The following is a 57,671-nucleotide window of genomic DNA, read 5'->3' as shown; positions in this document are numbered from 1 at the left end:
GGGGGTCCTCGGAACGTAACCACAGCCCCATTGCAACTGCCGCCACAGTCAGCAGTACCGCCTCCAGCACCACCCACAAGGGTCTTGCCGGCGGTGCCACCAGGGCGGGGATGACGGTGTTAGCCAGCCACTTTCGCATCAGCGAATGACCGGAGCCAGCAGCTTGTCGATGACTTTCTGCCCGGTCTGGCTGAGCGACGTTCTTGCCCACCCGGCACGAGCACCGGTGCCGCTGTAGACGATGTTACCGGAAGGCAGTTCGCGGATTTCCAGCATCACGCCCACCGCCGGCTCGCCATCCACGCCGGTCTTGTAACGCCATTCATGCACTACGCCGCTGACCACATACCGGGCCGATTGCGACTGCACCCAACGATCCATCTTTTCCCGGTTGGCGGAGGAAGACGCTTCGAACAACAGGCCGTCATTGCCGGTTTCCGGATAACTTTCCACCGCGGTCACTCCCTGCCGGTAAAGCACGGATTCCACGATGGCCGCTGCCCGCAATCCGGCTTGGGGGGTGCCGGTACGGTTGACCAGCGGCAACACCAGCCAGGTACCTTCCGCATCCAGTGACACTCCCTGACTACTGCGTACATGGGTGCAACTGGCCAGCATCAGCGCCAGCAACAAAGCAACAACCTGTTTCATCTCATGCTCCTAGTAGTAAATCCTGTATTGCAGTTCGGCCCGGTAGCTGTCTTCATCGTTACCACCGGTATTCAGTTGCCGCTCCAGTGACAGTTGCCAGGCGTCCCGGCCGATCAACGGCCCGGCCAGGCCCAAGCGGCCGATAAAACCATCGCCGGACAAGCTGTTATTCACGTAACCCAGTTCTCCCCACCCCTGCAGCCGATGCGGACGGATATGCACGTCCGGCGTGCCCAACAACAGGGACGCTCCGGATTCGCTGTAATTCTCGGGCAAGGGCGTAGTGTCTGCGCCGGCTGGCAGCAAGGCGCGGACTTCAGCCATGCTGTCCCCGGCTTCGGCAAAATCGGCGCGGGTATGACGCAGCCGTAGGCCCGGTGAAAAACGGGACAACCAGGGACGCCAGGTGGTTTGCAGATTGATAATGCTGCCCTTCCCCAGATTTTGACTATTCAGATCACGATACTGGTAATCCGCCCAATCTACACTGCTCTGCCAGGTAGATTGGGGCGACCAATTGAGCTGGAACTGGCTGCCGGTACGCGAACCGCCCAACAGCAGCAAGGAGGTTTCATCCGCCGGCATGCGCCACTGGTAACGCCAGCTGGCAGACCAGTCGGAGTGCCAGTTGCCCCCCACTTCCAGATCCGCGGTGGTTTCGCTGTTATCCAACAGTTGGCGCTGGCCCAGCGAAAAACGGTGACGATAGCGCTCACGCTGGTATTGCCACTCCAGGGTCAGCCATTGCTCCGCTTCATCCACATCAAGCTGGGTACGATCATTACTGCCAAACTGCCGCTGCCGGTAGCGCGCGGACAAGGTGCTGTAGTCACTGAATGGCTGACTCTGGGTAAATGCCCAGTCAGTCATTTGCAAGGCACCCAGACGGCGCTGTTCCAGCATCAATGCGCTGGAGCGGGCGCTGGGCAACAACAGGGATTCCTGCTGATTGTTGGCGCCAGCCAGTTCCGGAGAGCCGGACTGCATGGCCATTAGCGTCGCGGTGGCGCGCCGTTCCTCGCCCAGTTCCACCTGGCTTCCCAGTTGCTCGGACAACGTCAATTGACCGGCATAACGCTCACGAATCTGCGCCACGGCATCCCGGTCATTATTGAGCATGGCATAGGCCAGTGCCGACCCGGCATGCAGGGCGCCGGCAGCCTGCTGCTTGCGCAGGTACCAGGCACGGGCCAGTTCCGGCTCGCTATGCCCCAGCGCCCACTGGGCCAGCCATTCTGCACGGGCTTCGTCGTCACCCTGCTGCTGACGAATCTGTTGTGCCAGTTGCAGCGAACCATCTCCACCCTCAAACCGCTGGCTGAGCGCCAGACGCATATCGCGATACTGGGTCTGCTTGTCGTCCGCGACCGGGAACGGCAATCGTTGATGCAAACTGCGCAGCACCGGCCAGGCCTGACCATCACGCCCTGCCGCAATCAGCGCCTGGGCATACTGCCATTGTCGCTCCCAGTCCTCGGGAGCCGTTTGCAGCAGACGGCTCTCGTAGCGAACCGCCTGCTCGGCATGACCCAGCGCCATATGGGCGGCGGCCAGCACTTCCCAGTAGCGCCGGTCCAGGCGGATACCGGCTTCCCAGGCGGCAAGGGTCTGGGCCAGCTGAGTATCATCACCACTGGCGACCAGCAGCCATAACCAGGCGATGCGTGTCTCCCGATCGCCGGGGGCCAGTTCCAGCGCCCGCTGCAACCACTGCGCGGCATTTTCCATCTCGCCCTTGCGTAACAGCAGATTGGCGTAAAAACGCAAAAAAGCCGGGTCCTGTTGCAGTTGCTGGCGCTGGGCGTCACTAAGCTGGTGCAGAAAATCATCGATGGCCTGCCAGCGACCGGCATCCTGCATCTGATAGAGGGCACCCATGGCAAAAGCCTGATCCCCATTGCGCTGCCAGGCCCGCTCCATCAGCGCCACGACTCTGTCGCGATCGTAATAACGGGCCAGGGTAATGTACTGATACAGATCCGGCAGGGTCTCGTCACCCTGCTCCAGCAATGTCTGGTAATGACTCATGGCCGGCTGCCACTGTCCCAGCTCAGTGGCCATAATCGCCAAACGGCGTGTCAGGTCAGGATCATAGGGGAGGCTTTCGGCATCACTGCGCAAATCGGCATAAGCCGTCTCACGCTGCCCCTCAAGCCAATGGTAGCGGGAGACTTGCAGTGCCATATCCCGCTCGGGGCCATAGCGATTCATGTACTGCCGTGAATAGCGAGCGGCTTGCTTTCTATCGCTTTGATTCCAGGCCAGACGCTGCATTTCCCACAGCACAGCCTGACCCGGATAGCGCCGATGCCAGTCAGCCAGGAACACCAGGCCTTCATCCGGTGTGCCGAGCAACTCATATTGCCTGGCGATGGTAGCCAGCAAATCACGGTCACGGGGAGACACTTCCAGCAATTCCTTGTAAACCCGCAACGTCAGTTGGTGATCGTAGGCCAGCGGCGCCCGCTGCCGAACCTGCTGCCAGGCCTGCGGATCGTCAGTGTTTTCCGCTACTTTCCACCAGGCTTTCAGGGCAGTACTGCTATCCCCCTGCCAGTCGGCGATCTGCGCCAGCCTCAGCAACCAGCGAATATCTTCGGGGCGCCAGTAGAGAGCATTGTCCACCACTTGACGAGCCCGTCCCAGATTACCCGCCGCCACAAAAACCTCATAGCTATTTATCCTGAGAATAAAGGTGTCAGTGATGTCATCGCCCGCGCCATACACATCCCGTTCCCCGTAGAAAACCCTTTGATCACTGCACGTCTGGCTGCTGGTGTTGAACTGGTTGGTGGGCAAGGCCCGGTTGCGGGCCACTTTCAGAAACCGGTGTCGCGATCTTACCGCCTGCAGCAGAAAGGCGGCGTACATCCAGCTTGATAGGCTGGCCGCGCCTCTCATCGGTGAGCCCCATCTACCTGTTGTTGCTGGTAATTATAGGCCCCTCTCACCACCACCTCGGCGGTACTCATTGTTGTCCAGGGTGGTGGCCACCACGTGCAGGGTGTCGTCCTGGCCGCGCTTGGCGATCAGGCCCAGGCGTTGACGCCAGGAAGGCACGGGTGTTGAGGCCAGGTCGTTATAGCGGTGTAATCAATTGAGCAGGGGTTGTCCTGTCTGTACCAGCTCAGGGTAGCTGGGGATCACGTAATAATCCGCCATCCGGTCCGGTTAACCTTGTTCCCGCCCCGGGCCTTCGTGAAGTTATCCGGCAGTTGTCTCACGGGTCAGGGCATTGTCCGGCAGGTATAAGTGATGTCGTCGCCATCACGCACGTCAGGTGAGATGGATTGTTCATTGGGATGTTTGGCCATCAGTCGGCTCAGTCCAGAGATAGCGCTGCCAACCGTCGCCGCAAGACGGAAGCTCAAGGGTTTTCTGCCACGCCAGTGGCCAGTGGGTATCCATGTCACCTCATCCAGCCTTCACGCTCTGCAGATACTGCTTAACATGTCAAACACCCGGGGCACCTGCACCACCAGCGAACAATGACGGCCTCAAAGGACGCCGAGCTGTTGCCATCCGGTAGCAGGATGGTGCCCGCCGACAAAGCGCACACCGGGTTTAGTATTATCATCAGGGGTGACGGTTTTTCCAGCTTTTCCGCCAGCCGGGGCCATGATCGGCGGAGCGCGGGCGCCGGCGTCGATCACCAGCGCCACATTCTCTTCTCTCTTGCCATCCTGGGGTAGACCCGCAGGCGATCGCCGTCCACCTTCCAGGCGTGCGCTTGCCAATTCAGCACCAGGTCGCATGAGGTAATGGTTCCGAGTTTATAGGCCTCGCCAGCACCACTCATGGTTTCGGCAGTTCACTGCCCGCACATTATACTCGAAGGTCAGCGCTACTGGAGGACGCTGTAATGGCGCTCACCCTGCGCGATTTTTCCACACCCAGCAGCTGCCACCTTTGAGCCCAGGGTCACCCTTGACTGGCTCAGATGCCCTGGCATATGGATACTTGATACGGTAAAACCACGCGTGCTTGGCCTTGTCGTGCTCCTGGAGCTACCGGTGCTTTGATTGTCCTGCATACAGGCAGGCTTTTTCCACCATTCTTTGTTCGCTGCTTTCAGATCCCAAGTCGAGATGCCGCAGAGCACCATCTGTCGCCATCATCTCGTTTACAGAAAAAGCAGGGATTGCAATGGTCAGGGCCCAGTTGCTTAGCGACCGGCAGGGGAATTCCTGCCAGGTAGCGTTTCATCCACACCGTTCGATTCTGGGCGCTGGAGCACTCAGTCAGGTTTTTACCGGCGGCAGTGGTCTGAGGGTGGATTTCCAGCGGCCTCGCAAAGGACTGTCCGGCCAGGACGGCACCAGCAAGGACACCGTGAGTACCTGATTGGCTGCTTGTTCGGCACAATGACTGAAGATTGAAACGCACCACCAATCAACTGGTAATTCGATCACCTGAGTGGTAAACACTTTCAGGTGATTCGCCAGCGCACTATCCAGCCGTGGCCAAGCGGCCAAGCGGCTCGGTGCGCCGCTTTATCCTGTTTGGGGTGGTGAGTCAGGCCTCTTCTTCCGGGGCATCACAGGCAAGCCCGTGCGATAATGCTGGGAACATCATCAACCGGAAACCGGCATCCTGTTGACATATAAATAAGCTTCCCAAAGGCAAATTTCTGACGATAACGAAGCCAAACATAGCAACAACTGTTCCGGCAATGCGTATAAGATCCACCTGCAGTGTCAATGGCTTTGCGTAAATCAAACAGCACACCAATCGAGCGCTGCCGATGCAGAAAGCTTGCCGGGTACTGTGCATCCCCGGCCATCGCTTCACTGCTTCTGTCATCGCGGCTGGCCCGCGCAGGACCCTGATGAAGATGGGAGGATTACCTAGCCGGACGTCTGACTGACGGCAGGAGCTTCCCCGCACGCTCACTTCCCTGCTGACCATCCTGGTGCCAGAGAGCATGGCTGCGCCACCGCCGGAACACCGCGGACCGCTTCGATTATCTGAACTCGCGCCATCAGGACTGGCGAACCTGATCGCCAGCAATAGAGCGCTCGCGCGCTGCAGGCGATTCTTACGGCTCAATCATAGCTGGCGTTTATTCCAACAGGCGCGCCGTCGTGCGAAGACGCACTGAGACCGAGCGGTAAAGATCATGTCGAAGGGTGGTGGTCGAAAAGAAAGCCGCTTGTTATTCCTGTACTGGCACTCAGGCTTCGGCCAGCAGCGAGGTGAAACATGGCGCCGCTTTTTCAGTCATTCCGTCCACAATGTCGGCGACACCAGCAGCTGCCTTCAGAGCCCGCAGCACCGAGTCGCATACCCCCAGCTGCCCACAACAGCGGCAGTGGTGCGATAATCGCTGGCTGCTGGAGCCGCTGTTGAAACCCCAGGTCTGATAATCAACTGTGGCGGCTATCGTTTCGGCGCAGGCGCTTTCATTGCAAGAGCGGGAGTGCGTAAACCAATCGCTGAGATTGATCCGCATCGCCTTTGTCCGCTAATCAGGCCAGCACCCGGCCCACCGCTTCAGCAATGTGCTGACAAGGTGCGGGCCAAAGGCAGCGGAGGCCCTGGCAAAGCCGTGCCGCCAGCGTCAACCACTGACAGCCCGAATGATGAATCTGGCCTCGGGATCGCCCTGGCTCTTTCACCCACTTGTTGCACCATTACTGGTCAGACGGAGTGAAAGCATGGGATGTGTGTCTGGTTACGTTAGCCTGCGGTGAGCCCTGGGCGCCCAGGACTGATGCCGGGGTTTATAACTGGCGGCTGAGGCGCACTTTCGTGCAAAAATTGAATCTTGCAAATAAACAGAAAGCTTCATGTGCCGAATGTTTCGGCGAACAACTGTCCACACAATGCCAGGCGTCGATGAGTCCCCATCCATCGACCCGAGTTTCTACCCGTGATATTTGTTTCAACATCTAGCGCCTATGCCTTTATATGCTGTTTTTCAGCTTCAGCTTTCAGTTTAGTTTAGCTTCTAGTTTAGTTTAGCTTAGCTTAGTTTCAGCTTAGCTTTAGCTTAGCCTAGCTTTCTAGCTTCTAGCTTCTTAGTTTAAGTTTAGCCGAAGCTTGATCGTCCAGACGATGCTGCAAGCTTCATGACCAGGCCCAAGCGCCGTCTTCTAACAGCGTTTCGGTAAGAAATGATTGCAGGTCTCTGGGAACTTTCGACCTTCCTGATCCAAATCAGCGCAGTTTGTGGCTCAGTCGTGAGCTTCAGGTAGGTCGGGCTTCAGCTTCCAGCTCAGCTCAGCCTGTAGCCGGCTGCAGCTCGTGGCTCAGCTCAGCTCAGGCCTCAGCCTCACTCAGCTGCAGCTCAGCTCAGGCCTGCAGCTCAGCTCGTACCAATGCCTTCTCAGCTCACTGCAGCACAATGCTGTACTCCAGCTCCCCATCTTCTCAGGTTCACCAGCCACAGAACCCACACCACGCACACTGCCATGACAGGTGGAACCGAGTCGAATAACTGTGGCCCAGGCAGGCAGCTGGAGCCAGAAGACTGCGCTGGAGCATCGAAAAACAGATGCCAGTGAGAAAATTTCAGTATTGCGGCGCTGTGGTCCGATAGCAGAAACGATTTTGCGAAGCGGCCAGAACACCACCCAGCGCCGCGCTACCAGCTGACTTCAGCAACGCGGCAGAGGACGGTGATCCCAGGCCGCGAAAATTGGCGCTGGCCACTTCATATCACCAGTTGAGATGGCCTGGATCTTTTTGAGGATCTGAAGATCCCCTGACGATCATTTTTAAACACCATCTGGTTGCATGTCTGATATAGACAATAAAGAGCCCTTCATAATCATCAGAAATTAAGGTAATACCTGCAATTGAATGGTTTCCATGCACCAGAGCAGCGCCATGCCGGGAATCAGCAGGTAGGACAGGAACACCTGGGGACAGCCACAGGACCAGTGAGGCACGCAACGGACCGATCACATCGTTGCCGGTGCCGCTGTAGAACCAGAACATGGCCTTGTCCGCTCATATCTTTGGCGTTATAGAACAGCCCGTGATGGCATCAGGCTGGGGTATTAGATGAACGAGGACCGAACATCTCGAAGCGACACCACATGCTGCGCCACGATAATCCGCAACGATCACTACCAGCATGCCGGGCCAGCAATGTCACCGCCCTGCACAGAAACCCTAGCAGCAGCCCCAGGTCGAGAAAAAGTGCAACAAGGCTCCACCCACGGTAATCCCAAACTCCAGGGTATAAAGGCAGATGGCCTGCATTGCTTCATGCCGGACAGAAACACGGTAAAGCATCCAGATATTGCACAACACCACGAAGCTGGTCGCCATCAGTACCGGAACAGAATGCCTGTTCCGAACAGGAAGAGCCACCAACAGCGACAGCACGCCGGAAATCACCAGACCAACAGGGGCACACCAAATTATAGTTCAGCAGAATCAGATCCTCGCGGGTCAAGCCAAAGGCACGATCCGCACAAAAGCGGGTGAACGCCAACACAGTGCTGGTCAAAACAGGCTGATGGCACCTGATGAATACCAGACTGAAATTTGGGATATGCAAATATCCGGCAAAATCACCTCGGCCTTGAAGCGGAAAATACCAATGATCAGATGCTGATAACGATAAAACACCCCAGCAGGGCCCGGAGCTGATTACGCCAGCATAGGCATAGGCACGGATCAGGCCCGGCAAGGTATCCTTGCGCAGCAGTTTTCGCAGCTCAAACCGATAATTCGCCATCAGAGCATCCCCTCTCTTCCAGCAGGCCCTGATAAAAAGCCTGTACGGTAGAAACCGAACATCGTTGCTGCGTACAGTGTTTCACCCGGCGGATACCGGCTTGCTGCGCGTCGCCAGGCCTGCGAATCACCAGGGAGCGACCGCCACCTGCCTACCCAACGCTTCCGGTCAGCAATGCCAACCACCGAACTGCCTTTTGCCGAACGCCCGATCTTCTTCATCCAGCTCTTCGATCAATTTCGACGGTGAGCCTCACATCCGTGGACACCGCCGGCACACCCGCGGCAAAGCCTTCTCCAGCAAACAACGTAGAGGCGCTTCGTTGATGGAGCTGAGCACACCATTGACCCACTTTCGGCAGCAACTCGTCGATTTTCTGAAACCCAAGAAACTCCACGTTTTTTTTCCGTTCAGGCTGGCTTACCAGCGAGCACTCCGGCGGCATATTCCTTGTTCCTCATCCTCCGGACCGGCAATCCAGCCTTCGCGTCCGGAATCTGTCATCAGGTACGCATGGCACGCAGAAGGTGTTCACTGCCTTTTTTGATGGAAAACACCCAGCCGATCAGGCAGGTGTCTGGGGGATTTCGGTGCTCTGGCGGCAACGGACTTTTTCCATACGCGCAGGTCGATGTTGGGAATATTAAGCGTACGCTGGCGGGGCGCGTCTTCCACCTGCCGTTGCCGGTTGCTGTCTGTACAGGGCCACGATGCGTTCGATGACTGGTAACACTCACGGCCCAGCTCGGTAGTTCACCCACTTCGCGGAAGTACGCTATTTCCGGCATTGTTTTCCACCAGGCTGCACATTACCGATCCATTCACTCTGAACAGATCGATCTTGTGTTCCTTGGTATAGATGTTATGTTCGAAAGCAGCAACGGCTTGCCGGTGCGACGTTTCAGATGGCCCCAGAAAAACCGGCATAACCGGTGGATAGTGCGTGATACATACGCGCCGGGATCAGGTTGCTGGCAATATCATGCAGCACCGCCAAGGGCATGCATGATGCGCACGGTCCAGTATCCACAAAGCGAAAGATCACGGTCATCGGCGATAGGCACGAGATGAAAACCCAGCTTGCCCTGCTGTGCAAAAGCGGACTCTTCGAATAACAGCCCTCGCCCAGGCCATCGAGCGTCTTGCCGAGCAATTCTTCCCGTCTGTGGGAATGTCGCTCCGAACGCATCAGCCTATGAAAAACGGCGCAGCCGATGGTATGCCTCCACGTCACTCCCTTTAGGCTTCTTCGTGCCCCCACGCTGGAAGTCATGCAGATAAAGGTGACTTCCAGACGGCACCACGTTGTCCCGGCAGGGTAATTTCCCCTATTTCCCGCTCCTCCGCCAGCGCTACCGACAAACAGCAGGGCAAAGCGTGGCCTGGGAAAACCATACTGATAATCTGAGTTTACCCAGCTCGACACCCCGCCGCCGACATAGGAAACGTCCCCTTCCAGCAGCAGGCAGATGTCCGCCTTATCCGCTCTGGGCAAAGCGCCATAGTTCTCCGAGTACTCCACGGATTTATTCAGGCAGTAAACTGGCTGCCCTCGGGAATTTGTTCCATCAGTGGTAATCCACCATGGGCAATTGTCGACGCGTAAAGAAATCTCTTCGCCACAGGTTCGCCCGGCCGTGATAATCCCAGCCGGCGGGCAAAGACCAGGGACCCTGACTGCACCCAGGTTTTTCTTGACTCTATCTTGATATCGCGCAACAAAACTATGCCCGGCATCTTCGGGAGATTCATCAGCCCCATATCGGCGTAGAAACTGCTCACCGCTCGAGGTCAAGGTCATGATGTCGCCACGCACCAGGTCCTGATAACTAGCTCCCAGTACAACCCGCCAGACGTCGGGCAAGCCGATAGCGGCGCTGATTCCCCAGCCTGCCCAGTAACTGCAGCGCTCGATCACATCACGGGTGGCGCTTCTTCTCTCTGGTCGAGAATGTAGGCAAGCAGCCGCAGATCCTCATATAGGAATCCCCAGCGAATCGCGCAACAGTCGCCCGGTAATACGACCGCATATCCTGAGTACGTTACCCCCAACCGCGCGGCGTTAGCGCGGTCTCACTGGCAAAGCAAACCTTCAGATCAATCTGCCGGAAACCGGCGCTATGTTGATTATGACTGGTGGTAAAATAGGGCTTTGCCACCTGGGAAAGCGCAGCGGCATAAAGGCAACATCACACCCAAGGCAATGCCACCGGTAATGATAGTCAGCAGCCCGATCGCCGATAAAAAGGCAAAGGAAAAATCAGTGCCAGCGAAAGACTTTGGCCCAAAATCGGGTCGGAAGAAAGCTCCACGCCACAGCGGGACAACAAGGCCGACGCCGCTTACAAGAAATTAGGTAAAGAGTAAAATAGACAGCGAGCTGTTCTGACTGAGCAACAGCAGCAGTGAGCCCAGCTCGGCACTGATCGCATAGATAAGCAGCTTCCAGCTAGACACCGGCCACCTCCAGCAACTGCGGAGCTGATCGCCAGGGTCACATGCCTACCCAGTAACCGGATGGTGTAGTATTTCACCCCGCTCGGCGGATGAAGAAGGCATCTCCACATTTTTCCGTGCGTGCACAAAACCTTCCAGACTGAATCACCAGTCATCGGCATCAATCATCAGCACGTTGTCATGGACCCACCAGCCAGATCCAGACTACGCAGGCTGCCTCGTGTTAGCTTCCAGAATCTGTGCAGCTTGTTCGCCGCCGTCGTACAAGAACAGGTCAGGGCGTAATAACCAGCCACCGCGCAACCGGGAAAGCGCCGTCATTTCACTGGCAAAGCGGGTCGGCAGGTTCACGGTATCCAGCAGGCTGTCCACCTCTTCCGTAAAGCGCATCCGCATAGAAGTTCAGCACGAGCAGCGAACTGGTTTTCATAATCGCGATTGCAACCGCGCGCCTGGGGGCACGCTCACACACCGATCATTTCGGCAACCAGCTGGTCACCGGTGCGGCCACCTCAGATAGCGCCCACATAGGCATCATCCTGAGCTTTTGTTCTGGCTGAACAGGTGAGCATGCCGATGTCCAGGCGTGGTTGAGCAGGGCATCGTGCTGATCCAGAGGCTTGTTCTCCCCAACAGGGCGGCGGCCTGGTCGTTGACCTTGCCATCCAGAACTGGATACAGGGCAGCGCGCTGTAATTGACAATACTCCGCCAGCAACTTGATCAGGATCATCCGCCGCCGGCAGACACGCGCTGTCGCTTTCATCCAGGGTCGAATCGCGCAGACGGAACAATGCATCGCGCACGGTGTAGGGCTGACCAGCAGATTCTCTTCCAGGCGGTCATGGAAAGGCGTAACAGCACATGGCGTTGGGTCAGGTTCTCTGCAAACGTTCCAGGGCATAACTGGCGGCGCTTTCCGCCCGCTGGAGGCGCACCCGCCACAGGTCAGCGAATTCACCGCAGACCAGGCTGAGAATAAACCCACCCAGCATGGTGCCTTCGGGGAAATCCCAGTCCGCATAAAAGTCCATATTGCGAAGCACAAACCAGCTGGCCAGCAGGCACAACATGCCAAATACACCGGCAAGACTACCGTAACGCAGGGACACCAGAATAGGCACGAACAGGCCCCAGCGGAAGTTGGCACCCAACGCCAGGGGGTCCTCGGAACGTAACCACAGCCCCATTGCAACTGCCGCCACAGTCAGCAGTACCGCCTCCAGCACCACCCACAAGGGTCTTGCCGGCGGTGCCACCAGGGCGGGGATGACGGTGTTAGCCAGCCACTTTCGCATCAGCGAATGACCGGAGCCAGCAGCTTGTCGATGACTTTCTGCCCGGTCTGGCTGAGCGACGTTCTTGCCCACCCGGCACGAGCACCGGTGCCGCTGTAGACGATGTTACCGGAAGGCAGTTCGCGGATTTCCAGCATCACGCCCACCGCCGGCTCGCCATCCACGCCGGTCTTGTAACGCCATTCATGCACTACGCCGCTGACCACATACCGGGCCGATTGCGACTGCACCCAACGATCCATCTTTTCCCGGTTGGCGGAGGAAGACGCTTCGAACAACAGGCCGTCATTGCCGGTTTCCGGATAACTTTCCACCGCGGTCACTCCCTGCCGGTAAAGCACGGATTCCACGATGGCCGCTGCCCGCAATCCGGCTTGGGGGGTGCCGGTACGGTTGACCAGCGGCAACACCAGCCAGGTACCTTCCGCATCCAGTGACACTCCTGACTACTGCGTACATGGGTTGCAACTGGCCAGCATCAGCGCCAGCAACAAAGCAACAACCTGTTTCATCTCTGCTGCTCCTATTGGTAAATCCATAATGTGTACGGTTCGGCCCGGTGGCTGTCTTCATCGTTACCACTGTATTCAGTTGCCCGCGCCCAAACAGGGACGTTCGGATTCGCTGTACTTCGGCAGCGTGTAGTGGTTCAGCCGCTTTGGCAGCGGCGCGCACTTCAGCCATGCTGTCCCCGGCATTTCTTCGCAAAATCGGCGCGTGGTATGACGCAGCCAGGTCTGGTGAAAACGGGACAACCAGGGACGCCAGTGGCTGCAGATTGATAATGCTGCCTTCCCAGATTTTGACTATTCAGATCACGATACTGGTAATCCGCCCAACTTTGACACCTGTTCGCCAGGTAGATTGGGCGACCAATTGAGCCGAACTGGCTGCCGGTACGCGAACCGTTCTGAACAGTGCAGCAAAGGAGGTTTCATCCGCCGGCATGCGCCACTGGTAACGCCAGCTGCGACCGGCTTATGCGCCAGCGCCCCCACTTCCCAGATCCGCGGTGTTTCGCTGTTATCCAACAGTTGGCGCTGGCCTTTAGCGAAAAACGCAGACGATAGTACGCTGGCATTGCCACTCCAGGCCGGCCATTGTTCGGCCATCCACATCAAGCTGGCACGATCATTGCCAAACTGCCGCTGCCGGTAGCGCGCGACATGGCACAGTCGCACGAATGGATGGCGACCCGGTAAATGCCCAGTCGAAGTCATTTGCAAGGCACCCAGACGGCGCCATGCGCCCGCATCACGCTGGAGCGGGCGCTGGCAACAGGATCTTTCGCTGCGATTGCTGGCGCCATTCAGTCTTGAGAGCCGACTGGCATGGCTGGCCATGTCGCGGTGGGCGCGCCGTTCCTGCCCAGTTCCACCTGGCTTCCCAGGTTGCTCGGACAACGTCACTGACCGGCATAACGCTCACGAATCTGCGCCACGGCATCCCGGTCGGCTGAGCATGGCACATAGCTGGTGCCGACCCGGCATGCAGGGCGCCGCGCAGCCTGCTGCTTGCGCAGGCACGCAGCATCGGGCCAGCGCCCCGCTCGCTGCGCTTCCAGCGCCCGGTCGGCCAGCCGATTTGCACGGGCTTCGTCGTCACCCTGTTGCCGACGAACTAAGCGGGAGCCAGCTGGGTAGCGAACTACTTCCCACCTCAAAATCAAGGCTGAGCGCCAGACGCATATCAGCAGGATACTGGTCAGCTTGTCGTCGCGACCGCGGAACGGCAATCGTTGATGCAACCGCAGCAGCAATGGCTAAAGCCCACCACGCCCGGCCGCAATCAGCGCCTGGGCAGCGCTACTGCCATTGCTCGCCCAGCCCCGAGCCGTTTGCAGCAGACGGCCTCGTAGCGAACCGCCTGCTCGGCAGCTGACCCAGCGCCATGGCGGGCGGCGGCCAGCACTTCCCAGTAGCCGTCCAGGCGGATATCGGCTCCTTGCGCGCAAGGCCCGGCCAGCTGGAGCATCATCACCACTGGCGCATCAGCAGCCATAACCAGGCGATGCGTGTTTCCTGATCGCCGGGGGCCAGTTCCAGCGCCCGCCGTACCACTGCGCGGTGATTTTCCATCTCGCCTGGTGTAACAGCAGATTACAAAACGCAAAAGTTAATCCTGTTGCGTTGCTGGCGCTGGGCGTCACTAAGCTGCGCAGTAAAATCAACATAGATGGCCTGCCAGCGACCGGCATCCTGCATCTGATGAGGGCACCCATGGCAAAAGCTCAGATCCCCATTGCGCTGCCAGCCCACCCATCAGCGCCAACACGACTCTGTCGCGATCGTATCCTTGTCCGCAGAGAGGGACAAACGGGTGGCCGCATCCTGACTGCCACTGGCCTGGTCGCTGCTCCAGCCCAGATACACGGTCTGTGAGGTGCAGTGATCACTTTGTCGATCGCAGACGCGAATCAGGTGGCGACCCCAGTCATAGTTGTTGCCATCCAGCGCCCATTGGCCCCGGCCTTGTGCATCCGTGGTCAGCTGTACCTGGGTAACCACCTTGGTATTGGGGTCGCTGATGAAATTGCTCAGGTCGTCGCCGGAGTGGTCCCACCACCAGCGCCAGTCAATTTGGTAGATAGTGATATCCAGCGGCCGGCCGTTCACCGGCTTGCCCTGGCTGTTCACGCTGATCAGGTCGATCGGGTGCTTGCCATCACGGGACAACGCACCGCCCCAACCATTGCCCTGCGGCACCTGCATGCCGACCCAGTGTTTGAAAGGATAGACCGGCACACTGCGAACCTGGGTGCTGTAATCACCGCTGTTTTCGAACACCCGGGTGGTCAGGGTAGCGCGCAGCATACCCGGGGTCTGTTCCACCGGGATGGTGAGCGGGAAGCGGGCCTTGCCCTGCCCGTCTACATTGGCTTCGAAGGCGGTAAAGGGCTCGCTACTGAGGGCGCGGGTGCTGTCATCGAAATGATAGGCATTGAGGCCATCAAAGCGGGTCGTGGTCGCCGCCACCCGCACTTTCACATCCGCTTTCAGGTTGGCGGCGGTGGCGCCATTGAGCCACTGGGCAAACAGGCCCACCTGCGCCGCTTCATTGGCAGGAAGCTGCTCGGGTAGTTCCAGCTCAATCTTCAGCCGGTTGGGCTTGATCGCTTCTGTCACCGGCCACCACCATGGCCCTGACTCGTGCCCCATATAGGGCGGCAGGTTGATCTCGTGAGTGCCGCTATCACCCGCATCCAGGGTAGCGGCCAAGAATTTCGTTCTTCTCCACCGGCGGGGAAACGCCGCCGCTGTTTTTCGCGGCCATCATCGGCGCCATCGGAGCCGCCCAGGGCCAACAGCCGACGTCCAGCTCGGCGCCGTAGGCACCGACCAACATGTCGAACAGATCCCAGGTGAGCACAGCCCCAGAGCTTCGCGACGATAGAAGGCGCCGTGGGGTCCGGGGTGCGGTAGTTGGTGAGGCCAAGCAGGCCCTCGTCCACCAGCGCCAGGGTAGGTAGGTCATGGCTTGCCCTGCTTTTCGCTGACCTCCACGGTGAAGCTTTCTTCCGGTTTCACTTTTTGCGGCGCGCTTATCTGCGGCTGCAATCGGGTGGCCGGGTCTTCCACCAGTAACGGCACGATACCGTACAGACGGATGGGCCGGTCGTTGTCGCGCTGGTGCGGTTGCAGCAAAGCCACATGCACATACACGTTGGGCGCCATCTCGGCAGTCACCGGAATCTCCAAAGTCTGAGCCTGGCCACTGGCCGGCAGCCAGTAGTGATCCAGCACCAGTCCGTTTTCCAGGCTCACCAACAGGTGGCCTTCGCTGACCGCAGGCAGTTCTACTCCTGGCTGTGTCGCCTAAATTCGGTAACCTCCGGGCCAGTAGCCAAAGCCGCCGTTGGCCAGCTGGAAGCGCTTGAGCCGTTCAATGCCGGCGGTAATGTTCGTTTGGATCTCCTGTTGCTGCTGCGCATCCAGTTGCACCAGCTGTTTCAAGTACAACTGCGGCAGCACCGACGACGTGGTTTGCTCAACACAGCCGTGGGGATAGCGCAGCAGATAATTCAACCGTCGCTCCAGCCCCATGGCCGGCAAGGCACTCACTGCCAATGTCGCGCTGTTGGTACCGGTCATGCCATGGGGCTGATAATCCAGCGCCCAGGTTTCCCCTTTCTCCAGCACCTTGAAGGTATCGCGGGTGGTGGGCGGATTGGCTGCCCGTACCGGCAGGTGCACGGTTTCGCTGGCGCGATGCTTGCCCCCTGTGGCCGTCACCGTGACCGAGCCGGTGCCTACCCGGTCGTTGGCGCGCAGGCGCAGCATGGCGATCTGGTCCGACGGTCCGGTAAAGGTCATCGCCGCCTCACCGGTTTCCACGCTGAACAGGTCATCATCTGCCTGCACGGACAGCGTGACCTGCTTCACCGCGTCGTCAGTGACGAACACCGTTACCGGCAAATCCACGGTTTCTCCCGGGCCCATGACCCTCGGCAAGGTACTGAGCACTGCCAGTGGCTGGGTCACGGTGATGTCCTGATCCGCCTTGCCGTAGGCGCCATTGTCACCGGCCACCACCATGGCCCTGACCTGCCCCATATAGGGCGGCAGGCTGATCTCGTGAGTGCCGCTATCACCTGCATCCAGGGTGAAGGGGCCGAGGAATTTCACCACCGGCGGGAAACGCCGCCGCTGTTTTTCGCGGCCATCATCGGCGCCATCGGAGCCGCCCAGGGCCAACAGCCGGTCCAGCTCGGCGCCGTAGGCACCGACCACCATGTCGAACAGATCCCAGGTGAGCACACCCAGAGCTTCGCGACGATAGAAGGCGCCGTGGGGGTCCGGGGTGCGGTAGTTGGTGAGGCCAAGCAGGCCCTCGTCCACCAGCGCCAGGGTATAGGTCATGGGCTTGCCCTGCTTTTCGCTGACCTCCACGGTGAAGCTTTCTTCCGGTTTCACTTTTTGCGGCGCGCTTATCTGCGGCTGCAATCGGGTGGCCGGGTCTTCCACCAGTAACGGCACGATACCGTACAGACGGATGGGCCGGTCGTTGTCGCGCTGGTGCGGTTGCAGCAAAGCCACATGCACATACACGTTGGGCGCCATCTCGGCAGTCACCGGAATCTCCAAAGTCTGAGCCTGGCCACTGGCCGGCAGCCAGTAGTGATCCAGCACCCGGGAACCATTTTCCAGGCTCACCAGCAGGCGGCCTTCGCTGACCGCAGGCAGTTCTACCCGGGCGGTCTCTCCCACCTGGTAACCTTCCTTGTCCGCGGAGAGGGACAAACGGGTAGCCGCATCCTGACTGCCACTGGCCTGGTCGCTGCTCCAGCCCAGGTACACGGTCTGGGAGGTGCAGTGATCACTCTTGCCGGTCGCAGACGCGAATCAGGTGACGACCCCAGCCATAGTTGTTGCCATCCAGCGTCCATTGCCCCCGGCCTTGTGCATCCGTGGTCAGTTGCGCCTGGGTAACCACCTTGGTATTGGGGTCGCTGATGAAATTGCTCAGGTCGTCGCCGGAGCGGTCCCACCACCAGCGCCAGTCAATTTCGTAGACGGTGATATCCAGCGGCCGGCCGTCCACCGGTTTGCCCTTGCTGTTCACGCTGATCAGGTCGATGGGGTGCTTGCCATCACGGGACAAGGCACCGCCCCAACCACTGCCTTGCGGCACCTGCATGCCGGCCCAGTGTTTGAAGGGGTAGACCGGCACACTGCGGATCTGGGTGCTGTAATCAGCGCTGTTCTCGAACACCCGGGTGGTGAGGGTGGCGCGCAGCATGCCCGGAGTCTGCTCCACCGGAATGGTAAGCGGGAAGCTGGCCTTGCCCTGCCCGTCCACATGGGCCTCGAAGGCAGTGAACGGCTCGCTGCTGAGAGCGCGGCTGCTGTCGTCAAAATGGTAGGCATTGAGGCCGTCAAAGCGGGTGGTGGTGGCTGCCACCCGCACTTTCACATCCGCTTTCAGGTTCGCGGCGGTGGCACCGTTGAGCCATTGGGTAAACAGGCCCACCTGCATCGCTTCGTTAGCGGGAAGCTGCTCAGGCAGTTCCAGGTCGATCTTCAGCCGGTTGGGTTTGATGGCTTCCACCCGCACTGGGGTATCGAAATAGCGCTGCCCCAGTCGGGCCACGGCTCGCCAGTTGCCGGTGTGGGCGTCTTCAGCGGTGCTCAGGGTAAAGGCATAGAAGTCCCCCACTGGCTGATCCAGAGTGTAGCTTTTCACCTTGTTACCACGGGGGTCGAACCAGTCCAGGGTAAGCGGGTGATCATCGGGCAGCACCTCGTTCTTGTCTTCGAGAATAAAGGTCAGATGGATGTCGTCACCGGGACGCCACACATCCCGCTCCCCGTAGAAGAAACCTTTCAGGCCGTCGCGCACGGTCTGCCCGCCGGTGTTGAACTGGTTGGTGGGCAGGGCCCGGTTACGGGCCACTTTGAGGAAACCGGTGTCGCGGTCTTTCACTGCCTGCAGATAGAAAGGCGTGCCATCCAGCTTAAGGCTGGCCATGCCCTCTTCATCGGTGAGCCCCATACCCACCTGTTGCTGCTGGTAGTTGTAGGCCTTCACCACCACCTCGGCGGCGGGCTGATTGTTGTCCAGGGTGGTGGCCACCACGTGCAGGGTATCGTCCTGGCCGCGTTTGGCGATCAAACCCAGGTTGGACGCCAGAAAGGCGCGGGTGCTGCTGGCCAGGTCGTTATAGCGGTAGTAGCTGTCGGAGCAGGGGTTGTCCTGCTCGTACCAGCTCAGATAGCCGGCATCGCGATAGTAATCTGCCAGCCGGTCCGGTTGTTCCTGTTCCTGCCCCGGGCCTTCGTAGTTGTCCGGCAGGGTTGTCTCACGGGTCAGGGCATTGTCCGGACAGGTATAGGTGATGTCGTCGCCATCAATGGTCAGGGTGAGATGCACCAGGCCATTGGGATGTTTGGCCATCAGCTCGGTCAGGTCCAGATGGTAGCGCTGCCAGCCGTCGCCGTTGGCGGGAAGCTGCAGGGTTTTCTGCCAAAGGTAGCGACCGGTGCGGGTGTCCATGTCCCCTTCGTCCAGCTCACTGCCCTGCAGATAACGGCCGATATTGTCGTCAAACACCCGGAAGGCCTGCACCTTCACTGAGCGAATACCGACAGCCTCAAAGGGCACGCTGAGCTGCTTGCCATCCGGCAGGATGGTGCCCTTGCCGGCAAAGCGCACGCCGGGCTTGGTCATCATCAGGGTGATGGTTTTTTCCAGTGTCTCCGACAGCCGGCCATGGCTGGCGGAGCGCAGGCCGGCGTCAATCACCAGCGCCACATTCTCTTCCTTGTCATCCTGGGGGTAGACCCGCAGGCGACTGCCGTCCACTTCCAGACGCGGCGCCTTGCCGTTCAGGGTGACCAGGCCGTTGAGGTTCTGGGAGCCCTGCAGGGCCTCGGAAAAATTCACCTCAACATGGGGCTTGGGGTAGTTCACTGCCCGCACATTGGTGACTTCAAAAGCGGCCACGGCCGGGACGTTGTAATGGCGTTCGCCCTGGTTTTCCACGCCCAGGGGGCTGCCATCCCAGCCCAGGGTCACCTGGCTGGCCCGGTCACCCCGACGGATACCGGATACGGTGAAACCATGGCGCAGGCCGGCCTTGTCGTGCTCCCAACTTACCGGCAGGGTCTGATTGTCCTGGCTGGCGCGCAGGCTTTTCTCCACCGCCTTGGCCTCAGCCAGATCCCGGGTTTCCAGGCTGCCGGTGAGCACCATTTCTTCCCCATCATCGGCCGGCAGCAGCGACTGCACCGTCAGGCTCAGTTGCTGGCGCATAACCTGCAACGGGAATTCCGCGGTGGGGAGTTTTTCATCCACGCCATTCAGGCCCTGGGCATGGAGCATCAGAGTCAAATTTTCACCGGCGGGCAGCGGTTCCGAGGGGCGAATTTCCAGGCGGTCTTCGGCGGTAAAGCGAATCTCCGCCGGCACGTCCGGCACCAGCTGGGCGACACCGGAAACCGGCTGATCCAGTTTGTCTGCGGCAACCACCGGATGGTTGAAGCGCACCACCAACGGCGCCCGGGCACTGATCACCCCGGAGGGGAAAGACGCCAGGTGAGCCTGCCAGCGGTCATCCAGCTGCGCCTGCGCGGGCTGCGTGGTTTGCGTGTCGGCTTTATCCTGTTTGGGTGGTGAGTCACTGTCCCCCTTCTCTCCGGTATCACAGGCGCCCAGTGACAATGCCAGGCACAGCATCAATAACCGAAAAGACGGCAATCCCCTCGTTGACATAATACGCTTCCAATGCAAATTGATGATCAAGCCAAACATAGCACAACCGTCCTGCAATGCATGGGCAGATCCACCGCAATGTCAACGGTTTGGCAAAAGCGAAACATCGGATTGAGCGGAGTCCTGTCGTGATGCAGAAAAAAACCGGCTGGGGGCTGGCAGCCCTGGCCATCGCTTCACTGCTTGCCGTCTGGTGGCTGGTCCCGCAGGACCCGGATGAGGCGCTTTGGGAGGACTACCTGAGCCGGATTGCCCGGCTGACCCGGCAGGATCTTCCAGCCCGCGCCCCGCTTCCCCTGCTGGTCTACCCCGGCGCACGGGAATTACGGTTGCCGCTACCGGAACACCGGGTGGATCTGCTCGATTATCTGGAATTGCGCCACTGCGGCCTGATGGAACTGATTAGCCAGCGCAACAGCGCCCTGGGCAAGCTGCAAGCGGATTCCTTACGGCTCAGTCATGAGCTGGCGTTTATTCAACAGGCGCGCACCTGCCTGGAGGAAAACACCCTGGACGATCCGGAGCTGGTAAAAGTGATGTCGCAAGTAGTAGCTGAAAAGGAAGCGGCGCTGCCGGCTCTGTACTGGAATGTGCTCACCGCCAGCGAGGAAGTACGGCGCTTTTTCAGCCAGTCACCTTCCGCCAGTGTTGGCGACACCAGCACTGCCTTGCAGAGTCTGCAGCGACTGAGTCACACCCTGGTCGAGCACAAGCAAAGCGGCGCGGTGACGCCGCTGAATCTGGAACCGCTGCTGGAAACCCTGGCCCGCAATCAGGCCGGCGGGTACCTGCTGCGGCGCATGGCACTTTCATTGCGGGAACTGGAACGGGGCAACCGGCTGCTGGAAGGCATTGATGCACAGCGCCTGTGCCCCCGCAACCAGGCCAGCACCCGGGCCAAGCGCCTGCGCAATGTGCTGGACAAGGTATGGGGGCCCAAGGTGCAAAAAGCGCTGGCAGAAGGCCGTCGCCAGCGCCAGTCACTGGCTGACAGCCTCGAACAGATGAACGGTCTGCTGGATTCGGCCCCCGCCCCCTTTACCCGCTGGGAGCAGCATTACTTCGGCCCGGACGGTGTGCAAAGCCGCATGAACCGGGCACTGGAGCGCCATGTAACCCTGTGGCAGGAACACTTGGGAGCCTGCGGACTGATGCCCGGGAAGCCCTGACTCGAGAGCTTATATGCACTTTCGTGCAAAAATTGACCTGGCGGGCTAAACAGAAAGTCTACAAAGCGAATGTTTCGGCGAACAACTGTCCACATAATGCCAGGCGTCGATGAGGTCCCATCCATCGACTCCGGAGTTTCTACTCCGTGATAGCTCTCCCGAGCCAAACTATTCACGGCGCCTTATGGCGCCGTTTTTTTTAGCTTCTAGCTTCTAGCTTCTAGCTTCTAGCTTCTAGCTTCTAGCTTCTAGCTTCTAGCTTCTAGCTTCTAGCTTCTAGCTTCTAGCTTCTAGCTTCTAGCTTCTAGCTTCTAGCTTCTAGCTTCTAGCTTCTAGCTTCTAGCTTCTAGCTTTGATCGTCCTGCGGACGATGCCGTGCTTCGCACGGTTCGCCATGCAAGCATGGGCTCCTACAGCGGCTTCGTAGCAATGACGAAATCCCGGGAACTTTCCAGACCTTTCCTATCCAACGGGCGTAGCTCGTAGCTCGTAGCTCGTAGCTCGTAGCTCGTAGCTCGTAGCTCGTAGCTCGTAGCTCGTAGCTCGTAGCTCGTAGCTCGTAGCTCGTAGCTCGTAGCTCGTAGCTCGTAGCTCGTAGCTCGTAGCTCGTAGCTCGTAGCTCGTAGCTCGTAGCTCAATGCAGCATAAATGTGCTGTACTCCAACTCGCCCATCTTCCGGTTCACCAGCCACAACCCCAGCATCGCACACACCGCCAGCGACAGCAGAAAACCGAAGCCGAAGAACTGCGGGCCCAGGTACAGGCTGATGCCGGTAAAGATCACGTTGAGCACGAAAAACAAACCAGTGAGCAACACCAGCATGCGCCGTTGGTCCAGATAGCAGAATACGTTGATGATGGCCAGAAACACCACCTGCAGGGCGGTGGCCACCAGTTGCACCTTGAGCAGTGGCAGGTAGAGGTCGGTGATGCCCAGGGCCGCGAAGATCTTGGCACCGAGCACCATGATCACCAGGGCCGAGATGGCCTGGATCTTGAGGATCTGGAAAATCCCCTGGCGGATCACGAACACCATCTGGTTGCGCATGTCCTCAATATAGGACAGCGAGCCCCCTTCACGCACCGCATCATAGAAATTGCTGTAGTACTCCACGAAGTCGGTTTCCATGCGCACCAGAAACACCGCCATACCGGGAATCAGTGACAGATAGGACAGGAACACCGGGATGTCATAGATCAGCGAGGCGCGCAGCGGGCCGATCACATCGCTGCCGGTGCCGCTGTAAAACCAGAACATGGCCTTGTCCGCCCACACCCCGGCGTTATAGAACAGCCCCACCAGCATCAGGCTGGGGTACAGATAGCGAGGACCGAACATCTCGAAGGACACCATACTGCGCGCCGGATAACCGCGCACGATCAATACCAGCATGCCCGCCAGCAAAGTCACCTGCCCCAGAAGAAAGCCGAGTAACAGCCCTTCCAGATCGAGAAAACGCAGCAGCAAGGCCCCCACCACGGTTATCCCGTAACCCAGGGCATACAGCACCAGTATCGCCTTGTACTGTTTCATGCCGGACAGGAAAACGGTAGCGATCCAGATATTGCACAGCACCACAAAGCTGGCCGCCATCAGCACCCGGAACAGAATGCTCTGTTCCGGGAACAAGAACAGAGCCACCAACAACGACAGCACGCCGGAAATCACCGTGACCAACAGAGTGACACCACCATAGTTGGGCAGGATCAGATCCTCGCGCTGCTCGAAGGCACGGTCTGCACAGAAGCGGGTGAACGCCAGTTGCACGGTGCCGGTGAGCACCAGACTGATGGCGATCAGGTAAGTCACCGTGACCTGGAACTGGGACACGGCAATATCCGGCACCACCGCCCCCAGGCTGAAAATACCGATGATCAGAATGCCGATAATCGACAGCACCCAGGGCCCGGAGCTGATCACACCGGCATAGGCATAGGCGCGGATCAGGCCCAGCAGGGTATCCTTGCGCAGCAGTTTTCGCAGTTCGAACCCGATACCCGCCATCAGCTGTCCCCTTCCAGCAGGCCCTGATAAAGCTCACGGTAAGAGCCGAACATTTGCTGCTGGGTGTACAGGGTTTCCACCCGGCGAATGCCAGCCTGCTGGGCCTCGTGCCAGGCCTGCGTGTCACTGAGCAGATGCGCCACCGCCTTGCCTAACGCTTCCGGGTCAGCAATACCTACCACGGAACCAGCCTTGCCAAACGCCCGGTCCTCTTCATCCAGTCCTTCGATCAACTGCCGACAGGAACCCACATCCGTGGATACCGCCGGCACGCCAGCGGCGAAGCCTTCCAGCAACACCAGCGGCAGGGCTTCACTGATGGAGCTGAGCACGATCACGCCCACTTTTGGCAGCAGCTCATCGATCTTCTGAAAACCGAGAAACTCCACATTTTTTTCCAGGCCCAGGCTGGCCACCAACGAGCGACACTCCGCCGCATATTCCTTGTCTTCATCTTCGGGGCCGGCAATCCAGCCTTTCGCGTCCGGAATCTCGTTGACCAGAGTACGCATGGCGCGCAGGAAGGTTTTCACGTCCTTGATAGGCACTACGCGGCCGATCAGGCAGGCGGTCTGTGGGATCTCGGCACCCCGGGCGGCGCGGACCTTCTCCATGCGTGGCAAGTCGATACCATTGGGAATATTGAGGGTACGCTCAGCGGGAGCACCATCTTCCACCTGCCTTTGCCGGTTGCGTTCATACAGGGCCACTATGCGGTTCGATGACTGGTAACACTCGCGACCCAGCTCGGTAAAAAAGTTCACCCACTTTTCGCGAAAGTAGGCCATTTCTGCATTGTTCTTTTCCACCAGCCCGCGGTTATCGCTGATCCATTCGCTCTGGAACAGATCGATCTTGCGCTCCTTGGTGTAGATGCCGTGCTCGGAAAGCAGCAATGGCTTGCCAGTGCGCCGTTTCAGCATGGACCCCAGAAAACCGGCATAACCGGTGGAGATGGTGTGATACATGCGCGCCGGAATGAGATTCGAGGCAATATCATTGAGCACCCATAACGGCGCATGCATGATACGAACGGTCCAGAAATAATCCACAAAGGACGGATCCCGGCTGTACTGCCGGTAGGCATCGGAGATGAAATCCCAGCTCGCGCGGCTGTGCAGGAAGGAGTCCTCGGAATAACAGCAGCCATCCCCCAAGCCATCAAGGGTCTCGCCAAGCAGTTCCTGTCTCTCCCGGGAATGCTGCCCGGAGCGCATCAGCTCGTGGAAACGGCGCAGCTTGTGGTAAGCCTCGCGGTCTCCTTTTTTCGGCTTTTTCTGCGCACCGCGCTGGAAATCATGCAAATAATGCACTTCCAGATGCACCACATTGTCCGGCAGGGTGTACTTCATCTCGCCATAGTCTTCCGGCCGACTGCCAATGAAACAACAGGCAAAGGTGTATTCAGGAAAACCGCGAATGATCTGGTTTACCCAGCTCGACACCCCACCACTGACATAGGGGAAGGTTCCCTCCAGCAGCAGACAGATGTCCGCTTTATCCGCTCTGGGCAGCGCCATAGCCCCTCCAGTACTCCACGGATTTATTCAGGGCCGTAAACTGATTGCCCTCCGGAATCTGTTCCATCAGCAAACGCACCATGGGCAATTGTCGACGTTGCAAAGCGATTTCTGCCAGCCAGGGATTCACCTGGCCCGGCGATAACCCTAGCCTACGGGCAAATACCAGGGACTCCTGAGCCTCGCCCAGATTGCCCTGACTCATCTTGATACGCCCACGTAACAACCATAGCCCGGCATCTTCAGGGGATTCCATCAGCCCCATATCGGCATAGAAGCTCGCCCGTTCCAGGGTCAGGGTCATGATGTCGCCGCGAACCAGATCCTGATAACTCAGCTCCCAATACAGCTCCGCCAGACGCCGGGCAAGCCGGTAACGACGGGATTCCCTGGCCCGCTCCAGCAACTGCAGGACACGGTCAATATCGCGGGTGATTTCTTTTTCCTTCTGATCGAGAATGCCGTAGGCAAGCAGTCGTAAATCCTCATAGGAATCCCCCAGCGAATCGCGCAACAGTCGGCCGGTAATGCGCCCGGGCATATCCTTGAGTACCAGCATCCCCTGAATCCGCAACGCGTTGGGCGCCGTCTCACTGGTGAGCAGCGTTTTCAGGTCAATCTGCCGAAAACCGGCGCTTTGCTGATTGTTCACCGGCGTAAAATAGGGCTTGGCCACCTGCGAAAACGGCAGCGGCATGAACAACGCGGGCAGCATTACCCCGAGGGCAATCCCTCCGACGATGGTCAGCAGACCGATCGCCGGAATAAAAAAAGCAAAGGAAAAAATCAACGCCAACGAGAACACTTTAGGTTCCCGGAAACGGGCGGGAAGGAAGGTCCACGCCACAGCGGATAACAAGGCCGACGCCAAGCCGTGAGAAACCAGATAAAGCAAAAAATAGGATAACGAGCTGTTCTGGCTGAGCAGCAGCAGCAAGGAGCCCAGTTCGGCACTGATGGCATAGATAAGTAGCTTCCAGCTAGACACCCGCCACCCCCAGCAGTTCGTGAATCTGATCGCCAGGATCGCGCTCATCCAGTAACCGATGGTAGTACTTCACCCCGGCCTGGCGGAGGCTGAAGAAGGCATAATCCTCCTGCAGCCATTTCTCCGTGCGCAGTACAAAACCTTCCAGACTGGACTCACCCGTCATCGGCATCATGATCATCAGCACGTTATCATGAACCCACCAGGCCAGATCCAGACTGCGCAGGCCCCGCGCCAGCGCTTCCAGAATCTGCGCAGCCTGTTCGCTGTCGTCGGCAACAAACAGGGTCAGGGCGGTATCCACCCGCGCTTCACCACGCAATCGGGAAAGCGCCGTCAATTCACTGGCAAAACGGGTGGGCAGGTTAGGCCAGGTATCCAGCAGGCTGTCCACCTCTTCCCCGTAGTGCGCCACGTCCGCATAGAAATTCAACAGCACGGACAACAACTGCAGGTTTTCGTAATTCATGGACAGGAACGGCAACCGCTCCACCACCAGCACTCCGATCATTTCCCCGGCACTGTTGGTCACCGGTGCGGCCACCAGATAGCGGCCCACATAGGCATCATCCTGGGTATTCTGCTGCACGTGGGCGAGCATGCCGATGTCCAGAGCATGGCCAAGCAGTGCATCGTGCTGATCCAGTGGTTTGTTCTCCCCCAGCTGGGCGGCTGCCTGGTCGCTGACCTTGCCGTCCAATACCGGGTACAGGGCGGCGCGCTGTAATTGACAGTACTCAGCCAGCAAATTGATCAGATCATCCGCCGCCGGCAGGATTTTGCTGTCGCTTTCATCCAGAGTCAGATCGCGCAGACGGAACAGGGCATCGCGCACGGTGTAGGGCCTGACTAGCAAATTTTCTTCCAGGCGATCATGGGAAAGGCGTAACAGCACATGGCGCTGGGTCAGGTTTTGCAGACGTTCCAGAGCATAACTGGCGGCGCTTTCCGCCCGCTGCAGGCGCACCCGCCACAGGTCAGCGAATTCACCGCAGACCAGGCTAAGAATAAATCCGCCCAGCATGGTGCCTTCAGGGAAATCCCAGTCCGCATAAAAGTCCATATTGCGGAGCACAAGCCAGCTGGCCAGCAGACACAGCATGCCAAACACACCGGCAAGGCTACCGTAACGCAGCGACACCAGAATGGGGACGAACAGGCCCCAACGGAAGTTGGCATCCAGCGCCAGGGGATCCTCGGAACGCAACCACAGCCCCATGGCCACAGCCACCAGGGTCAACAGCACCGCCTCAAACACCACCCAAAAGGGTCTTGCCGGCGGTGCCACCAGGGCGGGGATGACGGTGTTAGCCAGCCACTTTCGCATCAGCGAATGACCGGAGCCAGCAGCTTGTCGATGACTTTCTGCCCGGTCTGGCTGAGCGACGATCTTGCCCAGCCAGCACGGGCTCCTGTCCCGCTGTAAACGATATTACCGGAGGGAAGTTCACGGATTTCCAGCATCACACCTACTGCCGGCTCACCGTCCACACCGGTCTTGTAGCGCCACTCATGCACCACACCACTGACCACATATTGCGCCGATTGGGACTGCACCCAGCGATCCATTTTTTCCCGGTTAGCGGAGGAGGATGCCTCGAACAACAAGCCGTCATTACCGGTTTCCGGATAACTTTCCACCGCGGTAACACCTTGTCGGTAAAGCACGGATTCCACGATGGCCGCTGCCCGCAGCCCGGCCTGGGGAGTGGCGGTACGATTTACCAGCGGTAACACCAGCCAGGTACCTTCCGCGTCCAGGGACACTCCCTGGCTACTGCGTACATGGGTGCAACTGGCCAGCATCAGGGCCAGCAACAAAGCAACAACCTGTCTCATCTCATGCTCCTAATAGTAAATCCTGTATTGCAGTTCGGCCCGGTAGCTATCTTCATCGTTACCCCCGGTATTCAGTTGCCGCTCCAGTGACAGCTGCCAGGCATCCCGACCGATCAGCGGCCCGGCCAGCCCCAACCGGCCGACGAAACCGTCACCGGACAGGCTGTTATTCACGTAACCCACTTCTCCCCAGCCCTGCAGGCGATGCGGGCGGATATGCACGTCCGGCATACCCAGCAGCAGGGACGCCCCGGATTCACTGTAATCCTCGGGCAAGGGCGCCGTGTCCGCGCCCACTGGCAGCAAGGCGCGAACCTCAGCCATGCTGTCCCCGGCTTCGGCAAAATCGGCGCGGGTATGGCGCAGGTGCAGGCCGGGCGAAAAACGGGACAACCAGGGACGCCAGGTGGTTTGCAGATTGATGATACTGCCATCTCCCAGGGTCTGGTCGTTAAGATCCCGGTACTGATAATTCGCCCAGTCCACACTGCTCTGCCAGGTGGACTGGGGCGACCAGTTGAGCTGAAACTGGCTACCGGTCCGCGAGCCACCCAACAATAACAGGGAGGTCTCATCCGCCGGCATCCGCCACTGGTAACGCCAGCTGGCAGACCAGTCAGAGTGCCAGTTGCCCGCCACTTCCAAATCCGCGGTGGTTTCGCTGTTATCCAACAATTGGCGCTGGCCCAGTGAAAAACGGTGACGATAGCGTTCACGCTGATATTGCCACTCCAGGGTCAGCCACTGTTCCGCTTCATCCACATCAAGCTGGGCGCGATCGTTACTGCCGAATTGCCGTTGCCGGTAGCGCGCAGACAAGGTGCTGTAGTCACTGAATGGTTGGGTCTGGGTGAAAGCCCAGTCGGTCATCTGCAGGGCACCCAGGCGACGTTGCCCCACCGCCATCGCACTGGAGCGGGCGCTGGGTAACAGCAACGATTCCTGCTGATTGTTGGCGCCGGCCAGTTCCGGGGAGCCGGCCTGCATGGCCATTAGCGTCGCGGTGGCGCGCCGTTCCTCACCCAGTTCCACCTGGCTCCCCAGTTGCTCGGACAACGTCAATTGGCCGGCATAACGCTCACGAATCTGCGCCACGGCATCACGGTCGTTATTGAGCATGGCATAGGCCAGCGCCGACCCGGCATGCAGGGCACCGGCAGCCTGCTGCTTGCGCAGGTACCAGGCCCGGGCCAGTTCCGGCTCGCTGTGTCCCAGCGCCCACTGGGCCAGCCATTCCGCGCGGGCTTCGTCGCCACCCTGCTGCTGGCGAATCTGTTGCGCCAGTTGCAGGGAACTATCGCCGCCGTCAAAGCGCTGGCTGAGCGCCAGGCGCATATCGCGATACAGGTTCTGCTTGTCGTCACTGACCGAAAACGGCAAGCGCTGGTACAGATGACGCAGCACTGGCCAGGCCTGGCCATCACGGCCTGCGGCAATCAATGCCTGGGCATACTGCCATTGACGCTCCCAGTCGTCGGGGGCGGTTTGCAGCAGACGGCTCTCGTAACGGACCGCCTGCTCGGCATGACCCAGCGCCATATGGGCGGCGGCCAGCACTTCCCAGTAGCGCCGGTCCAGGCGGGTATCGGCCTCCCAGGCGGCAAGGGTCTGTGCCAGCTGAGTATCATCACCACTGGCGACCTGCAGCCATAACCAGGCGATGCGGGTTTCCCGATCCCCGGGAGCCAGTTCCAGCGCCCGCTGCAACCATTGCGCGGCACTTTCCATCTCGCCCTTGCGTAACAGCAGATTGGCGTAAAAACGCAGAAAACCCGGGTCCTGCTGTAGTTGCTGGCGCTGGGCGTCACTAAGCTGGTGCAGAAAATCATCGATGGCCTGCCAGCGACCGGCATCCTGCATCTGATAGAGGGCACCCATGGCAAAAGCCTGATCCCCATTGCGCTGCCAGGCCCGCTCCATCAGCGCCACGACTCTGTCGCGATCGTAATAACGGGCCAGGGTAATGTACTGATACAGATCCGGCAGGGTCTCGTCACCCTGCTCCAGCAATGTCTGGTAATGACTCATGGCCGGCTGCCACTGTCCCAGCTCAGTGGCCATAATCGCCAAACGGCGTGTCAGGTCAGGATCATAGGGGAGGCTTTCGGCATCACTGCGCAAATCGGCATAAGCCGTCTCACGCTGCCCCTCAAGCCAATGGTAGCGGGAGACTTGCAGTGCCATATCCCGCTCGGGGCCATAGCGATTCATGTACTGCCGTGAATAGCGAGCGGCTTGCTTTCTATCGCTTTGATTCCAGGCCAGACGCTGCATTTCCCACAGCACAGCCTGACCCGGATAGCGCCGATGCCAGTCAGCCAGGAACACCAGGCCTTCATCCGGTGTGCCGAGCAACTCATATTGCCTGGCGATGGTAGCCAGCAAATCACGGTCACGGGGAGACACTTCCAGCAATTCCTTGTAAACCCGCAACGTCAGTTGGTGATCGTAGGCCAGCGGCGCCCGCTGCCGAACCTGCTGCCAGGCCTGCGGATCGTCAGTGTTTTCCGCTACTTTCCACCAGGCTTTCAGGGCAGTACTGCTATCCCCCTGCCAGTCGGCGATCTGCGCCAGCCTCAGCAACCAGCGAATATCTTCGGGGCGCCAGTAGAGAGCATTGTCCACCACTTGACGAGCCCGTCCCAGATTACCCGCCGCCACAAAAACCTCATAGCTATGGTCGTAGTAGCTCTCCACATAGGGCTCCGGCGCCTGGGCCAGAACAACGCCAGACAGGAACGGCAAGGGCAATACCAGAGTCAGCAGCAGCCGCTTCATCGCTGCTCCCCACGGCCATTGAGACGCAACAACCGCACTGCATAGCGCTGGGCCTGAGCCAGGTTGCCGCCGGCCTGGGCCAGGCGCATAAGGCGGTACAACACAGCCTTGTCCTGGTAATAAAGGTGTTCGTAGCGGGACGCAAAGCGCAAGGCCACGTCATGCAGACTACCGGCTTCCAGGGCCGCCAGCGCCTCAAGGAAATACTGTTTGCGAACGGTAGCGTCAGCAGACGCCTCCATGGCTTCCCCATAAGCAAGCCCCGACGACAGGTAGTTACCCTGCCCTAACAGAACCCGTCCGGCTTTTTCATACCAATCGCTGGGCCGCTCGGCCTCAGTGGCAAGCAGCCGGTAATAGCGCACGGTTTGTTGCACCTCACCCAGCACCAGCGCCATTTCCGCCAGTTCCCGGCGCTGGTCAGCGGTCAACGTCGACCAGTCCTGGCTGCGCACACTTGCCAGGGTCTCGGCCTGCAATCGGGAGGCTCCCCGCAGCTCCGGCTCCATGGCCATCAGCCGCTTGAAATCCCACTGCAATCTGAGCCAGCGAACCTGCGACTGGTAACCCGCATCTGCGGCTTCTACCCGGTCCAGTTGCACATCAGCTTCGTCAAATCGCCCCAGAACAATCAGTTCCCGGGCCATCAACAAACGCAGGTCATGGTCATCCGGCTTGGCTTTCAGCCAGGCCTGCATATAACTCAAGGTCACCGCATCCAAGCGTGCATTGCGCAACGTGACGGCCAGATCCCGCGGAAATGCCAGCCAACAGACCACCAGGATCAGCAACAGACAAGCGAACAACTCTGTGGGGCCGAGAACCCGTAATCGCTCAGTGCGAACAGTGTAGCCGTAGCTCTTCGAGCTCATGCTTCGCACTCCTGTAGTGATAGAGGGTTCCGTCCCGACGCACTGGTTTCAGTGGTTCATCGTTATGGTTGAGCGAGCAACCATCGGCATTGCCGATGGCAAATTCCAGTGTGCTGTGCCCGATCAGAGAAAATTGCATGCCGTCTTCATTGCGAGCAAATGTGGTCAGGCGGCCATTGGCCTGTTGCAGGTAAGGCAACGAGTCCGAACCGGGCTGCCAGTGAGCGGCAGCGCCGGACAAATGCAGGTAGCGGCCGGGACCGTCTTCCCGGTAGCCGGCGACCCCATGAGTATTATTGGTCAGGGCCGGTAGCGGCAGCGCCTCAGGTAATCGCAGGGTGCGCAGTTCGCCATTGCCTTTTACCCACCAACCATCATTATCCCGGGCGATCACCATGGTGTTGAAGTCCAGCACCTTGCGGGCATAGTCAGACGCAAACACCGGATGAAGCGGTTGCGACTGCGCCCACCGATAGACCCTTAGCAAGGATTCCAGAGCTGCCGTCTTGCTGGCGATGTAGGTGTGGTAATAGATGTTCACCGGCTTGAAGCGATGGGGGCTTTCTGTCAGTTCGAAAGTCTCGAGCACACGCTCAAAACCGTAGAAAGGGCCACTCCACTCATTGGTATAAATGCTTTCGTTCTGGTTGGGCGCATAAACCTGATATTCGTCCCCCTTGGGCAAACCGATTCCCTTGATCAGGGTCCAGGTGGGCGCACTGTGGGTGATGATGGTATCGCTACCGTTCATGTTCAGCAGGTTGCCCCGCCGTGCCGCAGCAAGGGCTTCAGGAGTGGGAAGGGTATCGCCACTCCACAGCACCATTTTGGTACGCTTGCCGTCGGCCAGCAGGTTGTTGTTGATGTACTGTGCCGAACCGACCACTTCACGCATCGGGTCCATCTGGTAATCGGGGATAGGCAGGCGCAATTGCCCTTCGGGGCCATACAGCTCCCCTGGCATTTGCTGGGCGTCGTACCAGAAAAAAGGATGCGAATAGGTGTGGGTAGCCGCTTCCACGTGGGGCAAGGCGAACATTTCCCGAGCGATCTGCTCCAGCTCGGCGGACATCTTCGGGTAGAGGCCGTGGGGTGCCACTTCACCCTCGATCACCGAGATGGTGGTGGGCACCTCAAAACGTTTGAGCACTTCCTCCAGCAATACCCGGGCATCGGTTTGCCCCTGATAACCCTTCACCTCGGCCAGGCTGGGAAAACCATCTCCATCCATGTGCGCGAAGAGCAAGCGCCGACCATTTTCCGTCGTCACATCCGGAATCGGCATGGCAGGCAACTGCAGTGCCTCACGAATAAAGGTGAGCGGATTGACCACCCAGCGATCCAGCCCTTCACCTTTCTCTCCGGGTAATATCGAACGGATCATGAAGGGCTGGAAGGCATAGCCGCCCCAGGACGAGGTCGCCACCGGCGTATAAGTGTGCTCCCCGGCACGAAGCTCCAGCCAGGGCTGCGCAGAAGGGTTATGCAATGGTGACGACAACTCAATCAGTTTGGGCAGTGCCAGCTCAAACCCCATGGCCTCATGCTGAAGGGTAACCGTCGGCGGTGACAAGGGTGTAGGCCGCCCCTCAAACCCGAAAGCCTGCGCGTTGGGACCCACGGGGTCCACCGCCGGGTAACCCAGCATGGCAATGGGAACGCCCGCATTTTTTTGCTCCACCAGCCAGGCCTCAAAATCGGCATCGGCCAGCTCTTCCTCTTCCAGCCACACGACAATACCGGCGTATCGTCCCTGCAGGGTGCCAGCGGGCATGCTGGAATTGATGGCACGGATATCAGGAACCAGCCCCTGAAACTGCAGGGGCATCAGCCCATAACGCACCGCATCGGAAAGCTCCCAGAATCGCTCATTGCTGCCACCATGAACCAACAACACTTGCCGGGGCAGCACCTCGCGCACGCCCAGCCCGAGCATATCCAGCTCCGGGTTGGTGACCCAGGGAATCACACCGTGACCCGCAATTTTCCCGGCAATTTCCCGGGCCTGCTGGCGCTGGTTGGGCGGCGCATAATCGATCGCAATGGTCTCTACCTGGTACTGGTCACGCATAGTGGCAAACTGACCCAGCAACCACTGACGGTCTTCCTCGGGAACCGGTGCGTAACGCTGCTTGCCCGCCTCCCAGCGCTGGTAAAGTGACTCCGCCGCGATGGCATCCACCGGCGCCTCTACCAGCGGCATCAGTTCAAAGCCACGATTGAAAATAAAGCGTGCCTGGGGATAACGCTGGGAGATCTGGTTGATCAAGGCCGCCAAGCCTTGCCGCTGCTGCTCCCGCTGCTCAGGCGTCTTTGCGACTAGCTGGTAGCTATCCAGGGTATCGAAGAAAAAGCCACGGTAGCCCTGCTGCCACACCGGCTCAATGACCTGCTTGAGGAGAAAATCTCGCAACCCCGGCGAAGACAGATCGAATATCTGGGAGCCCCAATCCGGGTTTTCCCCCAGCAGCCACTCTGGTTTCAGGTCTTTGAAATACGGGCGTGATGCCAGAACTTCACCCAGGCTGACATAGGCATAGAAGCGCTGCGCGCGAAACGCATCGGGCACGCCACTGGCTTGATCCGGCTCAACAACAGGAAAATCATAGATAGAGAGGGTGTGCCAGGGGATGAGGGGACCGTAATAAAACGACGCGGCCAGCCCGGACGGTGCCTGAGCCGATGCAGAAAACCCCAAAAAAACCAGCAGAATTGCCAAATAACAGCGGATCAATGAATTCCCCAATTCACATAAAACCTAATCTTCTTATATACCCTTTCAATGCGGCGTGAATAATGAGGGATACATGAATTAACCCAAATACGACAAAAAGGGTATTTATGTAAAATGCACAGCTCACAAAAGCCGACTATTCTTGCCAAACTGGCTCCGCAAAAATGCCATCTGATCCCCGCGGATACGATGGCTGTTTATCAAGGCCAGGTATTCAGCCATGTTCGGCACATAGGGCAGAGCCAATAAATCCATGTCGATTTCCTCCAGGCAGCGGCTGCCCTTGCGCTGGTTACAACGCCGGCAGGCAGATACCACATTGGACCAGCGATCCCGGCCCCCTTTCGAGGTGGGGACAATATGGTCACGGGTCAGGACGTGTTCCGGGAAAGGTTTGCCACAGTAGAGACAAAGATGTTGGTCTCGCCGGAACAGGGCCCGGTTAGTCAACGGCGGTGCCGGGCGTTTGTGGGGGTAGGCCACGCCATCGCAGGCGATGATGGAGTGCAAAGACAGAGCTGAGCGCTCCCCAGACAGGCGACAGGTCCCCCCGCGCAAGCGATAGATTACATCCCCCAGCGTCCAGGTCACCAGCCCTCGGGCATAGAGGGTGGCTGCCATCTGCCAGTCCAGCCATTCGACAGGAGTACCAGTCTTGTCCAGACGCAGGATGCGTTCACTCATGGGCTACCTCGCGGTCATTGCAGCGCCCTTATGGCGCCCCCCCAGATCCGGCTCGACATTGCCATATCGAAGCCCGGAACAGGATCTCGTAAACCAGTGACGATTCTGCGACAGCGGGAAAAGAAGACAGAGAGGCCAACAGACTGAGTCTGGAAGGAAAACCTTTATTGCCTCTTGGATAGGGTCCACACATCGTGGTGCCTTTGCCCGGTTATCTCTGATCAAACGACCACGATCGCCTGATCACAGACACCGATCGGCCGGGCTGGAAAAACCATCTCCATCCATGTGCTGAAGAGCAAGCGACCATTTTCCGTCGTCACATCCGGAATCGGCATGGCAGGCAACTGCAGTGCCTCACGAATAAAGGTGAAGGCGGATTGACCACCCAGCAGTCAGCCTTCACCTTTCTCTCAGGGTAATATCGAACGGATCATGAAGGAAGCTGGAAGGCATAGCCGCCCCAGGACAGTCGCCCACCGGCGTATAAGTGTGCTCCCGGCGCACGAAGCTCAGCCAGGGCTGCGCAGAAGGGTTATGCAATGGTGACGACAACTCCGTCAGGATTTAGGGCGAAGTTGCCAAAACAAACCCGCTGGCGCACTCATGCTGAAGTTGTATCGGCGGTGAGCAAAGGTGTAGGCCGCCATAAACCCGAAAGCCACCGCGTTGGGACCCACAGGGTCCTGCCGGAAGTAACAGCATACAGCAATGGGAACGCCCGCATTTTTTTTGCTCCACCTGGCTGGCCTCAAAATCGGCATCGGCCAGCTCTTCACTCTTCCAGCCACACGACAATACCGGCGTATCGTCCCTGCAAGTGCCAGCGGGCGTAACGGAATTGATGGCGGATATCAGAGACAGCCCCTGAAACTGCAGGGGCATCTAAGCCCCTGTTGCCGCATCGGAAAGCTCCAGAATGCTCATTGCTGCCACCGCCAGACCAGCAACGCCGGGGCACTTTACTCTTTGCCAGCGAAACATATCGGCTCCGGGTTGGTGACCCAGGAATCACATGACCCCGCAAGAATTTCCGGCAATTTCCGAACACCGCTGGCGCTGGTTGGTGGCGCATAATCAAATCGCAATGGTCTCTACCTGGTACGCTGGTACGCATAATTGTATTTAACCGCTGACGGTCTTCTCAGAACCGGTGCGTAACGCTGCTTGCCCGCCTCCCAGCGCTGGTAAAGTGACTCCGCCGCGATGGCATCCGGCACGCCTCTACTGGCGGCATCAGACTCAAAGCCACGATTGAAAATAAGCCATGCCTGGGGATGCGCTGGGAGATCTGGTTGATCAAGGCCGCCAAGCCTTGCCGCTGCTGCTCCCGCTGCTCAGGCGTCTTTGCGACTTGGCGGTAGCTATCCAGGGTATCGAAGAAGAAACCTGGTAGCCTGCTGCTGGCTCAATGATACTGCTTGAGGAGAAAATCTCGCAACCCCGGCGAAGACCAGATCGAATATCTAGGGCCCCAATCCAGTTTTCTGGCAACCGCTCTGTGGTTTTCCAGATCTTTGTAAAATACGGGCGTGATCGCCAGAACTTCACCAGGCTGACATAGGCGCGAAGCGCTGCGCGCGAAACATCAGGCGCCACCTGGCCCGATCCGGCTCAACAACAGGAAAATCACTAGATAGAGGGTGCCAGGATGGGGACCGTAATAAAACGACGCGGCCAGCCCGGACGAATTTTGACCGATGCAGAAAACCCCAAAAAAAGCCAGCAGAATTGCCAAAATAACAGCGGATCAATGAATTCCCCAATTCACATAAGAGCTAATCTTCTTATATACCCTTTCAATGCGGCGTGATAATGGGGATGAATTAACCAAATACGACAAAAAGGTATTTATGTAAAATGCCGCTCACAAAAGCCGACTATTCTTGCTAAACTGGCTCCATAATGCCATCTGATCCCCGGATACGATGGCTGTTTATCAAGGCCAGGTATTCAAGCCTCGTTCCTTTGCTGGGGCAGAGCAAACAAATCCATGTCGATTTCCACTCCAGGCAGCGGCTGCCCTTGCGCATTGCGCAACGTGACGGCCAGATCCCGCGGAAATGCCAGCCAACAGACCACCAGGATCAGCAACAGACAAGCGAACAACTCTGTGGGGCCGAGAACCCGTAATCGCTCAGTGCGAACAGTGTAGCCGTAGCTCTTCGAGCTCATGCTTCGCACTCCTGTAGTGATAGAGGGTTCCGTCCCGACGCACTGGTTTCAGTGGTTCATCGTTATGGTTGAGCGAGCAACCATCGGCATTGCCGATGGCAAATTCCAGTGTGCTGTGCCCGATCAGAGAAAATTGCATGCCGTCTTCATTGCGAGCAAATGTGGTCAGGCGGCCATTGGCCTGTTGCAGGTAAGGCAACGAGTCCGAACCGGGCTGCCAGTGAGCGGCAGCGCCGGACAAATGCAGGTAGCGGCCGGGACCGTCTTCCCGGTAGCCGGCGACCCCATGAGTATTATTGGTCAGGGCCGGTAGCGGCAGCGCCTCAGGTAATCGCAGGGTGCGCAGTTCGCCATTGCCTTTTACCCACCAACCATCATTATCCCGGGCGATCACCATGGTGTTGAAGTCCAGCACCTTGCGGGCATAGTCAGACGCAAACACCGGATGAAGCGGTTGCGACTGCGCCCACCGATAGACCCTTAGCAAGGATTCCAGAGCTGCCGTCTTGCTGGCGATGTAGGTGTGGTAATAGATGTTCACCGGCTTGAAGCGATGGGGGCTTTCTGTCAGTTCGAAAGTCTCGAGCACACGCTCAAAACCGTAGAAAGGGCCACTCCACTCATTGGTATAAATGCTTTCGTTCTGGTTGGGCGCATAAACCTGATATTCGTCCCCCTTGGGCAAACCGATTCCCTTGATCAGGGTCCAGGTGGGCGCACTGTGGGTGATGATGGTATCGCTACCGTTCATGTTCAGCAGGTTGCCCCGCCGTGCCGCAGCAAGGGCTTCAGGAGTGGGAAGGGTATCGCCACTCCACAGCACCATTTTGGTACGCTTGCCGTCGGCCAGCAGGTTGTTGTTGATGTACTGTGCCGAACCGACCACTTCACGCATCGGGTCCATCTGGTAATCGGGGATAGGCAGGCGCAATTGCCCTTCGGGGCCATACAGCTCCCCTGGCATTTGCTGGGCGTCGTACCAGAAAAAAGGATGCGAATAGGTGTGGGTAGCCGCTTCCACGTGGGGCAAGGCGAACATTTCCCGAGCGATCTGCTCCAGCTCGGCGGACATCTTCGGGTAGAGGCCGTGGGGTGCCACTTCACCCTCGATCACCGAGATGGTGGTGGGCACCTCAAAACGTTTGAGCACTTCCTCCAGCAATACCCGGGCATCGGTTTGCCCCTGATAACCCTTCACCTCGGCCAGGCTGGGAAAACCATCTCCATCCATGTGCGCGAAGAGCAAGCGCCGACCATTTTCCGTCGTCACATCCGGAATCGGCATGGCAGGCAACTGCAGTGCCTCACGAATAAAGGTGAGCGGATTGACCACCCAGCGATCCAGCCCTTCACCTTTCTCTCCGGGTAATATCGAACGGATCATGAAGGGCTGGAAGGCATAGCCGCCCCAGGACGAGGTCGCCACCGGCGTATAAGTGTGCTCCCCGGCACGAAGCTCCAGCCAGGGCTGCGCAGAAGGGTTATGCAATGGTGACGACAACTCAATCAGTTTGGGCAGTGCCAGCTCAAACCCCATGGCCTCATGCTGAAGGGTAACCGTCGGCGGTGACAAGGGTGTAGGCCGCCCCTCAAACCCGAAAGCCTGCGCGTTGGGACCCACGGGGTCCACCGCCGGGTAACCCAGCATGGCAATGGGAACGCCCGCATTTTTTTGCTCCACCAGCCAGGCCTCAAAATCGGCATCGGCCAGCTCTTCCTCTTCCAGCCACACGACAATACCGGCGTATCGTCCCTGCAGGGTGCCAGCGGGCATGCTGGAATTGATGGCACGGATATCAGGAACCAGCCCCTGAAACTGCAGGGGCATCAGCCCATAACGCACCGCATCGGAAAGCTCCCAGAATCGCTCATTGCTGCCACCATGAACCAACAACACTTGCCGGGGCAGCACCTCGCGCACGCCCAGCCCGAGCATATCCAGCTCCGGGTTGGTGACCCAGGGAATCACACCGTGACCCGCAATTTTCCCGGCAATTTCCCGGGCCTGCTGGCGCTGGTTGGGCGGCGCATAATCGATCGCAATGGTCTCTACCTGGTACTGGTCACGCATAGTGGCAAACTGACCCAGCAACCACTGACGGTCTTCCTCGGGAACCGGTGCGTAACGCTGCTTGCCCGCCTCCCAGCGCTGGTAAAGTGACTCCGCCGCGATGGCATCCACCGGCGCCTCTACCAGCGGCATCAGTTCAAAGCCACGATTGAAAATAAAGCGTGCCTGGGGATAACGCTGGGAGATCTGGTTGATCAAGGCCGCCAAGCCTTGCCGCTGCTGCTCCCGCTGCTCAGGCGTCTTTGCGACTAGCTGGTAGCTATCCAGGGTATCGAAGAAAAAGCCACGGTAGCCCTGCTGCCACACCGGCTCAATGACCTGCTTGAGGAGAAAATCTCGCAACCCCGGCGAAGACAGATCGAATATCTGGGAGCCCCAATCCGGGTTTTCCCCCAGCAGCCACTCTGGTTTCAGGTCTTTGAAATACGGGCGTGATGCCAGAACTTCACCCAGGCTGACATAGGCATAGAAGCGCTGCGCGCGAAACGCATCGGGCACGCCACTGGCTTGATCCGGCTCAACAACAGGAAAATCATAGATAGAGAGGGTGTGCCAGGGGATGAGGGGACCGTAATAAAACGACGCGGCCAGCCCGGACGGTGCCTGAGCCGATGCAGAAAACCCCAAAAAAACCAGCAGAATTGCCAAATAACAGCGGATCAATGAATTCCCCAATTCACATAAAACCTAATCTTCTTATATACCCTTTCAATGCGGCGTGAATAATGAGGGATACATGAATTAACCCAAATACGACAAAAAGGGTATTTATGTAAAATGCACAGCTCACAAAAGCCGACTATTCTTGCCAAACTGGCTCCGCAAAAATGCCATCTGATCCCCGCGGATACGATGGCTGTTTATCAAGGCCAGGTATTCAGCCATGTTCGGCACATAGGGCAGAGCCAATAAATCCATGTCGATTTCCTCCAGGCAGCGGCTGCCCTTGCGCTGGTTACAACGCCGGCAGGCAGATACCACATTGGACCAGCGATCCCGGCCCCCTTTCGAGGTGGGGACAATATGGTCACGGGTCAGGACGTGTTCCGGGAAAGGTTTGCCACAGTAGAGACAAAGATGTTGGTCTCGCCGGAACAGGGCCCGGTTAGTCAACGGCGGTGCCGGGCGTTTGTGGGGGTAGGCCACGCCATCGCAGGCGATGATGGAGTGCAAAGACAGAGCTGAGCGCTCCCCAGACAGGCGACAGGTCCCCCCGCGCAAGCGATAGATTACATCCCCCAGCGTCCAGGTCACCAGCCCTCGGGCATAGAGGGTGGCTGCCATCTGCCAGTCCAGCCATTCGACAGGAGTACCAGTCTTGTCCAGACGCAGGATGCGTTCACTCATGGGCTACCTCGCGGTCATTGCAGCGCCCTTATGGCGCCCCCCCAGATCCGGCTCGACATTGCCATATCGAAGCCCGGAACAGGATCTCGTAAACCAGTGACGATTCTGCGACAGCGGGAAAAGAAGACAGAGAGGCCAACAGACTGAGTCTGGAAGGAAAACCTTTATTGCCTCTTGGATAGGGTCCACACATCGTGGTGCCTTTGCCCGGTTATCTCTGATCAAACGACCACGATCGCCTGATCACAGACACCGAATTGAACAAATAATAAACAGGGCGGTGTCGGCACCGCAACTGCCACGCTCAAGGCGTGACGCGAAATTCCGGCAGCCGGTAGCAACTGGCCACCCGTGCGCCCGTATTATCCCCGTCCGTCATGATCGCCACCGCATCTACCTCGTCCACCTCCAGATCGTGAAAGCGACGAAAATCCTCACGCACATTACGGCTGAACGACTGCCAGGTCCCGGCGCCGCCCGGCCCCTGTACCACCACCATCACCGCCTGGGAAGCAAAAGGATTGGGCCAGAACGTGCCCGGCGTCCCCTGCCGGGACCAGACATAATTGATGGCCCGGGTCTGCCAGGGCAGCCAGCCCTTCTTCACCACATAGACCCTGGCCTGGAAGTCGTCTCCCGCCTTGCTCTTCTCATCCAAATCCGGCCAGTCCGCTATCTGGTCGGCACGCCACTGCCATCGCAGATAGGGCGTGCGCGTCACATCCACAGTGTTTTCCCGAACCAGACCCGATGCCGTGCCCCATGCCCGACTTTGCCAGCAACCCTGCTCCAGGCGGTATTCGGTCCTGCCATCGAAAACCACCTCCCGCCAGCCCTCCGGCGCCGCCGAAACGGCTCTGACAGGCAACAGAGCCAAGGACAACAACAGCAGTGTTGGTATACATTGGACCAACGGGTCACAAACAGGTCTCGTTTTCATGGCCGCGTTTCCTAGAATAGACATCTTGTTTACGAACATTCACTCCTCCCGTTGAGGGAGGAGCTTTCACCGGATTCCCTGTTTCAACCAAGCTCAAGGCAGACATCATGCAGTTTGATTACATTATTGTCGGCGCCGGTTCTGCTGGCTGCGTACTTGCCAACCGTCTTTCCGAAAACCCCAACAATCGTGTCTGCCTGCTGGAAGCGGGCCCGGCAGACAATAGCCTGTTTATCCGCATTCCTGCCGGCATCATCCTGATGATGCGCTCCAACGCGCGAAACTGGCGTTATTACACCGTACCCCAGAAAGCCCTGAACAATCGCCAGATCTATATCCCCCGGGGCAAGACCCTGGGTGGCTCCTCGGCCGTGAATGCCATGTGCTACACCCGCGGTCACAAGTGGGATTATGACCACTGGGCCTCACTGGGCAACGAAGGCTGGAGCTTCGACGATGTCCTGCCGGTGTTCAAACGCTGCGAACACTATGAGCCCGGCGAGAGTGAGTTCCACGGCACTCACGGCAAGCTCAACATTGCCGACCTGCGCTTCAACCACCCGGTAAGCCGAGCCTTTGTGGAAGCTGGTATTCAAGCTGGCCACCCGGCCACCGATGACTTCAATAATGCCGTCCAGGAAGGCATGGGCATGTACAAGGTGAACCAGAAGGACGGCGAGCGTTGCGGCGTGGCCCGGGCCTATCTGCACCCGGTCATGGATCGTCCCAACCTGACCATCATGACCAACGCCCTGGTGAACCGGGTACTGTTCGATGGCAAACGTGCTATCGGCGTGGAAGTGGAACACAAGGGCCAGATCCGTACTCTGAAAGCCGACAATGAAGTGATCCTCTCCGGCGGCGCCATCAACTCCCCACAAATTCTCAAGCTTTCCGGTGTGGGCCCGGCAGCGGAGCTGGCTGAGCACAACATCCCGCTGGTGCACGACCTGCCCGGTGTGGGTGAGAACCTGCAGGACCACCCGGATGCCCTGGTGGTGCACAAGAGCCTGCGCAAGGACACCCTGAGCCTGGCGCCGGGTGCTCTGCTCACCACCGGCCTGAAAGGGATTATTGATTTCTTCTACCGTCGCAACGGTCAGCTCACCTCCAACGTGGCCGAAGCCGGGGGCTTCATCAAATCCAGCCCGGACGAAGAGATTCCCGATCTGCAATTGCACCTGACCGCCGCCAAGCTGGACAACCATGGCCTCAACCTGCTGTTCAGCATGGGCTATGGCTATTCCGGTCACGTCTGCATTCTGCGTCCCAAGAGCCGTGGCAACATCACTCTGCGTGATGCCAACCCGCGCTCCCCGGCCCTGATCGATCCTCGCTTCCTGGAGCACCCGGACGACATGGAAGGCATGGTTCGTGGCGTCAAGGCCATGCGCAAGATCATGGCCCAGGATGCGCTCAGCGACTGGCGCGGCGATGAAATCTTCCCCGGCAACGGCGTGGAAAGCGACGAGGACATCCGTAACTTCCTGCGCCAGAAGTGCGACAACATCTATCACCCGGTTGGCACCTGCAAGATGGGCAGCGACGACATGGCAGTGGTAGACAGCCAGTTGCGTGTGCACGGCCTGGAAGGCCTGCGCGTCATCGATGCCTCCATCATGCCCACCCTGATCGGCGGCAACACCAATGCGCCGACAGTGATGATTGCCGAGAAAGGGGCAGACGCGATTCTCGGGGAGTAGCCGCAAGCGGCAAGCTGCAACGCGGGCCGGGCCGTGCTAATCGCATAGCGCCCTGCCCGCGTTTTTTGTGGGGGGTTTGTAGGTGCGTCGCTCGCGGCACGATTCGGGCATTGGTCAGGGTTGATGATGTAGGAGCACCTCTTGAGGTGCGAACCGAGCGTAGCGAGGCAACAGAGGCCAACGTCTATCCGCCGTTCTTTCTGGAGAGACCTGTCGAGCTTTGCCATTCCTGATCGCCCTGCGGGCGATTTCCTTGCTCCGCAAGGTTCGCACCTCAAGAGGTACTCCTACAGCGGCTTCGTAGAAATGACCAAGTACAAGGAACTTTCCAACCTTTCCCTATCCTACCAGCGTAGCTCGTAGCTCGTAGCTCGTAGCTCGTAGCTCGTAGCTCGTAGCTCGTAGCTCGTAGCTCGTAGCTCGTAGCTCGTAGCTCGTAGCTCGTAGCTTTTTACTTTTCACCTTACTGTCATCTTTATTTTACACACTCCCTCTTTCCGAATATCGCCTGATCCGATTGGGGGGATTTATGGTGGATGCAGTATCGTCTCCACGCGCGCAGCTGGTGGAATTGCTGTGGCAACTGAAGCAGAACTTTGACCAGGAAAATGACAGCAGCCTGCGCTTTGTGCATTTCAACACGATGCTCAACGATCCGGTCTATCGGGCCGAAATCATTAGCCGGGCGGTCAACAGCGACAATAGAAAAATTCGCGCTCTTGGCCTGAAGCTGCAAGCCGCCAACCACGACGGCATGTTGCTGCGCAAACGCCCGGCAGCCACAGGCTCCTCGCTACCACTCACCAATCCGGACATAGCCGAAACCCTGGGCAGCCCGTCTATTGCCAGTAGTCGCAATGCAAAATCTCATTGGATGTACGCCTGGCTCGGGCTGGCCGCGGTGATGATCGCCGTGATCGGCTACTTTGCCTATCAGCCTCTTCATCAGTTGATTGCCGGCAAACAGGTGGTCAAAGGCTCCCTCTTCGGCAATCAGACCTGGCATGCCGGCACCACCTGGATTCTCGACGGCATCGTCTACGTAGAAGCCGGTGCCAACCTGACCATCGAGCCGGGTACCCGCATCGAGGGACGCCCTGGTTCTGCTCTGATAATTACCCGTGATGCCACCCTGTTTTCACGAGGCCAGGAAACTGCCCCTATCGTCTTTACCAGCAACCAACCGGAAGGCCGTCGTGCCGCTGGCGACTGGGGCGGCGTGGTAATGCTGGGCAACGCCCCGGTCAATAAATCAAAGGCCCAGATAGAAGGGGTTCCGCACGGTGACGCACGCGGAGCTTTCGGCGGGGATGACCCCAGCTCATCCTGCGGCATGATGGAATACACCCGCATCGAATTTGCCGGCTTCGAAGTTTACGCCAACAACGAACTCAACGGCCTGACCCTGGGTGGTTGCGGTGACGGCACCATCGTCCGCCATGTGCAGGTACACCGCGCCCTGGACGACGGCATCGAAGTGTTCGGCGGCACCGTGGATCTGCAGCACATCGTCATCACCGGCGCCGGCGACGACTCCCTGGACTGGGATATGGGCTGGCGCGGCCGGGTGCAGTTTCTCGCCATTCAGCAACATGCCGACACCGGCGACAATGCCTTCGAGGGCGACAACCAGGCAGGCAACCCGAATGCTTCCCCAATTTCCGCCCCGACCATGTACAACGTGACCCTGATCAGCCCACGCAGTCACGACAAGTACCACCGCGCCATGACCCTCAAGGCCGGTACCGGCGGGCATTTCCACAACATCATTATCGACGGCTTCTCCGGGGAAACCATCGACCTGAAAGGCACGGAAACCGTGGCGCGTATCCAGCAAGGGGAATTAAGCTTCCAGAGCATAATGGTGAATCGGGTAGGTAGCCGCGGGCTGACGTTCTTCGACCCGGAAACCGGTGACAACAACGATGATGGTGACTTCGACGAACGCCGTTACTTCCAGAGCAGTGCCGTGGCCGCCCAGTTTGGCACCGACCCGATGCTGACCCGGGACGCCAGCAGCGCCTCCCACCCGGACTTCGCGCCCACCTCCCGCTCCCCGGCCCGCAACGGCGCCAGCCCCATTCCCCAGGGGGAATTCTGGGACGAAGCCGCCAACTATCTGGGTGCCGTGCGCCCCGGCAGTGTGCAGAACTGGACCGACGGCTGGACGGCCTATCCATTGAACTAGGGCGCGTGAGAGCCATGCTCGTCATGGCGAAAGGCCTCAGAAACATCGAGGATGTTCGCCATGCAAGCATGACTCCTACAGGGAGATAGGGGATCGACGCACCAAGCGGCATTGGCGAAAAAACGTGCAATAGGCCCTTAACACGCGTATACTGCCGCGTCCTCGCCGACGCTCGCTCGGCCCCTCCTCCCAATTCATAGGTAACACATGTCAGATTCCCGTTCCGGGTTCGCCGATTTAGGCCTGCCCGAGGTATTGCTCGCTGCGATTGCCCGCCAGGGCTTCCAGGAGCCGTCGCCGATTCAGGCGCAAGCCATCCCGCTGTTGCTCGATGGTCACGACCTGCTGGGCCAGGCTCAAACTGGCACAGGTAAAACCGCCGCTTTCGCCCTGCCACTGCTGGCACGGCTGGATGCATCCCTGCGTCAACCACAAATGCTGATTCTTGCCCCCACTCGTGAACTCGCTATCCAGGTGGCCAAAGCCTGTGAAGAGTTTGCCCAGGGCATCAAAGGACTCAAGGTACTGCCGATTTATGGCGGCGGTGAATATCGCACGCAGCTCAAGGGCCTGCGTGACGGCGCCCAGGTAATTGTCGGTACCCCTGGACGCGTAATGGACCACATCGAACGTGGCTCCCTGAACCTGACCAACCTGCAGGCGCTGGTACTCGACGAAGCCGATGAAATGCTCCGTATGGGCTTTATCGACGACGTGAAATGGGTACTCGAGCGCACCCCGGATGACTGCCAGCTGGCACTGTTCTCCGCCACCATGCCGCCGGTTATTCGCAAGGTTGCCGACCAGCACCTGAAAAATCCCAAGCTGGTACGCATCGACAATGGCGTCGGCGCCACCGCCGGCACCAGCATTCGTCAGCGTTACTGGCCCGTGGCCGGGCTCAATAAACTGGACGCCCTGTGCCGCATTCTGGAAGCTGAAGAGCACGATGCCGTGATCGTGTTCGTGCGCACCAAGCAGGCCACTCTGGAGCTGGCCGAACAGCTGAATCGCCGCAATCTGCGTGCCGAAGCCCTCAATGGCGATATCCCGCAGCAGCAGCGTGAAAAAACGGTTCAACGCCTCAAGGACAAGCGCTTCGATCTGCTCATCGCCACCGATGTGGTTGCCCGTGGTCTGGACGTGGCGCGCATCACCCACGTGGTGAACTATGACATGCCTGGCGACCCGGAAGCCTACGTGCACCGTATCGGTCGTACCGGCCGTGCCGGCCGCGAAGGCGACGCGATCCTGTTCGTGTCCCGTCGTGAGCAGCACGTACTTCGTCAGATCGAACGCACCACTCGCCAGGCCATCGAAAAGATGACCCTGCCGTCCGTGGACGACCTGAACGCCAAGCGCATTTCCCGCTTCCAGGAACAGCTGACCGCAGTACTGGAAGGCAACGGTCAGGAAGAAACCCGCGCCCTGGTCAACCAGCTACGCGAGAGCATGGACGTCAGCGACAATGACATGGCCACTGCTCTGGCGATGATGATGTTCAAGCGTGAGCCGCTGATCCTGAAAGAACCGAAAATGATCAAGGAAACACGCTCTCGTCGCGAACCTGCCCATGCGTCAGGCGGCCGTCGTGATGATCGCGGCCCGCGCAGCAGCAACAAGGGCGGCAAGAGCGACAAGGCCATGCGTAGCTACCGTATCCAGGTCGGTCATGACCACGGCGTCAAGCCGGGCAACATCGTCGGCGCCATCGCCAACGAAGCCAAACTGCCCAGCCGCCTGATCGGCCCGATCAAGATCCACCAGGACCATAGCACCGTAGATCTGCCGGAAGACCTGTCTCCCCGCCAGCTCCACGTGATCCGCACCGCGCGGGTCTGCCAGCGTTCCCTGAATCTGGAAGCGGTATAAGCGACTAGGAACTAGCTTCTAGCTTCTAGCTGCAAAACAAAAAACCGCGCCCGAGAGGGTGCGGTTTTTTTGTAGCTTGTAGCTCGTAGCTCGTAGCTTTCGTTCCTTCAAGATCCGGAAATCCGGAACCCTACCTTCAGAGTCACCTGATAATGTCCCACCTTGCCATCCACGATATGGCCGCGGGTTTCTGTTACTTCAAACCAGTCCATCATTTTCAGGCTTTCGCTGGCTGTGGCCAGGGCGTTGTCGATGGCATCCTCAATACTGGTTTTGGATGAGCCCACCAGTTCCACTTTCTTGTAAACGTGATGATCGGACATATCACTCTCCTTTTCTGTCCTCGGTCACTTCATCTGTGACACTCCCGGACAGGGATTACAAGGGGAACCCCCATGATATTGATCAATTAATCATCAACAAATCATTGAAAGCGGCGCCCTCTTGCCTCAAAAAGAGAAGAGGAAAGGTGATGTCCTTTATCAAAGGAGGTTATGCGATGGATATGCACAAAATGACTCCCTGGAACTGGCTGCGCCAGGAAAGCAGTCGCGAACGTCCGTTGCCGCAACGTCAGCCTCGTCACCCCCTGCTGCGCTGGGAACGCGAGTTCGACAACTGGTTTGAGCAGATGCTGGGCGACATGGCCTGGACCACCCCGGCGCCCCACGCGGAACCCAGCATCCCGTTCCGCCCCAACCTGGATATTCTCGAGCGCGATGACCATTACCTGATCACCGCCGAACTACCCGGCGTGGACATGCAGGATCTGCGTGTCACCCTGCACCAGGACGCCCTGACCATTGCCGGCCAGAAGCAGGAGGCGCAAAGCTCCGAGCGGGATGGCTATCACTACAGTGAGCGACGTTTCGGACAGTTCCAGCGCATGCTTAATCTGCCTGCGGACGCGGATGGCGAGGCCATGGAGGCGGTGTTTCACAACGGTGTGCTGTCGCTGACCATTCCCCGCCACGAACACCACGGGCACGGCAGCAAGACCATCAAGATTCATTAAGGCAGGGCACCCTACGGAAATGAGAAATTCTTTCCCGGTGCCAAGCCTGTCACACGGGCGATCGTAAACCGTCGTACCATGGGTTTCCTGATCAGGAGACCCATGATGCGTATCGCCCTTGCCCTGTTACTGTTTATCAGCCTGCCTCTGCAGGCGGAGGAAATCCGTCTCAGCGATGATTTGCAGGTCTACCCGTTGACCGAGCACACCTGGGTGCATCGCTCCTGGGAAGTGATTCAGGGGCAGCGCTATGCTTCCAACGGGCTGATCATCATTGAGGACAACACTCTTACCCTGATCGACACCGCCTGGGGGGACGCGCCCACGGCGCTGTTGCTGGACTGGATGGAACAGCGGTTCGGCAAGGCCCCGGATCTGGCCATCCTCACCCACTCCCACGACGACCGCATGGGCGGCGCCAGTACCCTGGCGGCCCGGGGCATTCCCGCCTGGGCTCACCCGGCCACGCTAGACATCGCCCGCAACGACCCCGGTACTTTCTACGATCCGGACATTCCCCTGCCCCGAACCATTGAGGCTTTCACAGAGCAATCACGGATCAAGTTCGCTAATCTGGAACTCTATTACCCGGGCCCGGCGCACAGCCCTGATAACATCATTGTCTGGTATGACCGTGATGAGGTTCTGATCGGAGGGTGCGCAGTGAAAGGGGGCTCGGCCACTGCAATCGGCTATGTGGAAGGCTCCAACGCCAACCACTGGCCCGTTGCCATGGAAAACGTGCTGACCCACTACAGCGAAGCCAGCATTGTGGTTCCCGGCCATGGAGACATCGGCGATGCCAATCTGCTTACCCATACCCGCGACCTGGCCCGACAGGGTCTGGCGACTCAGTAAGGCGCTGCTACTGGGTGTTGTCGTCACCGCCAGCACGGCGGCGCAGGCGGACAACGACACCGTGCTGCGGTTCGACACACCGGTACAGATCGATGGTGACGCCCGCTTTGACCGGGACAGCCCCCTGCAACCCAGCGCCAGCAGCTTTCGCGTACGGGAAGCCAATACCCTGAGCAGTGACAGCGGGCAACGCTGGGCGCTGGTCACACTGGAAAACAGCGACAGTGGCAAGCGCATCCTGCAGAACAACTACCTGGTGGCAGAGTTTGCCAATGGGGAACGGCGCCACGCCACCGGCCTGGAGGGTGCTTTCGCCCCCGGCGAGCAGCAGCGCAAGATGGTTTTCTTCGGTTACCACCGCTTTCCCATACTGCGTATCTTTACCGCACAATAGCGTTATTTTTCCTTGATCAGCAGTTCGCTGAGGGGCTGACGATCCGGCCGGAACTGATTGATCCGGGTATCCGCCTCGTAGCCCAGCGACAGTCCACACAGCAGCTTGTAGTTATCCGGCAAGTGGAAATGCTGCTCCAACGGCGAACGCCACAGGCCCAACGCTCCCTGGGCACAGGTGCCGAGACCGGCATCGGTGGCAGCCAGCATCAGATTCTGCAGAAAGATCCCTGCATCCAGGGCACTGTAAACACCCAGTCCTTCATGGATGAAGACAAAAATCGCCACCGGGGCGTTGAAGAACCGGAAGTTGTCGCGCATCTGTTCATGGCGCGCCTGTTTATCCTGCCGGCCGATATCCAGCAAGTCATAAAGACCCCGGCCGGTGGCAACCCGGCGCGGCTGCAGATCCTCCGGGTAGTCCACCACCGGACGGAAATCCCCATCGGGAATGCCGTCCTTGCGTAACCAGGCCAAGACCTTTTTCACCATGGGCGCCTTCTGCAGCGCCGCCAGTTTGTCAAAACGCGGCGGCAACTCCTGGCGCAGACTCTCCAGCACTTTTCCACGGGCGATAGCGATCTGATAAGGCTGGGTGTTGGACCAGCTCGGTGCCGTGGTGGCAAGGTTGAGCAACGCTTGCAGCTGATCATCGCTGACCGGCTGATCGGTAAAGGCACGCACGCTGTGACGTGCGCGGATCACCTCACTGAATTCCATGACCCTCTCCTGTTTGAAGCTGGCCATATCATGGCAGATACCTACAATACCCGGCCATGACCAAGACCACCCCTACCCTGCACCGTGGCGCCAATTTCTCCCGATGCCGCCAGTACCGCTATGCCCTGTGGCGACACTGGGGGCCAGGCGATGATTTTCTGCTGTTGATCGGCCTCAATCCGTCCACCGCCGACCATCGCCAGGATGACCCGACCATCCGCCGCTGCATGGGCTTCGCCCGGGACTGGGGCTACTCCGGCCTGTGCGTGGCCAACCTGTTTGCCTACCGGGCCACCTACCCGGACGACCTGTTTGCCGCTGGCGACCCGGTGGGCCCGAAAAACGATCTGTGGCTGCGCAAGCTGGCCCGCCAGGCGGATCTGGTAGTGGCCGCCTGGGGCAACCATGGCCGTTTCATGGACCGGGCCCGCGCCGTGTCGGCCCAGTTGCCAGCCATGCATTGCATCCGCCTTAACGGTTCCGGAGAACCGGCTCACCCGCTTTATCTTCCCAAACACCTGACTGCCCGGCCCTGGCACCAGGAATAGCCTTGTCCTGACCTTCACTCCAGCGGCAAGATAATAAGAGCAATATTTCACGTCATGGATGACCGCCTTGGGCTCTCACACCGACAACAACATCCGTCGCGCTCGCTGGCTGGCCTATGGCGGGCTGATTCCCTTTTACGGCCTGGCATTTCTGGCCTGGATGGATGCCTGCCGCGAGTGGGCCCTACAAGGCGTTGCCGCCTACGCCGCCATCATCATTGCCTTCCTGGGCGCGGTACATTGGGGCCGAGCACTGAATCAATTTGATCGCGGCAACCAGTTCCCCACCCTGCTGTTCGGCATCATGCCGGCGGTGCTGGGCTGGTTTGCGCTGCTTCTGCCGCTGGAATTTTCCTTGCCCATGCTTGCCGCAGGGCTGGTATTTGTCTGGGGCACTGAACAGATGGTGTTCACCGAGGCCTTGCCTGGCTGGTACCGCCAGCTTCGCCATCAGCTCACTGCCGCGGCAGTTATCGCCGTATTGATAGGCTGGGCCGCCACCATGGTACCCATGTTCTGATTCACCCTGCGAAATCCGCTTTTACAAGGTTTGCGCTCACCCGACTCCGCAACCGTAGCCACTCTCTTCTGGCACCTCTAGACTGATTCAAATTCACAGGGAGACAGTGAAATGATCTTATTGCAGCGATATCTGGTTCGTCTGAATGTGCTCTGCGTGTTTTTCTTGCTTTCTCCCGTTACCGCAGCCGAACGCCCCCTCAGTTACCAGGCCGATATCCAGCCAATTTTTGAAAGCAAATGTCTGGCCTGCCACGGCTGCTATGACGCCCCCTGCCAACTAAAGCTGGAAGCACCCGAAGGCATGGATCGCGGCGCCAGCAAGGACAAGGTCTACAACGGTGCCCGCACCGAATCCGTGGCCCCTACCCGCCTTTTTCAGGACGCGCTGACCACCGCGCAATGGCGCGAGAAGGATTTCTTTTCCGTCATCGACAGCACCGACGGCATGAAGTCATCACTGCTCTACAACATGCTTGAACTGGGCAAAGAACACCGTTTTGGCAACAACGAAAAATTACCGGATGACATCTCCCTGGGATTGCAGCGAGTCAATACCTGTCCCCGGCCCGAGGAATTTTCCGACTACGCCGACAAACATCCCATGGGCGGCATGCCCCTGGCCGTCACCGGCCTCACCGACCAGGAATTCGCCATGGTCAGCCAGTGGCTGAAGCAAGGCGCCCCGTTGTCTTACCAGACCTTCGGTCTGTCGGACGACGAACAACGTCAGATCCGAGCCTGGGAAAACATGCTGAACCAGCAAGACAAACGTCATCAACTGGTGGCCCGCTGGCTCTATGAACACCTGTTCCTGGCCCACCTCTATTTCGACGATGGCAGTGGCAACAAGCCGGATCATTTCTTCAAGCTGCACCGCTCCAGCACACCACCGGGCGAGCCTGTGAAGCCGATAGAGAGCGTGCGCCCCAATGATATGCCTCCCGAGCACTTCTGGTACCGGCTGGCGCCGGTGCGCGGCAGCCTGGTACACAAGACTCACATCACCTTCCCCCTCAATGACAAAAAACTGGCTCGCACCCGTGAACAGTTCTTTGCCGGCCACTGGGAAGTGGAAACACTACCGGGCTACAGCTACGACCAACGCGCCAACCCCTTTCAGACCTTTGCTGATATTCCCCCACGGGCCCGTTACCAGTTCATGCTGGATGAAGCGGAATATTTTGTCCGCACCTTTATTCGCGGACCGGTTTGCCGGGGCCAGATAGCTACCGATGTGATACGCGATCACTTCTGGGCCGTGTTCCAGGATCCGGACCACGACCTCTATATCACCGACGTCAATTATCGCGGCAAGGTCAGTGGCCTGCTTGGTCTGCCAGGTCAGGATGACGAGCTGCTGGCACTGGGCCCCCAGTGGCTCAAGTACAGTGGCAACCGCAACGATTATCTCAGCGCCCGGCACCAGGCCTACGGCGAAAAAGACCCTCAAGGTCCCACCTGGGAAAGCCTCTGGGATGGCGACGGTGAAAACCGCAACGCCCTGCTGACCATCTTCCGGCACCACGATAATGCCTCGGTGCGCAAGGGGCTGATTGGTGACCTGCCACTGACCACCTGGGTAATGGATTATCCCTTGTTCGAGCGCAGCTATTACAACCTGGTGGTGAACTTCAATGTGTTTGGTTCCGTTTCCCACCAGGCCCAGACCCGCCTGTACTTCGACCTGATTCGCAATGGCGCGGAACAGAATACCCTGCGCTACTTCCCCCGCGAACTGCGCAAGCCGGTGGTGGACAACTGGTATCAGAACACCGGTAAACTGCGCCTGTATGTGAGCTATGCATCTGTGGATACCAAACATCCCACTGGCATCCAGTACCAGACCAATACCCCGGTCAATGAATTCAACGATGGCCTGCTGAAACGTTTTGCCACCATCAACGCCCGTCCGGATCCAATCAATCGTTGCGATGGAGAAGACTGCCGACGCAATGATATTGCTGACTGGTTAAAAAAACCGGAAACCTCCCTGGTCGGTATTGCCTCTACCCTGGCACAGGATCTGACAGTCGTGAACTTCATGCCAGAGGTCACCATGCTGCGGGTAGAAAACGAAAACGGCGAGCGGGAAATCTACACCCTGATTCGCAATCGGGCCCACACCAATGTGGCCTTCATGCTGGGGGAATCGCTGCGCTACCAGCCTCACCTCGATACCCTGACGATCTACCCCGGGGTTCTGGCCAGCTACCCCAACTTCATGTTCAACGTGAAAGCGGATGAGGTAGATGAGTTCGTGACAGCCATGCAGGCGGTCAAGAAAGAAAAGGATTTCACGGTACTGACCGCCCGCTTCGGCATCCGCCGTACTCACCCACAGTTCTGGACCTACTTCCACGACCTGACCCGGTACCTGGGAGAACACGAGCCTACCGAGGCCGGGATTCTGGATATGAATCGCTACGAGAATCTTTAAAAGCAGCTGCAAGCTTCAAGCGACAAGCTGCAACGCGGGTTGGGCCGTGCTAATCGGATGATGCCCTGCCCGCGCTCAACGGTACGACCTGGGCTGTAGGAGCGTCGCTCGCGGCGCGATTTGGCCACCAGTGCAGCCACCCTCCCCCCGTTGGAGCCATGCTCGCATGGCGAATAGGATTGGGGTGACACCGGATCGGAATGGTTTGGATAGACCTGTCGAGCTCTGAGATTCCTGATCGCCCTGCGGTCGATGTCCGCGCAAGCGCGGTTCGCATGTCGCAGATCCCCTGGGGGACAAGCATAGCTCCCACAGCGGCTTCGTAGAAATTGCGGACTACGAGGAACTTTCCAGTCTTTCCCTATCCAACGAGCGTAGCTCGTAGCTCGTAGCTCGTAGCTCGTAGCTCGTAGCTCGTAGCTCGTAGCTCGTAGCTCGTAGCTCGTAGCTCGTAGCTCGTAGCTCGTAGCTCGTAGCTCGTAGCTCGTAGCTCGTAGCTCGTAGCTCGTAGCTCGTAGCTCGTAGCTCGTAGCTCCCTCCCGTACCCTTCACCGCCCGGAGTTACCAGGCCTTTGGCGCCGACGTGTTGCTACTTGGCCCGACCCATCGGTCACACTGGTCAATGTGACTGAGCCCTTCCGGTCCATAATCGAGTGCAATAGACACAACAACGAGGCGAACTCTCATGGCAAAAGATGCAGTTGGTTACGCGCTTACCGCGCTTAACCGTCTGGCCAGCTCGGAAGTGCTGGACAAGATCGGCATGCGCAAGACCGTGGAACGGCTTGCCTACACGCTCACCAAAAGCGGCTTTCAGGTGCTCACCACCACTGCCCGCACTTTCAAGTCCAGCAACCCGGGCAACAAGCCTGAACGGCTGAACGCACCGGGCCACACCCGCGATCTGTTCGATCTGAGCATCACCGATGAACAACAGATGATTCGCGACAGCGTGCAGTCCTTTGCCCGTGATGTATTGCGTGACAAGGCGGAAGAAGCTGACGCCACCCAGAAGACCAGCGACGAGGTGATTGCCCAGGCGCTGGAACTGGGGCTCAACTATTTTGCCGTACCGGAATCCCTGGGCGGCGCCGCCACCGAGCGCTCCACCGTGACCAGCATGCTGGTGGCCGAAGACCTGGCCCACGGTGACATGGGCCAGGCCGTGGCCATCCTTGCTCCCATGGGTGTGGCCAATGCCCTCACCCAGTGGGGCACCGCTCAACAGCAGGACAAGTACCTGAGCACCTTCGCGGAAGAGAGCCCCCCCAAGGCCACCATCGCTGTGTGCGAACCCTATCCGCTGTTCGACCCCATGGCACTCAAGACCACCGCCAAAAAGGACGGTGACAGCTATGTACTCAACGGCGAAAAATCCCTGGTGCCGCTGGCCGCCGAAGCAGAAATCTTCCTGGTGGCCGCCCAGACCGATGACGGCCCCGCCGTGTTCATCGTGGAAGGTGGCAGCGAAGGTCTGGTGGCAGGCGATGACCCCGCCATGGGTATCCGCGCCAGCGGCCAGCGTCCATTGAAACTGGACAATGTGCGCGTACCGGTGGAAAACCGCCTGGGTAACGGTGATTTCGATTACCGCGCCTTTGTGGACCTGGGTACCCTGGCCTGGTGTGCCCTGGCCATTGGTACCTGTCAGTCCGTGCTCGACTATGTGGTGCCCTACTGCAACGAGCGCACCGCCTTTGGCGAACCCATCAGTTACCGCCAAGCGGTGGCTTTCATGATCGCCGACATCGCCATCGAGCTGGATTCCATGCGCATGCTCACCTACCGCGCGGCCAGCCGTGCCGAACAGGGCAAGTCCTTCCAGCGCGAGGCGCACCTGGCCCGCACCCTGGTCAAGGACAAGGCCATGAAGATCGGCACCGACGGCGTGCAATTGCTGGGCGGTCACGGCTTCACCCATGAATACCCGGTGGAGCGCTGGTACCGGGATCTGCGTGCCATCGGTGTCGCCTTTGGCGGCCTGCACCTGTAAGGAGGGAGACAACCATGAATATCGAAATTCCCAAGAAGTTCAAACCCCTGATCAACAATGCCTATCAGGTGGCCCAGAGCACCCTCCGCCCGATCTCGCGCAAGTATGACCGTGGCGAGCACGAATATCCGAAAGAGCTGGATATGCTGGCGTCGGTGCTGGATGGCTTCAACGAAGGTGACCCGGCCAACTCCGCCGGCGCTGCCACCACCGGTAGCGGCAAGGTGCAGGACGACGGCAGCGTGAAGAACGGCGCCAATATGGGCGTTTGCCTGGGCGCAATGGAAATGTGCTACGGCGATACCGGCTTCCTGCTGGCCATGCCCCGTCAGGGCCTGGGCAATGCGGCTATCGCTGCGGTGGCCAACGACGAGCAGCTGGAACGCTTCAAGGGCAAGTGGGCCGCCATGGCCATCACCGAACCCAGCTGCGGCTCCGATTCCGCTGCCATTCGCACCACCGCAAAGAAAGACGGTGATCACTATGTGCTGAACGGCGAGAAGATCTATGTGACCTCTGGGTCCCGGGCCGACTGTGTGGTGGTGTGGGCGTCACTGGATCCGAAACTGGGCCGCGCGGCCATCAAGTCGTTTGTGGTGGACTGGGGCACCCCGGGCATGGAGCTGGCGCGGCTGGAGAAAAAGCTGGGCATCCGCGCTTCCGACACCGCCGCCATCAACTTCATCGACTGCCGTGTACCGGCGGAAAACCTGCTGGGCAGCCCGGAAATCGATACCAAGAAGGGCTTTGCCGGGGTCATGGAGACCTTCGACAACACCCGCCCGCTGGTGGCCGCCATGGCCATCGGCTGTGCCAAAGCCTCCCTGGAACGCATCAAGGAATTGCTGAAAGACAGCATGACCTATGATTACGGCAAGCCGGTGGACAACTGCTCCGCAGTGGAAGCAGAAATCTACCGGATGGAAGCGGACTGGGAAGCGGCCTACTGGCTGGCAGTGAAAGCCGCCTGGATGGCCGACAACAAAAAGGCCAATACCCTGGAAGCCTCCATCTGCAAGGCCAAGGCCGGGCGAGTGGGCAATCAGATCACCCTGCGCTGCGTGGAACTGGCCGGTAGCATCGGCTACACCGAAGACGAATTGCTGGAAAAGTGGGCTCGCGACTCGAAGATTCTGGATATCTTCGAAGGCACTCAGCAAATTCAGCAACTGGTCATCGCCCGTCGGGTGCTGGGTCTAAGCTCCAAGGAGCTGAAATAACCCGTCTCCTGGCAGTCTTGCCAACAAAAAAGCCGCACCTTCGGGTGCGGCTTTTTTGTCTCAGATCCCCACGTCTGACCCAGTCTGCATCTTCCGATTCAGCCATGTCTTTCCTACTACTCAAATCGGTTTTAATCGCCCGAATTCCCTACTGCATAAAGAGACATAACGATGATGTTGCAGTGACATTGTCTGTGCCACCATCGAAGGTCGATGGAATGTAAAAAAACACTACACCCCGGTTACAGCTTTACTGCCGTTGCACAACAGGCCGGGCTGGTGCGCCGAAGTAAGGTGTAGGTGTAACAATAAAAAAGGAAGGGATCACCATGTCAGCATTCAAACTGCATCTGCTCGGTGCCGGTCTGGCGGGTTGTATGTTGCTCGGACAGACAGCACAGGCCAACCAACAACAGGCCACCGTCATCCTCAGTCAGAGCTGCGAATACATGCTGCTCAACACTCGCGGCGGCATGGTGCTGGTCAAGCAACTGGACGGCACCACTCCCGAGGCGGGCGACACCCTGAAAGGCAATATTGTCGCTGGCGACTTCACCAAATTGCAGAACACCCGGGATCAGGCTTCCATGCAGGTATGGGTGGATCTTGTGGATCCACACAGCAGCAAGGCGCTAAGCCAGTACGGTCGCTACTGCACCTGAACGCAAGCCAGCCTGAAAGGAAAAGGCCGCCCCGGTCAGGAGGCGGCCTCGAACGGGTCCGAGCGAAAATCATCGTTTTGCCCGGATCAATTCCTGATGGCGTATTTACCTG

At 58.8% G+C, this 57,671-nt stretch carries 49 protein-coding genes (1 of these 49 running past the window's edge); 14 read left to right on the top strand and 35 right to left on the bottom strand.

Features of this window, described 5'->3' with window-relative positions; all coding sequences use genetic code 11:
* The 5 genes from KZ772_RS00245 to KZ772_RS00225 all read right to left on the bottom strand — a co-directional run.
* Positions 1–139, bottom strand: the 5' end (the start) of a protein-coding gene (locus tag KZ772_RS00245; RefSeq protein WP_290509380.1) for a PelD GGDEF domain-containing protein. Its footprint begins 1,196 nt before the window's first position; 139 of the gene's 1,335 nt are visible here — the first part of the coding sequence; it begins with the start codon at positions 137–139; its stop codon lies off the left edge, out of view.
* Complete coding sequence (locus KZ772_RS00240; RefSeq protein WP_290509381.1) at positions 139–651, bottom strand: hypothetical protein; 513 nt, start codon at positions 649–651, stop codon at positions 139–141. The genes KZ772_RS00245 and KZ772_RS00240 overlap by 1 nt, the downstream gene beginning before the upstream one ends.
* 9 nt (positions 652–660) lie before the next feature.
* A complete protein-coding gene (locus KZ772_RS00235) occupies positions 661–3,522 on the bottom strand; it encodes a tetratricopeptide repeat protein (protein WP_290537923.1) in 2,862 nt (953 codons plus the stop codon).
* Positions 3,523–3,585: 63 nt separating this feature from the next.
* Positions 3,586–3,711: a hypothetical protein gene (locus KZ772_RS00230; RefSeq protein WP_290537922.1), complete on the bottom strand. Its 126-nt coding sequence runs from the start codon at positions 3,709–3,711 to the stop codon at positions 3,586–3,588.
* A gap of 167 nt (positions 3,712–3,878) precedes the next feature.
* Positions 3,879–4,022, bottom strand: coding sequence for a hypothetical protein (locus KZ772_RS00225; RefSeq protein ID WP_290537921.1), 144 nt, complete (start codon positions 4,020–4,022; stop codon positions 3,879–3,881).
* A gap of 775 nt (positions 4,023–4,797) precedes the next feature.
* Here KZ772_RS00225 and KZ772_RS00220 point away from each other — a divergent pair.
* Entirely contained in the window at positions 4,798–4,995 is a 198-nt protein-coding gene (locus KZ772_RS00220; protein WP_290537920.1) for a hypothetical protein, read from the top strand.
* 171 nt (positions 4,996–5,166) lie between these two features.
* Here KZ772_RS00220 and KZ772_RS00215 read toward each other — a convergent pair whose 3' ends face one another.
* The 15 genes from KZ772_RS00215 to KZ772_RS00145 form a co-directional block, all read right to left on the bottom strand.
* Positions 5,167–5,454 (bottom strand): hypothetical protein, encoded by a 288-nt coding sequence (locus KZ772_RS00215; protein WP_290537919.1) that lies wholly within the window; start codon positions 5,452–5,454, stop codon positions 5,167–5,169.
* Positions 5,455–5,824: 370 nt separating this feature from the next.
* Complete coding sequence (locus KZ772_RS00210; RefSeq protein ID WP_290537918.1) at positions 5,825–6,103, bottom strand: hypothetical protein; 279 nt, start codon at positions 6,101–6,103, stop codon at positions 5,825–5,827.
* A 1,208-nt stretch (positions 6,104–7,311) separates the two neighbouring features.
* Positions 7,312–7,593, bottom strand: coding sequence for a hypothetical protein (locus KZ772_RS00205; RefSeq protein WP_290537917.1), 282 nt, complete (start codon positions 7,591–7,593; stop codon positions 7,312–7,314).
* 271 nt (positions 7,594–7,864) lie between these two features.
* A complete protein-coding gene (gene pelG, locus KZ772_RS00200; RefSeq protein ID WP_290537916.1) occupies positions 7,865–8,341 on the bottom strand; it encodes an exopolysaccharide Pel transporter PelG in 477 nt (158 codons plus the stop codon).
* 901 nt (positions 8,342–9,242) lie between these two features.
* Positions 9,243–10,142, bottom strand: a complete 900-nt coding sequence (locus KZ772_RS00195; RefSeq protein WP_290537915.1) for a DUF3492 domain-containing protein — start codon at positions 10,140–10,142, stop codon at positions 9,243–9,245.
* An 860-nt stretch (positions 10,143–11,002) separates the two neighbouring features.
* Positions 11,003–11,194 (bottom strand): hypothetical protein, encoded by a 192-nt coding sequence (locus KZ772_RS00190; protein WP_290537914.1) that lies wholly within the window; start codon positions 11,192–11,194, stop codon positions 11,003–11,005.
* Between the two features lie 138 nt (positions 11,195–11,332).
* Positions 11,333–11,530, bottom strand: coding sequence for a hypothetical protein (locus tag KZ772_RS00185; protein ID WP_290537913.1), 198 nt, complete (start codon positions 11,528–11,530; stop codon positions 11,333–11,335).
* Positions 11,531–11,672: 142 nt separating this feature from the next.
* The gene (locus KZ772_RS00180; protein ID WP_290537912.1) at positions 11,673–12,095 is read right to left on the bottom strand and encodes a hypothetical protein; all 423 of its coding nucleotides are present in this window, start codon (positions 12,093–12,095) and stop codon (positions 11,673–11,675) included.
* Positions 12,095–12,535, bottom strand: coding sequence for a hypothetical protein (locus KZ772_RS00175; protein WP_290537911.1), 441 nt, complete (start codon positions 12,533–12,535; stop codon positions 12,095–12,097). Before KZ772_RS00175 ends, KZ772_RS00180 begins: the two co-directional genes overlap by 1 nt.
* A 965-nt stretch (positions 12,536–13,500) precedes the next feature.
* Positions 13,501–13,764 (bottom strand): hypothetical protein, encoded by a 264-nt coding sequence (locus KZ772_RS00170; RefSeq protein WP_290537910.1) that lies wholly within the window; start codon positions 13,762–13,764, stop codon positions 13,501–13,503.
* Between the two features lie 592 nt (positions 13,765–14,356).
* A complete protein-coding gene (locus tag KZ772_RS00165; protein WP_290537909.1) occupies positions 14,357–15,313 on the bottom strand; it encodes a hypothetical protein in 957 nt (318 codons plus the stop codon).
* The gene (locus tag KZ772_RS00160) at positions 15,288–15,464 is read right to left on the bottom strand and encodes a hypothetical protein (RefSeq protein WP_290537908.1); all 177 of its coding nucleotides are present in this window, start codon (positions 15,462–15,464) and stop codon (positions 15,288–15,290) included. Before KZ772_RS00160 ends, KZ772_RS00165 begins: the two co-directional genes overlap by 26 nt.
* Positions 15,465–15,565: 101 nt before the next feature.
* Positions 15,566–15,859, bottom strand: a complete 294-nt coding sequence (locus KZ772_RS00155) for a hypothetical protein (RefSeq protein WP_290537907.1) — start codon at positions 15,857–15,859, stop codon at positions 15,566–15,568.
* Between the two features lie 51 nt (positions 15,860–15,910).
* The gene (locus KZ772_RS00150) at positions 15,911–17,392 is read right to left on the bottom strand and encodes an alpha-2-macroglobulin family protein (protein WP_290537906.1); all 1,482 of its coding nucleotides are present in this window, start codon (positions 17,390–17,392) and stop codon (positions 15,911–15,913) included.
* A 19-nt stretch (positions 17,393–17,411) separates the two neighbouring features.
* A complete protein-coding gene (locus KZ772_RS00145; protein WP_290537905.1) occupies positions 17,412–20,306 on the bottom strand; it encodes an MG2 domain-containing protein in 2,895 nt (964 codons plus the stop codon).
* 131 nt (positions 20,307–20,437) lie between these two features.
* Here KZ772_RS00145 and KZ772_RS00140 point away from each other — a divergent pair, with 131 nt between their 5' ends.
* On the top strand, positions 20,438–21,475 hold the full coding sequence (locus tag KZ772_RS00140) for a DUF3080 family protein (RefSeq protein WP_290539501.1): 1,038 nt from the start codon (positions 20,438–20,440) through the stop codon (positions 21,473–21,475).
* A gap of 634 nt (positions 21,476–22,109) precedes the next feature.
* On the opposite strand, the gene pelG (KZ772_RS00135) is transcribed toward KZ772_RS00140, so the two are convergent.
* The 13 genes from pelG (KZ772_RS00135) to KZ772_RS00075 all read right to left on the bottom strand — a co-directional run bounded on the left by pelG (KZ772_RS00135) (position 22,110) and on the right by KZ772_RS00075 (position 41,428).
* On the bottom strand, positions 22,110–23,480 hold the full coding sequence (gene pelG / locus KZ772_RS00135) for an exopolysaccharide Pel transporter PelG (RefSeq protein WP_290537904.1): 1,371 nt from the start codon (positions 23,478–23,480) through the stop codon (positions 22,110–22,112).
* A complete protein-coding gene (gene pelF / locus KZ772_RS00130; protein WP_290537903.1) occupies positions 23,480–25,000 on the bottom strand; it encodes a GT4 family glycosyltransferase PelF in 1,521 nt (506 codons plus the stop codon). The genes pelG (KZ772_RS00135) and pelF overlap by 1 nt, the downstream gene beginning before the upstream one ends.
* Complete coding sequence (locus KZ772_RS00125; RefSeq protein WP_290537902.1) at positions 24,978–25,988, bottom strand: hypothetical protein; 1,011 nt, start codon at positions 25,986–25,988, stop codon at positions 24,978–24,980. Before KZ772_RS00125 ends, pelF begins: the two co-directional genes overlap by 23 nt.
* Positions 25,981–27,315, bottom strand: coding sequence for a PelD GGDEF domain-containing protein (locus tag KZ772_RS00120; RefSeq protein ID WP_290537901.1), 1,335 nt, complete (start codon positions 27,313–27,315; stop codon positions 25,981–25,983). Before KZ772_RS00120 ends, KZ772_RS00125 begins: the two co-directional genes overlap by 8 nt.
* The gene (locus tag KZ772_RS00115; protein WP_290537900.1) at positions 27,315–27,827 is read right to left on the bottom strand and encodes a hypothetical protein; all 513 of its coding nucleotides are present in this window, start codon (positions 27,825–27,827) and stop codon (positions 27,315–27,317) included. The genes KZ772_RS00120 and KZ772_RS00115 overlap by 1 nt, the downstream gene beginning before the upstream one ends.
* 9 nt (positions 27,828–27,836) lie before the next feature.
* Entirely contained in the window at positions 27,837–30,605 is a 2,769-nt protein-coding gene (locus tag KZ772_RS00110) for a tetratricopeptide repeat protein (protein ID WP_290537899.1), read from the bottom strand.
* On the bottom strand, positions 30,602–31,477 hold the full coding sequence (locus KZ772_RS00105) for a hypothetical protein (protein WP_290509383.1): 876 nt from the start codon (positions 31,475–31,477) through the stop codon (positions 30,602–30,604). Before KZ772_RS00105 ends, KZ772_RS00110 begins: the two co-directional genes overlap by 4 nt.
* Positions 31,440–34,175, bottom strand: coding sequence for an endo alpha-1,4 polygalactosaminidase (locus KZ772_RS00100; protein WP_290537897.1), 2,736 nt, complete (start codon positions 34,173–34,175; stop codon positions 31,440–31,442). The genes KZ772_RS00105 and KZ772_RS00100 overlap by 38 nt, the downstream gene beginning before the upstream one ends.
* Positions 34,176–34,334: 159 nt before the next feature.
* Positions 34,335–34,895: an HNH endonuclease gene (locus KZ772_RS00095; RefSeq protein WP_290537896.1), complete on the bottom strand. Its 561-nt coding sequence runs from the start codon at positions 34,893–34,895 to the stop codon at positions 34,335–34,337.
* Positions 34,896–36,848: 1,953 nt separating this feature from the next.
* Positions 36,849–37,070: a hypothetical protein gene (locus tag KZ772_RS00090; RefSeq protein ID WP_290537898.1), complete on the bottom strand. Its 222-nt coding sequence runs from the start codon at positions 37,068–37,070 to the stop codon at positions 36,849–36,851.
* On the bottom strand, positions 37,033–39,768 hold the full coding sequence (locus KZ772_RS00085) for an endo alpha-1,4 polygalactosaminidase (RefSeq protein ID WP_290537897.1): 2,736 nt from the start codon (positions 39,766–39,768) through the stop codon (positions 37,033–37,035). The genes KZ772_RS00090 and KZ772_RS00085 overlap by 38 nt, the downstream gene beginning before the upstream one ends.
* Positions 39,769–39,927: 159 nt before the next feature.
* Entirely contained in the window at positions 39,928–40,488 is a 561-nt protein-coding gene (locus KZ772_RS00080) for an HNH endonuclease (protein WP_290537896.1), read from the bottom strand.
* Between the two features lie 304 nt (positions 40,489–40,792).
* Positions 40,793–41,428, bottom strand: coding sequence for a DUF3047 domain-containing protein (locus KZ772_RS00075; RefSeq protein WP_290510212.1), 636 nt, complete (start codon positions 41,426–41,428; stop codon positions 40,793–40,795).
* A 107-nt stretch (positions 41,429–41,535) separates the two neighbouring features.
* Between KZ772_RS00075 and KZ772_RS00070 the strand changes: the two genes are divergently transcribed.
* From KZ772_RS00070 to KZ772_RS00060, 3 genes are all read left to right on the top strand, one after another.
* Positions 41,536–43,131, top strand: a complete 1,596-nt coding sequence (locus KZ772_RS00070) for a choline dehydrogenase (protein ID WP_290537895.1) — start codon at positions 41,536–41,538, stop codon at positions 43,129–43,131.
* 529 nt (positions 43,132–43,660) lie between these two features.
* Positions 43,661–45,319, top strand: coding sequence for a hypothetical protein (locus KZ772_RS00065; RefSeq protein WP_290537894.1), 1,659 nt, complete (start codon positions 43,661–43,663; stop codon positions 45,317–45,319).
* 207 nt (positions 45,320–45,526) lie between these two features.
* The gene (locus tag KZ772_RS00060) at positions 45,527–47,191 is read left to right on the top strand and encodes a DEAD/DEAH box helicase (RefSeq protein ID WP_290537893.1); all 1,665 of its coding nucleotides are present in this window, start codon (positions 45,527–45,529) and stop codon (positions 47,189–47,191) included.
* A gap of 107 nt (positions 47,192–47,298) precedes the next feature.
* Here the strand turns inward: KZ772_RS00060 and KZ772_RS00055 are convergent, their stop codons facing one another.
* Positions 47,299–47,514 (bottom strand): dodecin, encoded by a 216-nt coding sequence (locus KZ772_RS00055; RefSeq protein ID WP_290537892.1) that lies wholly within the window; start codon positions 47,512–47,514, stop codon positions 47,299–47,301.
* A 176-nt stretch (positions 47,515–47,690) separates the two neighbouring features.
* Between KZ772_RS00055 and KZ772_RS00050 the strand changes: the two genes are divergently transcribed.
* From KZ772_RS00050 to KZ772_RS00040, 3 genes are all read left to right on the top strand, one after another.
* Positions 47,691–48,206, top strand: coding sequence for an Hsp20/alpha crystallin family protein (locus KZ772_RS00050; RefSeq protein WP_290537891.1), 516 nt, complete (start codon positions 47,691–47,693; stop codon positions 48,204–48,206).
* Between the two features lie 102 nt (positions 48,207–48,308).
* Entirely contained in the window at positions 48,309–49,064 is a 756-nt protein-coding gene (bla, locus tag KZ772_RS00045) for a subclass B1 metallo-beta-lactamase (RefSeq protein WP_290537890.1), read from the top strand.
* On the top strand, positions 49,006–49,458 hold the full coding sequence (locus KZ772_RS00040; protein WP_290537889.1) for a hypothetical protein: 453 nt from the start codon (positions 49,006–49,008) through the stop codon (positions 49,456–49,458). Before bla ends, KZ772_RS00040 begins: the two co-directional genes overlap by 59 nt.
* A 2-nt stretch (positions 49,459–49,460) precedes the next feature.
* Here KZ772_RS00040 and KZ772_RS00035 read toward each other — a convergent pair whose 3' ends face one another.
* Positions 49,461–50,177, bottom strand: coding sequence for a nitroreductase family protein (locus KZ772_RS00035; RefSeq protein WP_290537888.1), 717 nt, complete (start codon positions 50,175–50,177; stop codon positions 49,461–49,463).
* Positions 50,178–50,233: 56 nt separating this feature from the next.
* On the opposite strand from KZ772_RS00035, the gene KZ772_RS00030 reads away from it, so the two are divergent.
* The 6 genes from KZ772_RS00030 to KZ772_RS00005 all read left to right on the top strand — a co-directional run bounded on the left by KZ772_RS00030 (position 50,234) and on the right by KZ772_RS00005 (position 57,559).
* Positions 50,234–50,725, top strand: a complete 492-nt coding sequence (locus tag KZ772_RS00030) for a DUF1643 domain-containing protein (protein ID WP_290537887.1) — start codon at positions 50,234–50,236, stop codon at positions 50,723–50,725.
* 67 nt (positions 50,726–50,792) lie between these two features.
* The gene (locus KZ772_RS00025) at positions 50,793–51,245 is read left to right on the top strand and encodes a DUF3429 domain-containing protein (protein ID WP_290537886.1); all 453 of its coding nucleotides are present in this window, start codon (positions 50,793–50,795) and stop codon (positions 51,243–51,245) included.
* A 111-nt stretch (positions 51,246–51,356) separates the two neighbouring features.
* Positions 51,357–53,684, top strand: a complete 2,328-nt coding sequence (locus KZ772_RS00020; protein WP_290537885.1) for a fatty acid cis/trans isomerase — start codon at positions 51,357–51,359, stop codon at positions 53,682–53,684.
* A gap of 685 nt (positions 53,685–54,369) precedes the next feature.
* Positions 54,370–55,677 carry an acyl-CoA dehydrogenase family protein gene (locus KZ772_RS00015; RefSeq protein ID WP_290537884.1) on the top strand — a complete coding sequence of 436 codons (1,308 nt, stop codon included), beginning with the start codon at positions 54,370–54,372 and terminating at the stop codon, positions 55,675–55,677.
* A gap of 14 nt (positions 55,678–55,691) precedes the next feature.
* Positions 55,692–56,897 (top strand): acyl-CoA dehydrogenase family protein, encoded by a 1,206-nt coding sequence (locus tag KZ772_RS00010; RefSeq protein ID WP_290537883.1) that lies wholly within the window; start codon positions 55,692–55,694, stop codon positions 56,895–56,897.
* A gap of 329 nt (positions 56,898–57,226) precedes the next feature.
* Positions 57,227–57,559 (top strand): hypothetical protein, encoded by a 333-nt coding sequence (locus KZ772_RS00005; protein ID WP_290537882.1) that lies wholly within the window; start codon positions 57,227–57,229, stop codon positions 57,557–57,559.
* Positions 57,560–57,671: the final 112 nt, after the last annotated feature.

It is taken from the genome of Alcanivorax sp., from assembly GCF_019431375.1.
Taxonomy (GTDB): domain Bacteria; phylum Pseudomonadota; class Gammaproteobacteria; order Pseudomonadales; family Alcanivoracaceae; genus Alcanivorax; species Alcanivorax jadensis_A.
This window is presented reverse-complemented; position numbering and strand designations above follow the sequence as displayed.

Coding starts and splice junctions, on each gene's coding strand:
- KZ772_RS00120 (WP_290537901.1), bottom strand. CDS start 27,315: ATGCGAAAGTGGCTGGCTAACACCGTCATCCCCGCCCTGGTGGCACCG.
- KZ772_RS00060 (WP_290537893.1), top strand. CDS start 45,527: ATGTCAGATTCCCGTTCCGGGTTCGCCGATTTAGGCCTGCCCGAGGTA.
- KZ772_RS00050 (WP_290537891.1), top strand. CDS start 47,691: ATGGATATGCACAAAATGACTCCCTGGAACTGGCTGCGCCAGGAAAGC.
- KZ772_RS00055 (WP_290537892.1), bottom strand. CDS start 47,514: ATGTCCGATCATCACGTTTACAAGAAAGTGGAACTGGTGGGCTCATCC.
- KZ772_RS00205 (WP_290537917.1), bottom strand. CDS start 7,593: ATGTTCTGGTTCTACAGCGGCACCGGCAACGATGTGATCGGTCCGTTG.
- KZ772_RS00075 (WP_290510212.1), bottom strand. CDS start 41,428: ATGAAAACGAGACCTGTTTGTGACCCGTTGGTCCAATGTATACCAACA.
- pelG (WP_290537916.1), bottom strand. CDS start 8,341: ATGGCGAATTATCGGTTTGAGCTGCGAAAACTGCTGCGCAAGGATACC.
- KZ772_RS00080 (WP_290537896.1), bottom strand. CDS start 40,488: ATGAGTGAACGCATCCTGCGTCTGGACAAGACTGGTACTCCTGTCGAA.
- pelF (WP_290537903.1), bottom strand. CDS start 25,000: ATGGCGCTGCCCAGAGCGGATAAAGCGGACATCTGTCTGCTGCTGGAG.
- KZ772_RS00115 (WP_290537900.1), bottom strand. CDS start 27,827: ATGAGACAGGTTGTTGCTTTGTTGCTGGCCCTGATGCTGGCCAGTTGC.
- KZ772_RS00240 (WP_290509381.1), bottom strand. CDS start 651: ATGAAACAGGTTGTTGCTTTGTTGCTGGCGCTGATGCTGGCCAGTTGC.
- KZ772_RS00015 (WP_290537884.1), top strand. CDS start 54,370: ATGGCAAAAGATGCAGTTGGTTACGCGCTTACCGCGCTTAACCGTCTG.
- KZ772_RS00185 (WP_290537913.1), bottom strand. CDS start 11,530: ATGATCCTGATCAAGTTGCTGGCGGAGTATTGTCAATTACAGCGCGCT.
- KZ772_RS00210 (WP_290537918.1), bottom strand. CDS start 6,103: ATGCGGATCAATCTCAGCGATTGGTTTACGCACTCCCGCTCTTGCAAT.
- KZ772_RS00235 (WP_290537923.1), bottom strand. CDS start 3,522: ATGTACGCCGCCTTTCTGCTGCAGGCGGTAAGATCGCGACACCGGTTT.
- KZ772_RS00105 (WP_290509383.1), bottom strand. CDS start 31,477: ATGAGCTCGAAGAGCTACGGCTACACTGTTCGCACTGAGCGATTACGG.
- KZ772_RS00180 (WP_290537912.1), bottom strand. CDS start 12,095: ATGCGAAAGTGGCTGGCTAACACCGTCATCCCCGCCCTGGTGGCACCG.
- KZ772_RS00215 (WP_290537919.1), bottom strand. CDS start 5,454: ATGACAGAAGCAGTGAAGCGATGGCCGGGGATGCACAGTACCCGGCAA.
- KZ772_RS00005 (WP_290537882.1), top strand. CDS start 57,227: ATGTCAGCATTCAAACTGCATCTGCTCGGTGCCGGTCTGGCGGGTTGT.
- KZ772_RS00020 (WP_290537885.1), top strand. CDS start 51,357: ATGATCTTATTGCAGCGATATCTGGTTCGTCTGAATGTGCTCTGCGTG.
- KZ772_RS00095 (WP_290537896.1), bottom strand. CDS start 34,895: ATGAGTGAACGCATCCTGCGTCTGGACAAGACTGGTACTCCTGTCGAA.
- KZ772_RS00030 (WP_290537887.1), top strand. CDS start 50,234: ATGACCAAGACCACCCCTACCCTGCACCGTGGCGCCAATTTCTCCCGA.
- KZ772_RS00040 (WP_290537889.1), top strand. CDS start 49,006: ATGCCAATCTGCTTACCCATACCCGCGACCTGGCCCGACAGGGTCTGG.
- KZ772_RS00035 (WP_290537888.1), bottom strand. CDS start 50,177: ATGGAATTCAGTGAGGTGATCCGCGCACGTCACAGCGTGCGTGCCTTT.
- KZ772_RS00070 (WP_290537895.1), top strand. CDS start 41,536: ATGCAGTTTGATTACATTATTGTCGGCGCCGGTTCTGCTGGCTGCGTA.
- KZ772_RS00065 (WP_290537894.1), top strand. CDS start 43,661: ATGGTGGATGCAGTATCGTCTCCACGCGCGCAGCTGGTGGAATTGCTG.
- KZ772_RS00110 (WP_290537899.1), bottom strand. CDS start 30,605: ATGAAGCGGCTGCTGCTGACTCTGGTATTGCCCTTGCCGTTCCTGTCT.
- pelG (WP_290537904.1), bottom strand. CDS start 23,480: ATGGCGGGTATCGGGTTCGAACTGCGAAAACTGCTGCGCAAGGATACC.
- KZ772_RS00145 (WP_290537905.1), bottom strand. CDS start 20,306: ATGTCAACGAGGGGATTGCCGTCTTTTCGGTTATTGATGCTGTGCCTG.
- KZ772_RS00220 (WP_290537920.1), top strand. CDS start 4,798: ATGGTCAGGGCCCAGTTGCTTAGCGACCGGCAGGGGAATTCCTGCCAG.
- KZ772_RS00140 (WP_290539501.1), top strand. CDS start 20,438: ATGCAGAAAAAAACCGGCTGGGGGCTGGCAGCCCTGGCCATCGCTTCA.
- KZ772_RS00090 (WP_290537898.1), bottom strand. CDS start 37,070: ATGAGCTCGAAGAGCTACGGCTACACTGTTCGCACTGAGCGATTACGG.
- KZ772_RS00190 (WP_290537914.1), bottom strand. CDS start 11,194: ATGCGGATGCGCTTTACGGAAGAGGTGGACAGCCTGCTGGATACCGTG.
- KZ772_RS00195 (WP_290537915.1), bottom strand. CDS start 10,142: ATGACCTTGACCTCGAGCGGTGAGCAGTTTCTACGCCGATATGGGGCT.
- bla (WP_290537890.1), top strand. CDS start 48,309: ATGATGCGTATCGCCCTTGCCCTGTTACTGTTTATCAGCCTGCCTCTG.
- KZ772_RS00010 (WP_290537883.1), top strand. CDS start 55,692: ATGAATATCGAAATTCCCAAGAAGTTCAAACCCCTGATCAACAATGCC.